Here is a 49,734-nt window from a genome sequence, read left to right on the forward strand (position 1 = left end):
GGGCGGGCTCGGGGACGCGGCCGGGCAGCCAGGTGCGGGGCCGGGGCGGGGGCGGCGCTAATGTCGCGATCATGACTTCGTACGTGCATGACTTCCCCTTCGATCCGGCCTACGGGTACACCGTCGACGCGCTCATGGCCGTGCCCGCGCCGCCCGCTCCCGACGACTTCGCGGACTTCTGGCGCGCCCGGTACGACGCGGCCCGCCAGGTCGCCACGGACCCGGAGATAGGCCCGCTGGAGGACGAGCGAGACGGCGTGCGGATCCACGGTGTGACCTACACCTCGGTGGGCGGGGTGCGCCTGGGCGGCTGGCTGGCCCTGCCCGTGGAACCGGAGCCGGTGCGCCAGGGGTTCGTCATCGGGCACGGGTACGGGGGGCGCCAGGAGCCGGGGCCCGACGTACCGCTGCCGCTGTCCGCGTCGGCCGCGATCCTGCCGTGCGTACGGGGGATGGGCGCGCGTGGCCTCGTGGCGGGCGTCCCCGACGTCTCGGCGCAGCATGTGCTGCACGGCATAGAGTCGCGCGACACCTACGTCATCGGCGACTGCGTGGCGGACCTGTGGTGTGCGGCCTCCGCGCTCGCGGAGCTGGTGCCGGAGCTCGCCGGGGCGGGCCGGCTGGGCCTCCTCGGGGAGAGCTTCGGCGGCGGGCTCGGGGCGCTGGCCCTGCCGTGGGACGACCGGTTCGCGGCGGCGCAGCTCACGGTGCCCACGTTCGGGAACCACCCGCTGCGGCTCACGCTGGAGTGCGCGGGCAGCGGGGAGTCCGTGCGCGGGTATCACCGCGGGCACCCCGAGGTCGTGGAGGTGCTGCGGTACTTCGACGCCGCGACGGCCGCCGGGTTCGTGGAGCGGCCGACACTGGTGGCCGCGGCGCTGTTCGACCCGTCCGTGCCGCCGCCGGGCCAGTTCGCCGTGCACCACGCGTTGGCGGGGGAGCGGGAGCTGCTGGTGCTGCCGGCGGGGCACTTCGAGTACGACGGGCTGGAGCAGGGCGTGGCCGGGCTGGTGGAGGCGCGGCGCGCGTTCTTCGGGAAGTGGCTGGCCTGAGGGCGGGGTCCGTACCTGCGGTCAGCCGCAGCCGCGGCTGACCCGAGGACCGGCCCGTACCTGCGGTCAGCCGCAGCCGCGGCTGACCCGAGGACCGGCCCGTACCTGCGGTCAGCCGCAGCCGCAGCTGGTCCGGCGGATCACGGAGACCGGGAGGGTGAGCGACACCGGCTCGCGGCCGGTGTCGCTCAGGCGCTCGACCAGCAGCTCGACCGCCTGTTCGCCCAGCCGGCGGATCGGCTGGCGCACCGTCGTCAGCGACGGCTGGACGATCCGGCCGAGCGGAATCCCGTCGAAGCCGGTCACCGCCATGTCCTGGGGCACCCGCACGCCGCGCCGGGCCAGGGCGCGCAGGGCGCCCACCGCCATCTGGTCGTTGGCGAACAGCATCGCCTCGGGCCGCTCCCCGCCCCGGTCCAGCAGGGTCTCGGCCGCCTGTGCTCCCTCGGCCTGCTTCATCATCGTCGTCCGCAGGGCCGGCTCGTCCGGCACCGGCAGTCCGGCGTCCCGGCACGCCTCCCGGAAGCCGCGGAACCGGGCCTCCGCGTCCGGTGAGTCGGTGTCGCCCCCGACGAAGACCAGCCGGCGCAGGCCGTGGTCCTCGATCAGGTGGCGGGTCAGCTCACGTTCGCCGTCGGCGTTGGCGACGACGATGTGGTCGAGGTGGTCGATCTCGCGCGGTCCGGCGAGCATCACCACCGGCAGCCGGCGCGATATCACTTCGAGGTCCTCGGTCGGCACGGTCTGCGCCAGGACGGCGAAACCGTCGACCCGCCCCGCGACCTTCGCGACCAGGCTCTCCGGGCCGCCCTCCAGCGACGCGGCGATCAGCAGCGCGTAGCCGTGCCGGCGGGCCGCGCGCTCCATGCCGCGGATGATCTGGTCGGAGTACAGCATCACCGCGTCGTCGGCGTCGCTGTCCGCCTCGGCGTCGGCCTCGGCGTCCGGGTCGGCGTAGTCGGGGAAGCACAGGCCGAGCACTCCGGTGGTGCGGCTCGCCAGCCCTCGTGCGTTACCGCTCGGTACGTAACCGAGCTCGCGCGCCGCCTCCAGGACCCGCTCACGGGTCTGGGCGCGCACGGAATCCGGGGTGCGGTAGACCCGCGAAACCGTGGCGATCGAGACGCCCGACCGCTCCGCGACGTCGTACACCGTTGGGGCGCTCACTCGACCGACCGTCCGCTTCTTCTCTGTGCTGACGTGGGCCGGCAGAGGCGTCGGCGTACACGTGGTGATCTGTACTGGCGTGTGCCGTCGAAGGGGTCGGCGTACACGTTTTGAAAGCGCATTCACCCTAGATCGCGGGCCGGAAACGGGCAAGGCCATCCAGAGATCAACAGGCAACCTTGCAAGATGCCCTGTGCATCTTTTACGGTGGAAGCATGCCGCGACCGTCCGGACCCACGCCCGCCGACCCGACCGCGGAGGAGGTGGCGCAGCAGCTGGCCTCCGTCGTCGGCAGGCTGCTGCGACGGCTGCGCTCCTCGTCGTCGGAGAGTCTGCTGACCCCGACCCAGCGCTCGGTGCTGGCGCGGCTGGAGGACGGGGGCCCGGCCACCACGGCCGATCTGGCCCGCGCCGAGTTCGTGCGCCCCCAGTCGATGCGGCTGACCCTGGGCGCCCTGGAGGAGCAGGGACTCGTCGCGCGCGCGCCCGATCCGGCCGACGGCCGCAAGTCGGTCGTGTCGGTGACGGAGAGCGGCCGCAGCACCCTCGCCGAGGTCCGGGCCGCCAAGCGCAACTGGCTGGCCGAGGCCGTCGCCGCCGGACTGGACGGGGCCGAGCGGCGCACCGTCGCCGAGGCCGCGACCCTCATCGAGCGCCTGGTCGGTTCCTGACCGGGCGCGAGTTGCGCGGGTGCGGCTCCCCGGCCGCCGGCGCCCGCCCCCGTACCACCGTCCCATTCCCCGAGCACCACCCGGCAAGGAGCACCGCCATGAGCGCCACCACCCTCGACCCGAAGACCGCGTTGATCGTCGTCGATCTCCAGAAGGGCATCGTCGGCCTGCCGACCGCCCACCCCGCCGCCGAGGTCGTCGCCCGCGCCGCGACCCTCGCCGACGCCTTCCGGGCCAAGGGCCTTCCCGTCGTCCTGGTCCGCGTCACCGGCGGAGCGCCCGGTCGCACGGAGGGCCCGGCCCGGTCCGGGCAGCCGGCCGCCGACTGGGCCGAGATCGTGCCCGAACTCGGCCCGGCCGAGGGCGACATCGTCGTCACCAAGCAGCAGTGGGGCGCCTTCTACGGCACCGACCTCGACCTCCGGCTGCGCCGCGGCGGCATCACGCAGGTCGTGGTGGCCGGAATCGCGACCAGCATCGGCGTCGAGTCGACCGCCCGCGCGGCGCACGAGCACGGCTACCACGTCACCGTCGCCACGGACGCGGTGACCGACATGAGCGCCGAGGCCCACGACAACAGCGTCGAGCGGATCTTCCCCCGCCTCGGCGAGACGGACACCACCGACGCGATCGTCAAGCTGCTCGGCTGAGGCCCCGGCGTCTCAGGTCGCGTCACGCCGCCGGATCTTGTTGCCCAGCCACACCAGCGGGTCGTACTTCCGGTCCACGGCCCGCTCCTTCAGCGGGATCAGGGCGTTGTCGGTGATCTTGATGTGCTCGGGGCACACCTCCGTACAGCACTTCGTGATGTTGCAGAGCCCGAGGCCGTGCTCCTCCTGCGCCGTCGCCCTCCGGTCGAGACCGGACTCGGCGGCGGCGTCCAGGGGATGCATGTCCAGCTCCGCGACCCGCATCAGGAAGCGCGGCCCGGCGAAGGCCGGCTTGTTCTCCTCGTGGTCGCGCACCACATGGCAGGTGTCCTGGCACAGGAAGCACTCGATGCACTTGCGGAACTCCTGCGAGCGGTCCACATCGACCTGCTGCATCCGGTACTCGCCCGGCTTCACGCCCTCCGGAGGAACGAAGGCCGGTATCTCGCGCGCCTTGGCGTAGTTGAACGACACGTCCGTCACCAGGTCGCGCACCACCGGGAAGGCCCGCAGCGGGGTGACCGTGATCGTCTCCTTGCGGCCGAAGACCGACATCCGCGTCATGCACAGCAGCCGCGGCCGTCCGTTGATCTCCGCGCTGCACGAACCGCACTTGCCCGCCTTGCAGTTCCACCGCACCGCCAGATCGCCCGCCTGGGTGGCCTGGATGCGGTGGATGATGTCGAGGACGACCTCGCCGTCGTTGACCTCGACCTCGAATTCCTCCAGGCCGCCGCCTTCGCTGTCCCCGCGCCACACCCTGAACCGTGCGTCGTAGCTGCTCACTGTTTGAGCTCCTCATCGGCGAGGTACTTGACCAGCTCCTCCTGCTCGAAGAGGGAGAGCAGATCCGGACGGATGGGTTCGGTCACCTTGCGTACGAGATCGATCCGGCCGCTCGCGGGGCCCAGCTCGTCCACGGGCCGGCACAGGAGGTTGACCGGGCGCCAGGACCGTTCCATCACCGGGCAGTCCTCGCGCGTGTGACCGCCGCGGCTCTCGGTGCGTTCCAGGGCCGCCCGCGCGACGCACTCGCTGACCAGCAGCATGTTCCGCAGGTCCAGGGCGAGGTGCCAGCCGGGGTTGAACTGCCGGTGGCCCTCGACGCCGGCGCGCCGGGCCCGTTCGCGCAGTCCGGCCAGCTTCTCCAGGGCCCTTTCCATCTCGGGGGCCCGCCGGATGATGCCGACCAGATCGTTCATCGTCTGCTGCAGTTCCTGGTGCAGCGTGTACGGATTCTCCGTCGGCGCGCCCTCGGCGAGCTCCTCCGCGCTGAACGGCCGCAGGGCCTCCGCTGCCGCGGCGTCGATCTGTGCCTCGTCCACGACCGGCCGGGCGCCGGCGGACGCGGCGTGGGCGGCCGCGTGCAGTCCCGCCCGCCGGCCGAAGACCAGCAGGTCGGAGAGGGAGTTCCCGCCGAGCCGGTTGGAGCCGTGCATGCCGCCCGCGACCTCGCCCGCCGCGAACAGGCCGGGCACGTCCAGGGCCGCCGCGGTGTCGGAGTCGACGGCTATGCCGCCCATCACGTAGTGGCAGGTCGGGCCGACCTCCATCGCCTCGGCCGTGATGTCGACGTCCGCCAGCTCCTTGAACTGGTGGTACATCGACGGCAGCCGGCGCCGGATCCGCTCCGCGGGCATCCGGGTCGACACGTCCAGGAACACCCCGCCGTGCGGCGAGCCGCGGCCCGCCTTCACCTCCGCGTTGATGGCGCGGGCGACCTCGTCGCGCGGCAGCAGCTCGGGCGGGCGGCGGTTGTGGTCCGGGTCCTCGTACCAGCGGTCGCCCTCCTCCTCCGACTGCGCGTACTTCTCCTTGAACACGTCGGGGATGTAGTCGAACATGAACCGCTTGCCCTCGGAGTTGCGGAGCACCCCGCCGTCGCCCCGTACCGACTCGGTGACGAGGATGCCCTTGACCGAGGGCGGCCAGACCATGCCGGTGGGGTGGAACTGCACGAACTCCATGTTCAGCAGGGGCGCCCCCGCCAGCAGGGCGAGTGCGTGGCCGTCGCCGGTGTACTCCCAGGAGTTCGACGTCACCTTGAAGGACTTGCCGATCCCGCCGGTGGCGAGGACGACCGCGGGCGCCTCCAGCACGAAGAAGCGGCCGCTCTCGCGCTCGTAGCAGAAGGTCCCGGACACCCGGTCCCCGTCCTTCAGGACGCGGGTCACGGTGCATTCCTGGAAGACCTTCAGACGGGCCTCGTGGTCACCGAACTCGCGCTCGTCCTCCTGCTGGAGGGAGACGATCTTCTGCTGGAGGGTGCGGATCAGTTCGAGGCCGGTACGGTCCCCGACATGGGCCAGCCTCGGGTACTCGTGGCCGCCGAAGTTGCGCTGGGAGATCTTTCCCTCGGGGGTGCGGTCGAAGAGCGCGCCCCAGGTCTCCAGCTCCCAGACCCGGTCGGGCGCCTCCTTGGCGTGCAGCTCCGCCATCCGCCACTGGTTGAGGAACTTCCCGCCGCGCATGGTGTCGCGGAAGTGCACCTGCCAGTTGTCCCCGGAGTTCACATTGCCCATGGAGGCGGCGATCCCGCCCTCCGCCATGACCGTGTGCGCCTTGCCGAAGAGCGATTTGCAGATGACGGCCGTACGGGCCCCGCGCTCGCGGGCCTCGATCGCGGCGCGCAGCCCGGCGCCTCCGGCACCGACCACGACGACGTCCCACTGCTGTCGTTCGAGCTCAGTCATTCAGAAAAACCTCGGATCGTCGAAGGCGCCGGAGGCGACCAGGTACACATAGAAGTCGCACGCCGCCACGCTGATCAGCGAGGCCCAGGCGAGCAGCATGTGACGGGTGTTGAGCCGCCCCACCCAGCCCCACAGCCGGTAGCGCACGGGGTGCCGGGAGAAGTGCCGCAGCCGGCCGCCGATGATGTGCCGGCAGGAGTGGCAGGACAGGGTGTAGGCCCAGATCAGGGCGATGTTGACCAGGAAGATCAGTGAGCCCAGGCCCATGTGGCCCCAGGAGTAGTGCTCGTCGCGGAAGGTGAGCACGGTGTCGTACGTGAGGATCCCGGCGACCGGGACCGCGGCGTAGAAGAAGTACCGGTGGATGTTCTGCATGATCAGCGGGAAGCGGGTCTCGCCGCTGTACTTCCGGTGCGGCTCGGCGACCGCGCAGGCCGGGGGCGAGGCCCAGAAGCCCCGGTAGTAGGCCTTGCGGTAGTAGTAGCAGGTCAGCCGGAAGCCGAGCGGGAAGACGAGGATCAGCAGGGCGGGGGACAGGCCCCACCAGTTTCCGAGGATTTCCCAGTTGGGGCCGCTCCGCATGGGGGCGCAGTTGTCCGCCAGACAGGGCGAGTAGAACGGCGAGACATAGGGCGCGGCGTAGTAGTCGGCGTTCGCGAACGCCCGCCAGGTCGAGTAGACGATGAAGGCGAGCAGCCCGCCCGCCGTGACCGCGGGCGCCAGCCACCAGCGGTCGGTCCGCAGATGCCGGGCGGCGATGGCGGCCCGTGCGGGGTGGTGCACCCCCGTCGTCCGGGCCGCCGGTCCGTCCGGCGGGCGCGGCCCGTCGCCGGGGCCCGTTCCTGAATCCGTTCCTGTTTCCGTATCGGTGGCCAAGGAACTCTCCTGGGTTTTGTCAGGTGCGCCCTACGGGGCGTGCCTGCCGGGGACGCCCAGACCCTCGTCGTCCGAGTCCGTCCACAGGGCTGTGTCGTACGGCGCCTCGGTGATCGTGATGACGCCGTCGACGGGTGCGGCGTGGCCGGCCGGGCCGAGCGGGTCCTGGGCGGTGGCGGCTTCGCGCAGGTGCGCAAGGCTCCGCTCCAGCCGTCCGACGGTGCGGACCAGGTCGTCGAGACAGTGCTGAACTGCCGTCAATTCATCTTGCAGTGACATGACTTGATCTCACTTCCGCAGTCGCGGGTGGCCATGCTCATGCGCATGCGAGTGTCGCGCGTCACATCCCCGTTGGGAAGAGAGCGGGCGGCCCCGTCTTGCGGCGGCGTGTGGCGCACCCCCTTCGGCGGCGGAATTCCGGTGGGTTCCGGCACTCCGCCGCACGGGTGAGGTTCGGAGCCGCTGCGCCGTGTCTGCGCGGTCTCCCGCGCGTGGGCGCCTTCAGTGGACGGGCGGAACCAGTGTGATCAACTGCAAATGCCACCAAACACGCAGAATCCGGCCCATACGGGTAACGGTGGGCCGGGCCGTCCCCGGAGGTATCAGTCATGTCCCACGTCGGCGTCCCGCGCGGGACATCCCGAAAGCGCCGCTCGCTCGCCCTGTTCACCACGGGGGTGCTCACGCTCCCCGTCCTGGCCGGCTGCAGCTCGGGCGGCGACGAGACCGCCGCCGGCGCCGTCGTCACCCCGCAGGACATCGCGGCCGCGGCCCGCGCCCAGGTGGCGGAGGGCGGCACGGTCAACTGGGCCATCGACGCGATGCCCGCCACCCTCAACGCGTTCCAGGCAGACGCCGACAGCGCCACCACCCGGATCACCGGGGCCCTGCTGCCGACGCTCTTCCCGCTGGACGCCAAGGGCCGTCCGCAGCTGAATCCGGACTACCTGGAATCCGCGAAGGTCGTCGAGACCGAGCCCAAGCAGGTCGTGCTCTACCGGCTGAACCAGCAGGCGGTCTGGAGCGACGGCCGGGAGATCGGCGCACCGGACTTCGTCGCCCAGTGGCGCGCGCTGAGCGGCAAGGACTCCGCCTTCTGGACGGCCCGCAACGCCGGGTACGAACGCATCGACAAGATCGAGCGCGGCGCCGACGACCTGGAGGTCAAGGTCACCTTCGCCAAGCCGTACGCGGACTGGCGCTCCCTCTTCTCCCCGCTGTACCCGAAGCAGGTGACGGGCTCCCCGGACGCCTTCAACGACGGTGCGCGGTCCACGCTCAAGGCGACCGCGGGCCCGTTCCGGCTGCGTGAGGTGGACAAGGAGACGGGTTCCGTCACGCTGGCCCGCAACCCGCGCTGGTGGGGCAGCCCCGCCAAGCTCGACTCGCTGGTCTTCAAGGCGGTGAAGCCGCAGGACCGCACGGAGGCGCTGACCGAGGGCAAGGTCGATGTCGCCGACATCGACGCGGCGGCCGCGAACCGCATCGTCCAGGCCGCCCGGGACACCGGCGGCAACGGCGCACCGCCCGCCCACGGCCCCGGCTCCGAGATCACCCCGGCCCAGGCGCTGCGGTCCTGGGCGCTGGCCCACGGCTCCGACGAGGAGGTGGCCGAGGAGGCGCAGGAGGCCCGGGACGAGAAGGCCAGGGCCGCGAAGGCGTACGCGGCCGAGCAGAGCGACCTGCGCGGCTACGCGGTCCGCAAGTCCCTGGAGCCCGCCTACACCCAGCTCGCGCTGAACGGTGAGAGCGGGCCGCTCGCCGACGACCGGGTACGCCGGGCGGTGGCCCGCGCCCWGGACCGCCAGGAGCTCGCCGACACCGTACTCAAGCCGCTCGGCCTGCCCGCCGAGCCGCTCGGCAGCCACCTGGCCCTCGCCGGGCAGCCCGCGTACAAGGACGGCAGCGACGCACTCGGCGGCCAGGACACCAAGGAGGCGCAGGCGCTGCTGGCCGACGCCGGGTGGACGCGCGAGGGCGCCCTCAGGAAGACGGACGGGACCAAGGCGGGCAGCGAGGGCGAGAGGCAGAAGGACACCGGCACGAAGCAGGAGGAGAAGGAAAAGACGAAGGAGGAGGAGAAGGCCGGCGCGGCGCAGGAGGAGAAGGCCGGGAGCGCGAAGGACGACGGCAAGACCAGCGACGCCGCCCGCCGCGAGCCCTCCAAGGACGACGGCCTGTACATCGTCGGCGACGACAACAAGCCCGGAGAGGCCGGGGGCACCGCCACCCACGTCATCGCGCCCGCCCCCGCCGCCGCCTTCCAGAGCGCCGCCCTGCTGCGCCAGGCCGGGCACCTCGGCGAGACGGGCGCCTCCGAGGACGCCCCCGCCCGGATCGCCGCCCAGGACCGGCAGCCCGGCGGAGCGGCCGGTGCCTACGCCCCGGTCGGCACCGCGGCCCCCGTCCAGGCCCCCGACACCGCCCGCGGCCCGTTCGGCAAGGACGGCAAGGCGCTGTCGCTGCGGTTCGTCCTGCCGTCGGGTCCCGGCTCCGCGTCCCTGCGCAGCGTCGGCGACAAGATCGCGGCGATGCTGGACACCATCGGGATCCGTACCGAGATCACCAAGGTGTCCGACGACAGCTACTTCCGGGACCACGTCGCCTCCGGTGACTACGACCTGGCGCTGTACTCCTGGCCCGCCACCGCCTACCCGGCCACGGACAACCGCCCGATCTTCGCGAAGCCGGTGCCGGCCACCGACGGCTCGCTGCTCGTCGAGCAGAACTACTCCCGCGTCGGATCGGACCACATCGACCAGCTCTTCGACGAGGCGGTCTCGGAACTCGACGAGAAGACGTCCCGGGATCTGATGAAGCAGGCGGACGCCCGGATCTGGGCCGCCGCAGGATCGATTCCTCTCTACCAGCGCCCGCAGCTGGTCGCCACGGACAAGAAGCTCGTGAACGTCGGCGCCTTCGGCTTCGGGGTGCCGCACTACCAGGACATCGGTTTCAAGAAGCCGCAGTCCGCCGGAGCCCCGGCCAACACGACGAAGTAAGGCTGCCCGGCCCCGCGACGCCGCCCCCCATCGCCGGTCAGCCGGAACCGGCCAAGGCGACGAAGCAGCAGGTCAGCGCCGGACCGAAAGCTCAGAACTGGCTCAATTCCCTTGCCCGCCGGACGACCGGCGGGCAAGGCTGTGCGTACCTGTTGACCCGGGTGACCTGACCACTCCACCGCCGGCCGAAGGGCCCCAACCCGAAGACGGCCGTGGAGGCCCGCTCCGAGCCCCCGCCGAGGAGCCGCAGCTCCGGAGCCCCACCTCCCGAGTTGTTCCGGCCCCGCGTTCGCGTCGTCCGCCCGGGGGACCGTGTTCATGACCACCGGTGAATTCCGGCGGAAGACCTGATCACGGAGGCGGAAACATCAAGCGGACGCGGGCCCACCGCTTCACTCCGGACGAGGCGCGCCCGCCGTCTCATGGCCGGTAAGACTTGCCCGGGAAGCCGGAGGCGCGCCCGCCCCGTACCATGGGGAGTAGCCGTGGCGCGTCCGCCCGGCGGGCGTACGAGGACTCAAGACCGACTAAGACGCCTGAATCCCCGATCCGAGAGAAGCGCAAGCCACCCATGCCCACGCGCCACGACATCCGTAACGTAGCCATCGTCGCCCACGTCGACCACGGCAAGACCACGCTGGTCGACGCCATGCTCAAGCAGGCCGGCGCCTTCGCCGCGCACGCCGCCGAGCACCTCGACGAACGCATGATGGACTCGAACGACCTGGAGCGTGAGAAGGGCATCACGATCCTGGCCAAGAACACGGCCGTGAAGTACCACCCCAAGGATGGCGGCGACGTCATCACGATCAACATCATCGACACCCCCGGCCACGCCGACTTCGGCGGTGAGGTCGAGCGAGGCCTGTCGATGGTCGACGCGGTCGTGCTGCTGGTCGACGCCTCCGAGGGCCCGCTGCCGCAGACCCGGTTCGTGCTCCGCAAGGCGCTGACGGCGAAGCTGCCGGTCATCCTCTGCATCAACAAGACGGACCGGCCGGACTCCCGGATCGCCGAGGTCATCGACGAGACGTACGACCTCTTCCTGGACCTGGACGCCGACGAGGACCAGATCGAGTTCCCGATCGTCTACGCCTGCGCCCGTGACGGCGTCGCCTCGCTGACCAAGCCGGAGGACGGCACCGTCCCGCCGGACAGCGACAGCCTGGAGCCGTTCTTCAGCACCATCCTCTCCGCGGTCCCGGCCCCGGAGTACGATGAGGACGCCCCGCTCCAGGCGCACGTCACCAACCTGGACGCCGACAACTTCCTCGGTCGTATCGCGCTCTGCCGCGTCGAGCAGGGCGAGCTGCGCAAGGGCCAGACGGTCACCTGGATCAAGCGTGACGGCACGCAGTCCAACGTCCGTATCACCGAGCTGCTGATGACCGAGGCGCTCACCCGCAAGCCCGCCGAGAAGGCCGGCCCGGGCGACATCTGCGCGATCGCGGGTATCCCGGACATCATGATCGGCGAGACCCTGGCCGACACCGAGAACCCGATCGCGCTGCCGCTGATCACGGTCGACGAGCCCGCCATCTCGATGACCATCGGTGCGAACACCTCGCCGCTCGTCGGCAAGGGCGGCAAGGGCCACAAGGTCACCGCCCGTCAGATCAAGGACCGGCTGGACCGCGAGCTCGTCGGTAACGTCTCGCTCCGCGTCCTCGACACCGAGCGCCCCGACGCCTGGGAGGTCCAGGGCCGCGGTGAGCTCGCGCTCGCGATCCTCATCGAGACCATGCGCCGGGAGGGCTTCGAGCTCACCGTCGGCAAGCCGCAGGTGGTCACCAAGCAGGTCGACGGCAAGACCCACGAGCCGATCGAGCGCATGACGATCGACTCGCCGGAGGAGCACCTCGGCGCCATCACGCAGCTCATGGCGACCCGCAAGGGCCGCATGGAGACGATGACGAACCACGGTTCGGGCTGGGTCCGCATGGAGTGGATCGTCCCGTCCCGCGGCCTCATCGGCTTCCGCACGGAGTTCCTGACCCAGACCCGCGGTACGGGCATCGCGCACTCCCTGTTCGAGGGCCACGAGCCGTGGTTCGGCGAGCTGCGCACCCGTCACAACGGCTCGCTGGTGGCCGACCGTTCGGGCGTGGTGACGCCGTTCGCGATGGTCAACCTCCAGGAGCGCGGTGTCATCTTCACGGAGGCCGGCACCGAGGTCTACGAGGGCATGATCATCGGCGAGAACTCGCGCGCCGACGACATGGACGTGAACATCACCAAGGAGAAGAAGCTCACCAACATGCGTGCGGCTTCCGCGGACACGACGGAGAACGTCGTGCCCGCCCGCAAGCTGTCGCTCGAGCAGTCGCTGGAGTTCTGCCGCGACGACGAGTGCATCGAGGTCACCCCGGAGACCGTGCGTATCCGCAAGGTTGTCCTGGACCAGAAGGAGCGCGGCCGCTCCGCCTCGCGCGCCAAGCGCTGACGTACGAGGAAGGCCCGGTTCCGCGACTGCCGCGGAACCGGGCCTTTCCCGTGCGCGGTTCCCGCCGGTCCGCGGCCCCGCCGAGGCACGTCCGGGCGCGTCTCCGGGCGTGCGACGTCCGCCGCGGGGGATCAGGCCGGGAATGACCCGAAACGCGCTCCGGGGGAGGTCTCCGGCCCGCGTCGGCGGCGGTCGTGGGCGACGGGGAGAACCGCCCGTCCGGCGACCCCGTCCCCGCGTCCTGCGGCGGCGCCGGACACGTGCCGGACGGCCGCGCCGCGCAACCTGTTTTCTTTCGTCAGACGTCCGGATATCGGGCGCTGTTCACCGGACCACGTGTTAACAGTCCGTTTCGGGTGTGTCTGTCTAGGATCCCTTTGTCCGAATTTCGGCCATTCAAGGCTTCCCTATGTTGTCAAACCGAGACCCTTTAAGTGTGGTTTACAGCCCGGTTGTGCTCAATAGTTGGCTCAGTTGAGCTCGGGTCAATGAGGCGCGCACTGGCAGGGTGCCGACTCACGAGCACGCTGGGTGTACCGATCAGGCACGTCAGAGATGGCGGCGGATGTCGGTGTCTCTCCTGCGGTGAACAAGTGGACTCTTGAGGAGGAACCCATGCGTGGTGCCATAAGCACCAACTGGGTCGTGTGCGCGACGCTGATCCCTATGGGGGTCGACCGACCGTGACAAGTCCTGTGCAGATTGATGACGCCGAGGCGTCAGCCCTCCCGGCGTCCGGGAGCGAGTCGGAGTCCGGTGGACCGGAGGTCAAGAAGGCCGCAGGTCTTTCTCCCGGGCAGCTGATGTGGCGTCGCTTCAAGAGGGACCGCACCGGAGTCATATCCGCGTGCATCGTCCTGTTCTTCTTCGCGGTGGCGATTCTCGCGCCCGTGATCTCGATGCTCTACGGCAAGGATGCCTACACCCTTTACGGGCAGGACAACCTCGACCTCCTCGACGAGTTCAACATGCCGACGGGCGGGGCGGGCGGCATGTCCGCCGACCACTGGTTCGGCATCGAGCCGAACCTCGGCCGCGATGTGTTCATGCAGCTCGTCTACGGCATGCGCACCTCGATCTACACCGCCCTCGCCGCCACCGTCGTGATGGTGACGATCGGTGTGTTCATGGGCCTCGTGGGCGGTTACTTCGGCGGCAAGATCGACTACTGGGTCGGCCGGCTGACGGACTTCCTGCTCGGCTTCCCGAGCCAGCTGTTCTTCATCGCCTCCATGCCGGTCGTCGTCGCGGCGTTCGTCCGTCCCGACGAGGAGACCCCCACCGCCCTGCGGGCCGCAGCGATCATCATCGTGCTGTCGTTCCTCGGCTGGATGGGCCTCTCCCGTCTGATCCGTGCGGAAACGCTGACTCTGCGCGAGCGGGAGTTCATCGAGGCCGCGAGGATCTCGGGCGCCTCGCCCGGGCGCATCATCCGCAAGGAACTGATGCCCAACATCATCACGCCTGTCCTGGTGCAGGCCACGCTGATGCTGCCCTCCACGATTCTCTCCGTGGCGTTCCTCTCCTTCGTGGGCGTCGGCTTCGTCGAACCCACCCCGGACTGGGGCCGGATGTTCGCCATCGGCGCCGACATCTACGAGCAGGACCCGGTCTACATGCTGTTCCCGGGTGTCGCCATGGTCGTCTTCGTGGTGGCGTTCAACCTCCTCGGCGACTCCGTCCGAGACGCGTTCGACCCCAAGTCCGGACGCTGAAACTTCCGTCCCCCCGCGGATGGGGTAGCTGTCACCCGGACGCCGGCCAGACCGGACGCGCCAGGCAGCTCAGTTGGATCACTACTGACAGATAGGTACTCATCGTCATGAGCATCTTTGGTACGCGCCAGATGCGCGCCGCGGTCATCGCGGTGGCAGCCGGTTCGTTGGTGCTGACCGCATGCGGCGGCAGCGACAACGACAACAACAGCAAGGCCAAGACGAAGACGCAGGAAGACGCTGCCAAGCAGTCGTCGGCCGTCATCATGGGCGACGCCAAGGTGTCCACCGGACCTGCGGCCGAGGTCCCCGGCGCCAAGCCCGGCGGCACCATGACGGTTTACCAGGAGGGCGACTTCTCCCACCTGGACCCGGCCCAGAGCTACGTCAGCGACGCCAAGCAGCTGGACCGGCTGCTGCAGCGTGGTCTGACGCAGTACGCGGAGGACGACAAGGGCCAGCTCACCGTGGTCGGTGACCTCGCCACCGACTCCGGCAAGGTGACCGACGGCGGTAAGACCTGGACTTACACGCTCAAGGACAACCTCAAGGACGAGAACGGCAACGTGATCGACTCGTCCGACATCCGCCACACGATCGAGCGCATGTACGCGTCGTTCGTGACCGACGGCCCGATCTACATCCAGAACTGGCTGTCCGGCTCGGGCACCACGTACCGCAAGGCTCTGCCGGACGGTCCGTACAAGGGCAAGCACCTGCCGGACTCGGTCCTGGCGACCCCGGACGCGAAGACCATCGTCTTCAAGTTCAAGGACGCGCAGCCCGACCTCGGCCAGGCGCTGGCGATGCCCGGCTACTCCGTGGTGCCCAAGGAGACGGACACCAAGGAGAAGTACGACACGGACCCGGTCGCGACCGGCCCGTACAAGATCGCCGACTTCAAGCCCGGCAAGTCGATGAAGCTCGTCAAGAACACGAACTGGGACCCGAAGACCGACTCGGTCCGTCACCAGTACGTCGACGGCTTCAACATCGAGTTCAACCACGACGACGACGACCAGACCAAGACCCTCCTGGCCGACCGTGGCGAGGCCAAGAACGCCGTGATGTTCACGGGTCAGGTCGCCACCAACCAGGTGAGCAAGGTCGTCGGCGACGCGGCCGCGATGAAGCGCACGATCCAGGGCTACGCCCCGTACGTGTGGCAGCTCAACTTCAACCTCGACCGCATGACGGACAAGAAGGTCCGTGACGCGATCACCTACGCGATGCCGAACGCGCAGCTCTACAAGCTCGACGGTGGCGCCTACGGTGGTGAGACCGCGACCGGTCTGATGGCCCCGACCGTTCCGGGCTACGAGAAGGGTTACGACCCGTTCGGCAAGCTGAAGAAGCCCAACGGTGACGTGGCCAAGGCCAAGGAGCTCATCAAGGAAGCCGGCGCCGAGGGCAAGAAGGTCATCTACGCCTACGGCAACACCCCGGTCCGCCAGCAGCAGGCCGTCCTCATCACCAAGCGCCTGGAAGAGATCGGCCTCAAGGTCGTCAAGAAGGAGATCGACTCCTCCACCTGGTACGAGCAGGTCGGTAAGGTCAAGAACGGTCTCGACCTGTACATGACCGGCTGGGGCCAGGACTGGCCGGCGGCTTCCACCGTCATCCCGCCGTCCTACGACGGTACCCAGCTGCAGGACGGTTCCTCCGTCTACTCGCACATCAACGACCCCAAGGTCAACGCCGAGATCGCCCGCATCATGAAGATCACGGACCCGGCCGAGGCCCAGAAGGCGTGGACGGCGCTGCACCACGACATCGTGGAGCGCATCAACCCGGCTGCCCCGATCTACTTCACCAAGGTGTTCCAGATCTTCGGCTCCAACGTCGGTGGCCTGCGGTACTCCAGTGACGCCAGCTACGTCGACGTCACGCGTCTGTACCTGAAGAAGTAGCGACCCGCACAGGCCGATCCCGGGGGTGCGCACACGGCGGAGCGCGCACCCCCGGGACGTCAGGCCCTCTCCTGATGTCCCCCTCATTGCCGCCGTCCTGAGAGCAGCGACCAGCCATGCTTCGATTCCTCACTCGCCGGACGCTCGGCGCAGTCCTGACACTTTTCCTGATCAGTGCCGTCACGTACTTCATGTTCTTCGCCATCCCGCAGGACCCCGCACTGCTCGCGTGCGGGAAGAACTGCACTCCGGACGCGCTGAAGGTCATTCACACGAACCTCGGCCTGGACGAGCCGGTGGCGGTCCAGTTCTGGCACTACATGGTCGGCATCTTCGCCGGCCGTGACCTGGCCATGGGTGACTGCGCCGCTCCTTGCTTCGGCATCTCCTTCGCCAGCGGCCAGCCGGTCTGGGACACCATCATCGACCGTCTCCCGCTGACGCTCTCCCTCTCCGCCGGCGGACTCATCGTCTTCCTCGTGGTGGGCCTGGGCCTGGGTATGCTCGCTGCCTGGAAGAAGGGCACGAAGGTCGACAAGACGGTCAGCTCCGCCTCGCTCGTGCTGAGCTCCCTGCAGATCTACTTCCTCGGCCCGGTCGTCCTCGGGATCTTCGTCTACAGCACGGGATGGCTGGACAAGCCCAAGTACGTGCCGCTGACGGAGAGTTTCAGTGGCTGGTTCATGGGTCTGCTGATCCCGTGGCTCGTCATGTCGGTCATCTTCACGGCCCAGTACACGCGTATGTCGCGCTCGTCGATGATCGAGCAGTTGCAGGAAGAGCACGTCAAGGCAGCCCGCGCGAAGGGTATGACGAGCCGTTTCGTCTTCTTCCGCTACGCCTGGCGCGGTTCGCTCATCCCGATCGTCACGATCATCGGTATGGACATGGGCGCGCTCTTCGGTGGCGCCATGGTCACCGAACTCACCTTCGGTCTGGCCGGAGTGGGCCGCCTCGCCCGCGACTCCGTGGTCCTGAAGGACCTCCCGCTGACCATGGGCGTGTTGATCTTCAGCGCCGCCTTCATCCTGTTGTTCAACGTCATCGTGGACGCCGCGTACGCGTTCATCGATCCGCGCGTGCGTCTGTCCTAGGAGTACGACCGTGACCACACTCACCAAGACCGAGGACTCGCCCGCACCCTCCTCGTCCGGAGCCTTCCTGTCGGTGCGGGACCTGAGGGTCCAGTTCTCCACCGAGGACGGCATCGTCAAAGCCGTCGACGGGCTCTCGTTCGACCTGGAGCGCGGGCAGACGCTCGGTATCGTCGGCGAGTCGGGTTCCGGCAAGTCGGTGACCAACCTGAGCATCCTGGGGCTGCACAACCGGCGCAGCACCGAGGTCTCGGGCGAGATCGTGCTGGACGGCCAGGAGATCACCGGCGCTTCTGACAAGCAGCTCCAGACGCTCCGCGGCAACAAGATGGCGATGATCTTCCAGGACGCGCTGACCGCGCTCTCGCCGTACTACACGGTGGGCCGGCAGATCGCCGAGCCGTACATCAAGCACACGGGTGCCTCCAAGAAGGAGGCGCGTGCGCGGGCGATCGAGATGCTCGGCAAGGTCGGGATCCCCGACCCGAAGAGCCGGGTCGACGACTTCCCGCACCAGTTCTCCGGCGGTATGCGCCAGCGCGCCATGATCGCGATGTCGCTGGTCTGCAACCCCGAACTGCTGATCGCCGACGAGCCGACGACCGCCCTGGACGTCACCGTCCAGGCGCAGATCCTCGATCTGCTCAAGGACCTTCAGCAGGAGTTCGGTTCGGCGATCATCCTGATCACCCACGACCTCGGCGTCGTCGCGAACACCGTCGACGACCTGCTGGTGATGTACGCGGGCCGGGCCGTGGAGCGCGGCACCGTGCGTGAGGTGCTCAAGACTCCGGAGCACCCGTACACCTGGGGTCTGCTCGGCTCGATGCCGCGGCTCTCCCAGGACGTGGGTTCGGAACTGACGCCGATTCCGGGGTCGCCGCCCAGCCTGCTGAACCCGCCGTCGGGCTGCGCGTTCAATCCGAGGTGCTCGTTCGTCGACATCGTCGACGGGAGCGGCCGCTGCGTGAACGAGCGACCCCTGCTTCCGGAGGGGCGCGGCTCTGCCTGCCACCTCACCGGCGAGCAGAAGCAGCAGGTTTTCATCGAGACGATTCAGCCCCGGCTGGGCTGATGTACCGGCAACTGGGGCTATGACCATGAGCGAGAACAAGAGCAACACCGCCGGTCCGGACACGGCTCAGGCGGAGCGGGAGCCGGATGTCTCGGAACCGCTCCTGAGCGTGAAGGGCCTGACCAAGCACTTCCCGATCTACGGCGGATTTCCCTTCAAGCGGCAGGTCGGTGCGGTTCAGGCCGTCGACGGCGTGACGCTGGACGTGTATCCGGGCGAGTCCCTCGGTCTGGTGGGTGAATCGGGCTGTGGCAAGTCGACCACGGGCCGGCTCCTCACCCGGCTGATGGAGCCGACCAGCGGCACGATCACCTACAACGGCCAGGACATCTCCCACGCCAACCGTAGGAAGCTGGCACCGATCCGGTCCGAGATCCAGATGATCTTCCAGGACCCGTACGCCTCGCTGAACCCGCGGCAGACGGTCGGAACGATCATCTCGGGGCCGATGGAGGTCAACGGGATCAACCCGCCCGGAGGCCGTGAGGCACGGGTGCGGGAGCTGCTGGAGACGGTCGGGCTCAACCCGGAGCACTACAACCGCTTCCCGCACGAGTTCTCCGGGGGCCAGCGTCAGCGCATCGGTGTTGCCCGCGCGCTCGCGCTCAACCCCAAGATCATCATCGCGGACGAGCCGGTCTCGGCGCTGGACGTGTCGATCCAGGCACAGGTCATCAACCTGCTCCAGGAGCTTCAGCGTGAGCTGAACATCGCGTTCGTGTTCATCGCGCACGACCTCGCGATCGTCCGGCACTTCTCGCAGCGCATCGCGGTGATGTACCTCGGCAAGGTGGTAGAGGTTGCCGACCGCGACTCCCTGTACAACGCGCCGCGCCACCCGTACACGCACGCGCTGCTCTCGGCGGTGCCGAACGCGGACCTGGACGCGGACAAGACGGAGCGGATCCGGCTCTTCGGTGACGTGCCGTCGCCGATCATGCCGCCCTCCGGCTGCCGCTTCCGGACGCGCTGCTGGAAGGCGCAGGACAAGTGCGCGACGGAGGAGCCTCCGCTGGTGCAGCTCTCGGGTGCCCGTGAGGGCCACCTGACGGCCTGCCACTTCCCGGAGGAGCCGACCACGGAGAAGACCGGCCCGGACGTCGTTCTCGACCCCGCGCTGATCGCTCTGGAGAAGGACGCGGAAACGAAGTAGCGGGACCCTCCGGCGAAGCCGGGAGTTCGGGTGCCGGGACGCGCAAGCGTCCCGGCACCCGTTCGCGTTTCCGGGGCCGCACGGTCGCACGAGGCGTGGAAGGCCGGTCATCCGGCCGGTACGGCGGCTTCGGAGACGGCGGGTTCTGTGGCAGAGCCGTCCGCCTTCGCGGCGGCGGACGGTGTGCGGTAGGCGCGAAGGGGGGCGTGGGTGGCGGCCACGGCGGCGATGGCCAGGGTGGCCGACAGTCCGCCGGCGACCAGGGCGAGCGGGGCGGACGTGACCGATGCCAGCAGTCCGCCCCGGAAGTTGCCGAGCTCGGGGCCCGCGACGCCGATCACGTGTTCCACCGAGGAGACCCGCCCCCGGTACGCGTCCGGCGTCTCCAGCTGCACCAGGGCGCTGCGGGTGACGACGGACACGGTGTCGGCGGCGCCCGCCACGGCCAGGCAGCCGAGCGCCGCCCACAAGGGCCCCGCCAGACCGAAACCGGCCAGCGCCAGGCCCCAGACACCGGCCGCGGCCAGCTGAACCAGGCCGCTGCGGCGCCACCGTGTCACCGTGCCGGAGAGCAGACCGGCCGTGATGCCTCCGACCGCGACCGCCGAGAGGAAGAGGCCCAGGGTCTGCGGGTCTCCTCCGAAGCGGATCTCGTTGACCAGGGGGAAGAGGGCGACGGGCATGGCGAGCAGCGTGGCGGCCAGGTCGGTGGCCAGCGAGCCCCGCAGCGTCGGCCGGCCGAGGACGGCTCGCCACCCGCCACGCTCCGGCCGGCGCCTGCCGCCCGTCGCACCGGCGCCCTCGGGCCGCATGGCGGGCAGCCGGATCACCGCGAGCATCGAGACCGCCATGGCCGCGGCCTGGATCGCGTACGCGGCAGCGAAGTCCCAGCGGGCGATGATCAGCCCGGCCATCGCGGGGCCGGCCAGCATCGCCGCCTGGAAGGAGATGTTCGTCAGCGCGAGACCGGCCGCGATCTGGTCGCCCGGGAGCAGCCGGACCGGGAAGGTGCGCCGGGCAGGAGCTCCGAGCGCGCCGCAGCTCGTCCCCACGGCGACCAGGGCGAGGAGCAGCGGCACGCTGCGGTTGTCCGCCAGCGCCTGGGCGCACAGCCCCGCCGCGGCCAGCAGCTGGCCCGCGGTGGTCGCCCGCACCACGGCGCGCCGGTCGACGGTGTCGGCCAGGGTGCCGCCGAGCAGTCCGAACAGGATGATCGGCAGACCGGTGGCGAGTCCGATGGCGCCGGTGCCCACGGGGCTGCCGGTCAGATCCCAGACCTGGGCCAGCACCGCCACATTGGCTGTCTGGCCGCCGAGTTGGGAGACCGAGGTGCCGATCCACAGGTCGCGGAACGGCCGGTTGCCGCGCAGCGGGCGGGTGTCGAGGAACCGGACGCGGAAACGTCCGCTCATCGCGGTGGCTCGGCGAGGTGGTGGAGGATCCGCTCCCGCATCGACCGGCGTTCCAGCGCCCGCCGTACCTCCTCGACCACGCCGGTCATCGCGTGCGGGACCTCGTGGTCCAGTTCGGCGACCGTGGCATGGGTGGCGCGCCACTCCGCCTCCAGGAACGGCACCAGCGACCGGCCGCGCTCGGTCAGGCCGATGTGCCGGGTGCGGGCGTCGGGCCCCGGCTCGGAGGTGACCAGATCCTCCTTGAGCATGGCGGCGACGGTCTGGCTGATCGCGGAGTGCGAGCGGTTCAGGGACTTCGCGAGCTCACGGATGGTCAGGGGGCCGGTGTGGGCGAGCCGGATGAGCGGATAGGCGAAGCGGGGCCGTACGCCCTCGATGCCGCGCTCGACGTAGACCTGTTCGATCTCGGCATCCATGGCCGCGAGCAGCTCGTGCAGGGAGTGCCAGGGATCGGGGAGCGCGGTGGGGTCAGATGATGTCACAGCGCTAATATAACAGCGCTTGTATATATGTGGGCGCGACGGGGCCCTGCCTGCCGGCCGAGCCGGTCTTGAACGCGTGGCGCGTGCCGCCTAACGTCGGGCCGGTGGAAACCGCACACCGGCCTGCCGCCCGGGTCCTCTGCCTCGACGCCGCCGACCGGGTGCTTCTGCTGCGCTGGCGGGATCCGTACGACGGGTCGTGGCTCTGGGAGCCGCCGGGCGGCGGCATCGAGCCGGGCGAGACCCCGCTGGCGGCGGCGCGGCGTGAGCTCGTCGAGGAGACCGGACTCGACCCGGCCGCCGTCCTGGACCGCTGGGTGCCCGTCGACCGTGACGTGTGGTGGAACGGCAAGCGGCACATCGGGACGGAGCACTTCTTCGTCGCCCGGTTCCCCGGCGAGCGGCCGGCGCTGGTGCGGACCGGACTGCTCCCCGACGAGCAGGTCAGCCTGGACACGCATGCCTGGGTGGCCCGGCCGGATCTGGCCGGGCTGCCGGACCGGGTCGAGCCGCCGCGGCTGGTGGCGGTGCTGGGCGCCCTGGCGCCGGACGGCCCGTGGTGCGACGGGGGCCCGCCCGGCGTGAGCGGCGCTTGCCTCAGCGGGTGATCGTGGGCGCCGCCCGTTCGAGGATGCGGAGGGCGTCGGCCGCCGCCGGTGACAGCAGGGCATCGTCCCGCAGGGCGGCCAGCGGGACCCACGCGACCCCGTCCGTGGAGCCGTCGGTCTCGGCCACTTCCGGTGACCCGCCCTTGAGGGTGACCACGTAGAACAACGCCGTGAGGCTCCAGCTGACCCCGTTCCGCCGGGCCGCGTAGGTCCGCGCATCGGCCAGCCGGGCGTCGGCGAGTTCGTGTCCGGTCTCCTCCAGGAGTTCACGGGCCAGCGCCTCGACGGGCTGCTCGCCCGGATCGATCCCGCCGCCCGGCAGGTGCCACAGGCCAGGCGCGAAGACGGGCGAGGCGTCCGAAAGGCGGGCCAGCAGGAGGCGATCGTCCTCTCTTGCGATGGCGTATGCCGAAACACGGGTCCGTACCTGAGCGTCCACGATTCCCGCCCCTCCTTCGTGTGCGTAGGCCGACAGGGCACATCCCTGACGCCGGGTCGCAGGCTAGCGGCCCCGTATCCACCCGCATGGCCCCGCTGAGCTCGGATGGCGGGAGTAAATATGCGAGAAGTCCGCTATGCGGCGATATTTGACCTCACGTAAGACGGAGCACTACGAGGAGGCACTCCATGCGCGGAGCCACACAGGTCAAGTGGGCCGCATGTGCGGTGGCCGTCGCCCTGGCGGCGACGGCCTGCGGCGGAGGGGACAGCGGCGGCGGTGGCGGTGGCGCGGACGGGATCGTGAGCTCCTCCTGGGGTGACCCGCAGAACCCGCTGGAGCCCGCCAACACCAATGAGGTGCAGGGCGGCAAGGTCCTCGACATGATCTTCCGGGGGCTCAAGAAGTACGACCCGAAGACCGGCGAGGCGACGAACATGCTCGCCGACAAGATCGAGTCCACGGACAACCAGAACTTCACGATCACGGTGAAGGACGGCTGGACCTTCAGCAACGGCGAGAAGATCACCGCCAAGTCGTTCGTGGACGCCTGGAACTACGGCGCCCTGTTGAAGAACAACCAGAAGAACGCCTACTTCTTCGGTTACATCGACGGATACGACAAGGTCCACCCGGAGACGGGGACGGCGAGCGCCACCACGCTCTCCGGGCTCAAGCAGGTGAACGACATGACCTTCTCGGTCAAGCTGACGCAGAAGTTCTCCCTGTGGCCCGACACCCTCGGCTACCCCGCCTTCGCGCCGCTGCCCAAGACCTTCTTCACGGACCACGAGGCCTGGGTGTCCAAGCCGATCGGCAACGGCCCGTACACGATCGACAAGTACACCAAGGGCTCGTCCATGAGCCTGCGCAAGTGGGACGACTACCCCGGTGACGACAAGGCGAAGAACGGCGGGATCGACCTCAAGGTCTACACCGACAACAACACCGCCTACACCGATCTGACGGCCGGCAACCTCGACCTCGTCGACGACGTGCCCGCCTCCCAGCTCAAGAACGTCAAGGCGGACCTCGGCGACCGCTACATCAACACCCCGGCCGGCATCATCCAGACGCTCGCGTTCCCGTTCTACGACAAGCAGTGGAACACCCCCGGCGCGATCAAGGTCCGCCAGGGCCTCTCCATGGCGATCAACCGCGAGCAGATCACCAACCAGATCTTCCAGAAGACCCGCACCCCCGCATCCGACTGGACCTCGCCGGTCCTCGGGGACGACGGCGGCTTCAAGAAGGGGCTCTGCGGCAAGGAGTGCACGTACAACGCCGCCGACGCCAAGAAGATGATCCAGGACGGCGGCGGCATCCCCGGCGGCCAGCTCAAGATCTCGTACAACGCGGACACCGGCTCCCACAAGGAGTGGGTCGACGCCGTCTGCAACAGCATCAACAAGGTCATGGGCAACAACAAGGCGTGCGTCGGCGCCCCGATCGGCACCTTCGCCGACTTCCGCAGCCAGGTCTCCCAGCAGAAGCTGAGCGGCGCCTGGCGCGCGGGCTGGCAGATGGACTACCCGCTGATCCAGAACTTCCTGCAGCCCGTCTACTACACCAACGCCTCGTCCAACGACGGCAAGTGGAGCAACAAGCAGTTCGACGACCTCGTCAACAAGGCGAACGCCGAGTCGGACAAGGCCACGGCCGTCTCCACCTTCCAGGACGCCGAGAAGGTCATGGTCCAGCAGATGCCGGTCATCCCGCTCTGGTACCAGAACGGCAGCGCCGGCTACTCGGAGAACGTCACCAACGTCTCCCTGAACCAGTTCAGCGTCCCGGTGTACGAGCAGATCGAGGTCAAGTGACCCGATAGGCGGCCGGGTGGCCGGGTGCGCCCACGCACCGGCCACCCGGCTTCCCCGTCCCGCGACTCCTCAGCCCAGAGACTTCCGACCCCGCGACCCCCGGAGCCCTTCATGGGACGTTATGTGATCCGGCGGCTGCTGCAGATGATCCCGGTCTTCTTCGGCACCACGCTGTTGATCTTCCTCATGGTGAACGTGATGGGTGACCCCATCGCGGGTCTCTGCGGCGACCGCCAGTGCGACCCGGCGACCGCCGCCCAACTCCGTTCGGAATTCGGCCTCGACAAGCCGGTCTGGCAGCAGTACCTGACCTACATGGGGAACGTCTTCACCGGCGACTTCGGCACCGCGTTCAACGGGCAGAAGGTCACCGAGCTGATGGCCACGGCCTTCCCCATCACCATCCGCCTCACCCTCGTGGCGATCGTCTTCGAGATCGTCATCGGCATCAGCCTCGGCGTCGTCACCGGCCTGCGCCGCGGCCGGCCCATCGACACCACCGTGCTGATCCTGACGCTGGTCGTCATCTCCATCCCGACCTTCGTCACCGGTCTGCTCCTCCAGCTCCTGCTCGGCGTGGAGTGGGGCGTCATCAAACCCTCCGTCTCCAGCGAGGCCCCGCTCAACGAGCTGATCATCCCCGGACTCGTGGTCGCCTCCGTCTCACTGGCCTACGTCACCCGGCTCACCCGCACCTCCATCGCCGAGAACGCCCGCGCCGACTACGTGCGCACCGCGACCGCCAAGGGCCTCCCCAGGCGCCGCGTGGTCGTGCGCCACCTGCTGCGCAACTCGCTGATCCCCGTCGTCACCTTCATCGGTACGGACGTGGGCGCCTTGATGGGCGGCGCGATCGTCACGGAGCGGATCTTCAACATCCATGGCGTCGGTTACCAGCTCTACCAGGGCATCCTGCGCCAGAACTCCCAGACCGTCGTCGGGTTCGTCACCGTCCTGGTCCTCGTCTTCCTGGCGGCGAACCTGATCGTCGACCTGCTGTACGCCGTACTCGACCCGAGGATCCGCTATGCCTGAGCAGACACCGGACGAGGCGATCTCGTCGGCCGGAGCCGGCGGAACGATGGACCTCGCACTCGACGAGGGCGACACCCTCGAGAAGACCCCCGGCGGCCCGCGGGGGACGGGCCCCGGCACCAAACCGCAGAGCCTGTGGTCCGACGCCTGGCACGACCTGCGCCGCAACCCCGTCTTCATCATCTCCGCGTTGATTATCCTGTTCCTGGTGATCATCTCCATCTGGCCGCAGCTCATCGCTTCCGGCGACCCGCTCGACTGCGACCTGGACAAGTCCCAGGAGGGCTCCCAGCCCGGCCACCCCTTCGGGTACGACGGCCAGGGCTGCGACGTCTACACCCGTGTCGTGTACGGCGCCCGGAACTCCGTCACCGTCGGCATCTGCTCCACCATCGGCGTCTCACTGATCGGCAGCATCCTGGGCGGTCTGGCCGGATTCTTCGGCGGCTGGTGGGACGCGATCCTCTCCCGCCTCACCGACGTCTTCTTCGGCATCCCCGTCGTCCTCGGCGGCCTGGTCTTCCTCTCCGTGGTGACCAGCTCCACCGTCTGGCCCGTCATCGGGTTCATCGTGCTGCTGGGCTGGCCGCAGATCGCCCGTATCGCCCGAGGCTCCGTCATCACCGCCAAACACAACGACTACGTACAGGCGGCCCGGGCGCTCGGCGCCTCCAACGGGCGGATGATGCTCCGGCACATCGCACCCAACGCCATCGCCCCGGTCATCGTCGTCGCGACCATCGCGCTGGGCACGTACATCTCGCTGGAGGCGACCCTGTCGTTCCTCGGCGTCGGCCTGAAGCCACCGGCCGTCTCCTGGGGCATCGACATCTCCGCCGCGTCCCAGTACATCCGCAACGCCCCGCACATGCTCCTCTGGCCCGCCGGGGCCCTGGCGGTCACCGTGCTCGCGTTCATCATGCTCGGCGACGCGGTGCGCGACGCCCTCGACCCCAAGCTGCGCTGAGGAGTCCGCTGCCATGTTGCTCGAAGTGCGCGATCTGCACGTGGAGTTCCACACCCGGGACGGGGTCGCCAAGGCCGTCAACGGGGTCAACTACTCGGTCGCCGAGGGCGAGACGCTCGCCGTGCTCGGCGAGTCCGGCTCCGGCAAGTCGGTCACCGCACAGGCGATCATGGGCATCCTCGACATGCCGCCCGGGAAGATCAGCGGCGGCGAGATCCTCTTCAAGGACCGCGACCTGCTGAAACTCAAGAAGGAGGAGCGCCGGAAGATCCGCGGCCAGGAGATGGCCATGATCTTCCAGGACGCGCTCTCCTCCCTCAACCCCGTGCTGACCGTCGGGCAGCAGCTCGGCGAGATGTTCGTCGTGCACCGCGGGATGTCCCGCAAGGACGCGAAGGCCAAGGCCGTCGAGCTGATGGACCGGGTGCGCATCCCGGCCGCGAAGGAGCGGGTCGGCAACTACCCGCACCAGTTCTCCGGCGGCATGCGCCAGCGCATCATGATCGCCATGGCGCTGGCCCTGGAACCCTCGCTGATCATCGCGGACGAACCCACCACCGCCCTCGACGTCACGGTCCAGGCCCAGGTGATGGACCTGCTCGCGGAGCTCCAGCGCGAGCTGAACATGGGTCTGATCCTGATCACCCACGACCTGGGCGTCGTCGCCGACGTCGCCGACAAGATCGCCGTGATGTACGCGGGCCGCATCGTGGAGACCTCACCGGTCCACGACATCTACCAGGCGCCCGCGCACCCGTACACCAAGGGCCTGCTCCGTTCGATCCCGCGCCTGGACCAGAAGGGCCAGGAGCTCTACGCCATCAAGGGCCTGCCGCCCAACCTGCTGCACATCCCGCCCGGCTGCGCCTTCAACCCGCGCTGCCCGATGGCCCAGGACGTCTGCCGCACCGACGTGCCGCCGCTGTACGACGTGGCCGAGCACCGAAAGAGCGCCTGCCACTTCTGGAAGGAGACGCTCGATGCACGCTGATCACTCGGGGCGCAAGGAAGCGCGTGAGGAGAGCCGGATGGCACGCGACCTCCTGGCCAAGTCACGCGAGGGCAGTGCGTACGCGGGCGGTGAGCCGATCCTGGAGGTGCGCGACCTCGTCAAGCACTACCCGCTGACCCAGGGCATCCTGATCAAGAAGCAGGTCGGTGCCGTCAAGGCGGTCGACGGCGTCTCCTTCGACCTGGCGGCCGGCGAGACCCTCGGCATCGTCGGCGAGTCCGGCTGCGGCAAGTCGACCGTCGCCCGGATGCTGGTGCACCTGGAGCAGCCGACGGCCGGTGCGATCCGATACAAGGGCGAGGACGTCACCAAGCTGTCCGGCCGCGCGCTGAAGGCCGTGCGCCGCAACATCCAGATGGTGTTCCAGGACCCCTACACCTCACTGAACCCGCGGATGACGGTCGGCGACATCATCGGGGAGCCGTACGAGATCCACCCCGAGGTCGCGCCCAAGGGCGACCGGCGGCGCAAGGTCCAGGACCTGCTGGACGTCGTCGGCCTCAACCCGGAGTACATCAACCGCTATCCGCACCAGTTCTCCGGCGGCCAGCGCCAGCGCATCGGCATCGCCCGCGGCCTCGCGCTCAACCCCGAGATCATCGTCGCCGACGAACCCGTCTCGGCCCTCGACGTCTCCGTCCAGGCCCAGGTCGTCAACCTGCTGGACCGGCTGCAGGCGGAGTTCAACCTCAGCTACGTGTTCATCGCGCACGACCTCTCCATCGTCCGCCACATCTCCGACCGGGTCGGCGTGATGTACCTCGGCCGGTTCGTGGAGATCGGCACGGACGAGGAGATCTACGACCACCCCACGCATCCGTACACCCAGGCACTGCTCTCCGCGGTGCCGGTTCCGGACCCGATGGCGCGCGAATACCGCGAGCGGATCATCCTGCACGGCGACGTTCCCTCGCCCGCCAACCCGCCGTCCGGCTGCCGCTTCCGTACCCGCTGCTGGAAGGCGCAGGAGCGGTGCGAGCTGGAGGTCCCGCTGCTGGCGGTCCCGGCGGTCTTCCGGCTGACGGAGAGTCCGGCCAAGCACGATTCGGCCTGTCACTTCGCGGAGGAGAAGCGGGTGGTGCCGCCGGAGGGCACGCTGGAGCAGGTGGGCGAGGGCGGCGAGGGCGGTGAAGGGGCCGGTGAAGGCGCCGCGGGCGCCGTGGGGGCCGGACCGGATGTGGAGAAGGTGGACCGGGAGGCCCGGAAGCCGCCGCGGTCCCATGGCGAGCCGGAGCCGGAGTCGGAGCCGGCGGCGGGGCCGGCGGCAGCGGCTGAGCCGGAACCGTCGGCGTCACGGGTGGAGCCGGAGCGCGACCCGGAGGCGCCCGTGCAGCCGGAGCCGGGGCCGGCGCCCGAAGCCGAAGCCGAAGCCGAAGCCGAGGCCGCGCTCTCGCCGGAGGCGGGGGACGAGGACGACGGTCCGCCGCCGCCCTCCGGCAGCAGCCGGGTCAGCTGACGACGGGCCGTTAACGCGAGGGCAACTCGGGCGTCTCACGTCCGATATACGGACCCGTCAGCATGGACTGCGTACGGCCGTGCGGGTGCCGTGGACCGGCCGGAAGGACTCTCGTCCCTCCGGCCGGTCGCCCGACGGACCGCGCCGGCGGCCCTCTTGTCGGGAAGCCGGGCGCGGTGGAGTATCGCTGGGGTGATACTCACCCGTGGAGCAAGAGTGACCGGCGCCGCTCTCTGCGCGGTGCTCGCCCTGATCGTCGCGAGCTGGCTCGTACGGGACATCAGGGCCGTGGACGCCGGCCAGCTGTGGCGCTACTGGGCCGGTTTCGCCGAAGCGCGTCCGCGGGCGATGCCCGCGACCTCGCCCCTGGACGTCGCCCTCCTCGCCGTGTACGCCGCCGCCACCGTCGCCGCGCTACGGTCCTCGGTCGCCGCCACCGTGCTTGTCGCCACCGGAGTGATCACGCTCGCCGTGCGGCTGCCCGGACTCTGGGGCATCGGGAGTCACCGGATGGAGTCGGTCTTCTCCGACGACCTGCGCTCACGGGCACTCATCTGCGCCTTCGTGGCCCTCGCCGCGGGCATCGCGCTGTTCATCACCGCCGGCGCCGGCCGCCGCCCGCCCGCCGACTCCTACGAACAACTGCCKACCCGGCCCGGCCCGGGCGCCTCCGTCGCCGCGTTCCTGATGCTGGGTGCCGCCGGAGCGGTGCTGATCGCCTGGGAGATCCGCCAGATGGTGCGGTACCCCGAGATCTACCCCGAGTGGTACGTGGGCGGTGACCGGGTCCCGCACGGCGTGATCGACCCGCCGCCCGGCTGGGGCACCGCCGCGCTGGCGCTGCTCTGCCTCGTCGCGGGGGTGAGCGCCCTCTTCCACGCCGTGCACGCGCGGCCGTTCGGGCTGGTGGCCGCCGTGCTGCTGCTGCCCGGCGGGGCGTTGGGCGTGGTCCGGATCGTGCACTACGACTTGCTCGACCACTTCGGTGCGCTGCCGACGGAGACCCAGCTCACGCTCCTGAGCTGGATCTTCGAGCTGCTCGCCGCGCTGGTGGTGCTGATCGCGCTGGCGCCCAGGGGCTTCGCCGACGTGCCCGGACCGTACGGGCCGGGGCAGGGACCCGGGTACGGACCCCCGGAATTCGGTCCGCCCGGCTACGGCCCCGCCCCGTACCCGGGGCAGCAGTCGCCGGCCCCGGGCTACGGATACCCGCAGGGCGGCGGCTTCGGACCGCCCCCGCCGCCCTCGCAGCCGCCGCCGGGCTGGTAGCCCTACCCGTTGAGTGACCGCTTCAGGAAGTCCACCTGGAGCAGCAGGAGGTTCTCCGCCACCTTCTCCTGCGGGGTCATGTGCGTCACCCCGCTCAGCGGCAGCACCTCGTGCGGGCGGCCCGCCGCGAGCAGCGCCTGTGACAGCCGCAGGGTGTGCGCCACCACCACGTTGTCGTCCGCCAGCCCATGGATGATCATCATCGGCCGTACCTGGTCGGCGGCGTGCGAGAGCCCTTCGTCGGTGAGCAGCGAGTTGTACGCGTAGACCTCCGGCTGCGTCGCCGGATCGCCGAGGTAGCGCTCGGTGTAGTGGGTGTCGTACAGCCGCTGGTCGGTCACCGGAGCGCCCACGATCGCCGCGTGGAAGACGTCGGGCCGGCGCAGGGCCGCCATGCCGGCCAGGAAGCCGCCGAACGACCAGCCCCGGATGCCCACCCGGCCGAGATCGAGCGGGTACCGCTCCGCGAGGGCGTGCAGCGCCTCGACCTGGTCGTCGAGGGCGAGGGTGAGATCGTGCTTGACGGCCTTCTCCCAGCCGGGCGAGCGGCCGGGGGTGCCGCGGCCGTCCGCGACGATCACGGCGAACCCCTGGTCCGCGAACCACTGCGAGGTCAGGTACGGATTGTGGGCGGCGAGGACCCGGCGGCCGTGCGGTCCACCGTATGGATCCATCAGAACCGGAAGCGGACCATCCGATTCCTTGTAGTCGGTGGGGAGCATCACGGCGCACGGAATCCGCCGTGCGCCCCCTTCGGTGAGCTGCGGCCGCGCGGACAGGACCGGCTGCTCCGCGTGACTGCGAACGGTGGCGATCCGCTTCCCGTCCCGGAACACCCGGACCGTCGATCCCGGCGCGTCCAACGCGGTGGAGACCATGACGGTCACCGCGCCGGACCGGACCGCCGCGTGCACGCCCGCGCCCTCCGAGACCCGCTCGACGCCCAGCTCGTTGACCCGGTAGACGTGGCTCTCGCCGATCTCCGCCTCGGTGGCCCGCTCGCCCGCCGACGCCGTGACGAGGATGTCGGACTCCCCGATGTCCAGCACCGACTGGATCTGCAACTGGGCCCCGGTCTGCGGCCGGTCACCGACCGCGAGGACCCGTGCCCCGCCCTCGTCCGCGATCCGCACCAGCCGCCCGTCCGGCGCCCACGCGGGCACCCCCGGGAACAGGTCCAGCCACACGGGGTCCTCGTCCACGTGCACCGTCCGGGTCGCCCCGGTCTCCGGGTCCACGGCGAGGTAGAGCTGACTGCGCTGGTCACGGGCCTGGACGAGCAGCAGCGGCGCCCCGTCCGACGACCAGTGCACCTGCGCCAGGTAAGGGAACCGGGCCCGGTCCCAGGCCACTTCGGTGCGCTGTCCGGCCAGGTCGACGACGAAGAGCCGCACCACCGCGTTGGGCGTCCCGGCCGCCGGGTACGCGACCTCGGCCGGCTTGCGGTCCGGGTTCGCGGGATCGGCGATCCACCACCGCCGTACGGGGCTGTCGTCGACCCGGGCGACGAGCAGCCGGTCCGACTCCGGCGACCACCAGAAGCCCCGCGGGCGCTGCATCTCCTCGGCCGCGATGAACTCCGCGAGCCCGTAGGAGACATCCGCCTCCTCCGGCTCCGCGAGCGCCCTGTCCCCTTCGCCGTCGGCGCCCACGACGCGCAGCGCGCCCTTGGACACGTAGGCGATGTGCCGCCCGTCGGGGGAGGGGCGCGGATCGATCACCGGGCCGGGTACGGGCAGGGCGCGTGCCGTCCCGGCCCGCAGCTCGGCGACGTACACCTTCCCCGAGAGCGCGAACGCCGCCAACTCGGCCGCCGCGTCCACCGCGTAGCCGACGATCCCCGACGACCCCTCGCGGCTGCGCTCACGACGGGCCCGCTCCTGGGCCGAGAGCCGCTCCGCCGAACCGCCCAGCAGCACCGCCGGATCGGCCACGACCCGCTCCCGGGGGGCCGCGCCGTCGCTGAGGTCCAGCACCCACAGCCGGCCCGAGCGGTCGGTGCCCGAACCCGAGCGCACGAAGACCACCCGTTCACCATCGGGTGAAACCGTGAACGCGCGCGGTGCACCGAGGGTGAAGCGCATGGTCCGGGCCAACTGCAGCGGGAAGGTGATCTCTGGCGAAGTCATAGGCCGAACCTATCGGCCGGCCCCGCCGTCCGTGCGCCCCTCGTGCTGCTGTGCCCCGATCAATGCCTTGCCACGGATAGTTATGATCCGTAGCGCTCGGTGGGTATGAACCTGCTGGCTCCATGCGTGCTGCCCGTCCCGACCGTACAGATGGAGGTGAACCGCCGTGGCGCTCTCGATTTCGGCGGTGGTGCTGCTGGCGATCGTCGTCTTCCTGCTGATCCGGAAATCCGGACTGAAGGGCGGACACGCGGTCGTCTGCATGCTGCTCGGTTTCTATCTCGCCAGCTCGTCCATAGCGCCCAGCATCTCCGAGCTGACCACGAACCTGGCCGGCGTGATCGGAGGCATCAAGTTCTGACGCCTCCGACCGTGCGAGGTCCGTCGGCGCGTTCGGGTGCCCGTGGTGCGCGCGTGTGTCCGCGGTGCGTGCGTGCGGTCCGTCACTGGACCACCGCCCGTTGTCCTTCCGTGAGTCCCCGCGGCGCGTGCGCGTGCGGTCCTTCGCCCGCCGGAGCGTGGCCGCCGTCGCTCCGGGGGACCGTCGGCTCGTAGGGTGGTCCCCATGACGGACCTTCCCGCCCGGCGTCTGCTCCTGGTGCACGCGCACCCCGACGACGAGTCGATCAACAACGGCGCCACCATGGCCAGGTACGCGGCCGACGGCGCCCTGGTCACGCTGGTGACCTGCACGCTCGGCGAGGAGGGCGAGATCATCCCGCCCGCCCTCGCGCATCTCGCCGCGGACCGGGACGACGCCCTCGGCCCCTACCGCCGCGGCGAACTCGCCGCGGCGATGAAGGAACTGGGCGTCACCGACCACCGCCTCCTCGGCGGCGCCGGCCGGTACCGGGACTCCGGAATGATGGGCGCCGAGCAGAACCACCGCCCCGGCGCCTTCTGGTCGGCCGACGTCGACGAGGCCGCCGGGTACCTCGTGGAGGTGATCCGTGAGGTACGTCCCCAGGTGCTGGTGACGTACGACCCCGAGGGCGGCTACGGGCACCCCGACCACATCCAGGCGCACCGCGTCGCGACGCGTGCCGCGGAACTGGCCGCCGACCCCGCGTACCGCACCGGCTCCGGCGCCGCGCACACCATCGCCAAGATCTACTGGAACCGGGTGCCGCGCCCGGTCGCCGAGGAGGGCTTCGCCCGACTGCGGGCCACCGCCCCGGACGCGTTCCCCGGCATCGCCGCGATCGACGACGTGCCGGGTGTGGTGGACGACACCCTGATCACCACCGAGATCGACGGCACCGGACACGGCGAGGCGAAGGCCGCGGCGATGCGGGCACACGCCACCCAGATCGCGATCGACGGTTCCTTCTTCGCCCTGTCGAACGACCTGGGGCAGCCCGTCCTCACCACCGAGTACTACGAGTTGGTGAACGGTGCCTCCGGCGCCGCGGACGGAACCCGGGAACGCGATCTCTTCGCGGGCCTGCACGGTCTCTTCGAGGGACCGGCGGAGGCGCGCCGATGAGCGGCAGCAGGCCGCGCGCCGCGCGGACCAACGCACCTCCGAGGGACATTCCGGCCACCGGTCTGGCCGCGCCCCTCAACCCTCGCCGGATCGCCGCGCTGCTGGGCCTGGCGGTCCTCGGCGCGCTCGTCGGCATCGCCGGAACACTCGTCCAATCCGCCTGGTTCCCCGGCGGATTGCTGTTGGCGCTGCTCGCCGCCACCGGCCTCTTCTATGGCGGCCGCAGCCTGATGGGCACCCAGCCGGGGGCCCTGGCGCCCGCCGCGGGATGGCTGGTTTCGGTCATTCTTCTGCTGGGGGGAAGACCGGAAGGGGACTACGTCTTCGGGAACGAACTGGGCCTCGCCCTCTTCATGCTGGGCGGCATGGCCATCGCTGTGATCTGTGCCACCATGTCGCGGGCGCCCCAACTGGGGGCCGACAGCGGCCGACCTGGCAAGTAATGTGCCACGTCCCATCCCGTAATGCCCCCTGTCCGTCCGGGGGGTGCGGGTTCGTTTCCCCCGGTCGCGGGGTGTCTGTCGGCCGCGGCCAGTAAGGTGGTTCGCGCGCCGAGCCGTCCCCTGGCCTGCGGCATGGGGGAAGTACGGGCGGCGGAGCCAATCGGGAGAACCTGCTTTGAGTCGTGAAACTGACAGTTCGTCCTCCGGGCCCCAGGGCCGCGGAGGAGCCGCGTACCCCTCGGGTACGCCGCCGTACGGATCCCGCCAGTATCCGTCGCTGCACCCTTCGCAGGACGCCCCGGAGGAGTCCCCGGAGCCTGCGGATCCGCCTCAGCCCGACGAGCCGAGGACCGAGACGACGCTGACGACGCGTATCCGGATCAACATTCCGGGCTCGCGCCCCATCCCTCCGGTCGTCATGCGTACGCCCATGAGCGATGTCGACGGCTCCGGTGGAGAGCGCACCGGCTCTACCCCGCGACCGGGCGCCCCGGCGTCCAACGGCGCGCAGGCGGCGCCGGCCGTGCCCGGTCCCGAGTCCCGGGACACCGCGGTCGCGGCGGAGCCCGCGGCGGAGAAGCCGGCCCGGGAGAAGAGCGGCAGCGACTGGTTCGCGCCGCGCAAGCCCCCGGCAGCCGCTCCGGCGGGCGCTCCGGCAACCGCTCCTGCGGGCGCGAGCGCCTCGTCGGGCACCTCGCCGAACGACGGTACGGACGGCGCCGGTTTCCGGGCCGGTGGTGCGGGCGGGCCCGGTGGTACGGACGGCTCCGGGTTCCGGGCCGGTGGTCCTGAGGGCCCCGGCGGTACGGACGGCGCCGGCTTCGCGGCCGGTGGCCCCGGCGGCCGGCCGGACGGTCCGGGTTCCGGTCCCTCCGGCCCGCCCCCGGGCGGCCCCCGCGCCGATCTGCCCTACTTCTCCGACGGACCGCAGCGCGCCGGCGACCCGGGCGCGCCCGGTCCCGACGCCTTCGGTGGCGACGGTGCGGGCGGGCCCCGCTCCACGCCGAACCTCGGAATCCGTACGCCCGGACCGTCCGGACCCACCACGGGACCGGCCACCGGCACCTCGGCCCTCACCCCGGACCTCGACGGGCGGGCGCCGTTCGGCCCCGGTCCGGGGCCGGGCGGACCGGCGGGCCCCGGCGGCGCGCAGGGCCCCGGCACCCCCGGCGGCGTGCCGCCGCGGATGTCGGACGACACCGCCGTGCTCACCCCGCAGTTCGGACCGGGCCCCGCCGGGCCGGGGGGCAACGTCTCGGGCGACACGCTGAACAGCGGCATCCCCGTCGTGCCCTCGGAGCCCCGTCCGGGCGGGCCGTCGCCGTTCCCCGGTGCCGACTCCGCCCCGCAGACGCCGGACGGCCCGATGGGTACCGGACCGGCCGGGCCGGGAGGGTTCGCCGATCGGGCGCCCAAGCCCGCAGCCCGGACGGCCCCGGAGCCCGCGGCGTCGAGCGCCCCGACGAAGAAGGGCCGCTCCAAGCTGGTCATGCTCGGTGTGGCCGCCGTCTGCCTGCTCGGCCTCGCCTACGGCGCCGGGCTGCTGATGAACCACTCCGACGTGCCCAAGGGCACCACCGTCCTCGGCGTCGACATCGGCGGCGGGACCAGGGACGACGCCGTCGAGAAGCTCGACGCCGCGCTCGGCGAGCGGTCCAGGGCCCCGCTCCAGCTGACCGTGGACGGCAAGAAGACGCAGCTCGCCCCGGACAAGGCGGGACTGTCGCTGGACAGCCAGGCGACCGTACGTGCCGCGGCGGGCAGCGACTACAACCCCGTCTCCGTCATCGGCTCCCTCTTCGGCGGCGAGCGCGCGGTCGACCCGGTGATCCCGGTCGACGAGGAGAAGCTCGGCGTCGCGCTGAAGGACCTGGCCGGTGCCTCGGGCTCGGCGAGCGACGGCACGATCAAGTTCGTGCCGGGCAAGGCCGTCGCCGTCCCGGGCAAGCCGGGCAAGGCGCTCGACGTCAACCAGTCGATGGTGTCGGTACGTGACGCGTACCGCGCCCAGGTCGAGACGGGCAGGGCGAACACCGTCCAGCTGCCCGTCACCGCCAGCGAGCCCACCATCAGCCAGGCCGAACTCGACCGGGCGATGAAGGAGTTCGCGGAGCCGGCGATGTCCGGTCTGATCCGCATCAAGGCGGGCACGAAGGAGATCCCGTTCGGCCCGGCCAAGTCGCTGCCGAAGATCCTCTCGATGGTGCCGGTCGACGGCAAGCTCGTGGACCGCTACAACAAGAAGGCCATTGAAGAGCTCTGCGGAGGCGTCTTCGACGGGATCATGGTCACCAAGGGTGACGGTACGAAGCACCAGGTCGGACCCGACGACGTGGCCTTCGCGATGAGGGGCGCGCTGCTCGGCAAGACGGAGGCCGAGCGGACCGTCACGATCGACCTCGGCGGCAACGGCTGACACCCGCACCCGCACCGTCCCCGCGCAATCCGCCGCCCCCGACCGGAATCCCGGCCGGGGGCGGCGGCGTACCGTGGCCCGCTCCGGCAGACGCAGGCGCTGTCCCGCTGTCATACGTGGCCCGGTCCGGCAGACGCAGGCGCTGTCCCGCTGTCATACGTGGCCCGGTCCGGCAGACGCAGGCGCTGTCCCGCTGTCATACGTGGCCCGGTCCGGCAGACGCAGGCGCTGTCCCGCTGTCGTACGTGGCCCGGTCCGGCAGACGCAGGCGCTGTCCCGCTGTCGTACGTGGCCCGGTCCGGCAGACGCCGACGCTGCCCCGCCGTCATACGTCGCCCGGTCCGGCCGAAGCAGACGCCGCCCCGCCGTCACGCGAACCTCATGACATCTGTCATCCCGTATTCACGACCCGTGACCCTGCCGGGCGGATCCCCGCCTGAGCCAGGCTGGACGCATGACAACGACAGCCCCCGAAGTCACCGCGGCCAGGACCGCCGTGGTCAGCTTCGACCAGGTCAGCAAGGCCTACGGAGACGTACGCGCCGTCGACGGGCTCACCCTCGACCTGCATCCCGGTGAGACCGTGGCGCTCCTCGGCCCCAACGGCGCCGGCAAGTCCTCCACCCTCGACCTCCTCCTCGGCCTGCGCACCGCCGACTCCGGGACGGTCCGCCTCTTCGGTACGACCCCGCAGGCGGCCATCGCCGCCGGCCGGGTCGGCGCCATGCTGCAGTCGGGCGGCCTCATGGAGGACGTCACCGTCGGCGAACTGGTGGGGCTCGTCTGCGATCTGCACCCCAGGCCCTACCCGGTGAGCGAGGTGCTGGCCCGGGCCGGCATCGCGCCGATCGCCGGCCGCCTGGTCAACAAGCTCTCCGGCGGCCAGGAACAGCGCGTACGGTTCGCGCTCGCCACCGCCGGGGCCAACGACCTCATCGTGCTGGACGAGCCGACCACCGGCATGGACGTCACCGCGCGCCAGGCCTTCTGGGCCACCATGCGCGAGCAGGCCGACCAGGGCCGTACCGTGCTGTTCGCCACCCACTACCTCGAAGAGGCCGACGCGATCGCCGACCGTGTCCTGGTCCTGCACAAGGGCCGGATCCTCGCCGACGGCACCGCCGCCGAGATCAAGGCACGTGCCGGGGCCCGCCGTATCTCCTTCGAGCTCGAGGGCGTGATCGACGAAGAGGCCCTGCGCGCCCTGCCGTTCCTCTCCACGCTCGACATCACCGGCCCCCGCGTCCGTATCCAGTCGCACAACGCCGACGCGACCGTGCACGCCGTCTACGGCCTCGGCCTCTACCCGCGCGAGCTCGAAGTCGCCGGACTCGGCCTGGAACAGGCCTTCGTCGCCATCACCGAGGCCGAGGAGGCCAGGACCCGATGCTGAATTTCTTCTCATGGGCGCTCATCAAGCTCGAAGTGACCCGCACCCTGCGGAACAAGAAGTTCATGTTCTTCTCGATCATCTACCCGTCGGTGATCTACCTGCTGATCTCCGGCACCCAGAACACGACCGACAAGGTGCCGCACACCGATCTGACCCTGCAGTCCTTCTTCATGGTCTCCATGGCCTCCTTCGGCGCGCTGACCGCCGTCCTGATGGGCAACAGCGAACGCATCGCCAAGGAGCGCGAGAAGGGCTGGGTCCGCCAGCTGAGGCTGACCGCACTGCCCAGCCGCGGCTACGTCCTGGCGAAGATCGCCAGCGCCGCCATGGTCACCCTGCCCTGCATCGTGGTCGTCTTCCTCGTCGCGGCCTCCGCCAAGCACGTACGGTTCGACCTCTGGCAGTGGTTCGCCCTCACCGGCGTCATCTGGGCCGGTTCGCTGGTCTTCGCCGCACTCGGGGTGGCCATCGGCTACCTCGCCAGCGGGGACGCGGTCCGCCCGATCACGATGATCATCTACTTCGTCCTGTCCATCCTCGGCGGTCTGTGGATGCCGAGCGCTACCTTCCCGCAGTGGATCCAGAACATCTCCGAGTGGCTGCCCACCCACGCGTACGCTGCACTCGGCCAGGCCGTCGAGATGGGCGGCGCGCCGCACGCCAAGGACGTCGCCATCCTCTGTGCCTACTTCCTGCTCTTCGCGGGCGGCGCCGCCTGGCTCTACCGGAAGGACACCCTGAAGGCATGAACGAGGACGAGACGTCCGTGGGTATCGGGCGCCCGCCCACGAACACGAAGCAGGCCGGGACCAAGCTCCTGTGGATCGGCATCTGGCTCGCCTTCATGAGCGCGCCGGTCAAGGACCTCGCCGACGGGAACCACACACCGTGGGCGACCGCGCTCGGCACCCTCGGTCTGCTGGTGTTCGTCGGCAGCTATCTCGTCCTGGTCTTCCGCCACACCTCGAAGGCGCTGGACCCCTTCCGGGTCCGCGCCGCCCTCGCCTTCCTCGGCGCCCTCGCCGTCCTGCTCTCCCTGACGTTCGGCACGCCCTGGCTCGTGCTGTTCGTGTACGTGTCGGTGTCCGTCGGCGCCACCCTGCCGATGCGGACCGCCCGTTGGCTGATCCCCGTCGTCACCCTCGTCCTGGTGGCCATCGGCCTGACCGGCGACCACCCCCGCGAGATCATCACCGCCCTGGTCTTCCCCGCGCTCCTCGGAGGGTTCGCGATGTCCGGCGTACGGCAGATGATCCGCACCACGATCCAGCTCCGCGAGGCCCGCGCCACCGTCGCCCAGCTCGCCGCGAACGAGGAGCGGCTGCGCCTGGCCCGCGATCTGCACGATCTGCTCGGCCACTCCCTCTCCCTGATCACCCTCAAGAGCGAACTGGCCGGACGGATGCTCCCCGCCAACCCGGAACAGGCCGCCGCACAGGTCGCCGACATCGAACAGGTCAGCCGCCAGGCCCTCGTGGACGTACGCAGCGCCGTCACCGGCTACCGCAGGCCGACCCTTCCCGGCGAACTGGCTGGGGCCAGAACCGCGCTCGCCGCCGCCGGGATCACCGCCGACATTCCGGCCGAGGCCCCCGAGGAACTCCCGGAGAAGGCGGAGGAGGTACTCGCCTGGGCCCTGCGGGAGGCCGTCACCAACGTCGTACGCCACAGTGGCGCCGGACGCTGCACGGTCACCCTCGCCCCGCGTCAGACCCTCGACGGGCGGGTCCTCGAACTCACCGTGGCCGACAACGGCCGCGGCGCCTCCGGCACGACCCGGGGCAACGGCCTCACGGGCATGGCCGAGCGCCTCGCCACGGTCGACGGGACGCTCACCACCCGGGCCACTGACTCCCGTTCGGGCAAAGGCTTCACCACGGTCCTCAGCGTTCCTCTCGAATCCGGCCTAGGATCCGGGGAATGAGCATGATCAGACTCCTCCTCGCCGAGGACCAGTCCATGGTGCGCGAGGCCCTCGCGGCACTCCTCGGCCTGGAACCCGACATCGAGGTGGTCGCCCAGGTCGCGCGCGGCGACGAGGTACTGGCCGCTGCCAGGGAACACGACGTCGATGTGGCCCTCCTCGACATCGAGATGCCCGGCATGACGGGCATCGAGGCGACGGCGGAACTGCGCCGCGACCTCCCCGGCGTCAAGGTCGTCGTCGTCACCACCTTCGGCCGCCCCGGATATCTGCGCCGGGCGATGGAGTCGGGCGCGGACGCCTTCCTGGTGAAGGACGCACCCGCTTCCCAACTCGCCGAAGCCGTACGCAAGGTGCTCGCCGGGGAACGCGTCATCGACCCCACCCTCGCGGCCGCCGCCCTCGCCGACGGCGCCAGCCCGCTGACCGAACGCGAACGCGACGTGCTGCGCACCGCCGCGGACGGCTCGACCAACGCGGAGATCGCCGGTGCGCTGCACCTCTCGCAGGGCACGGTCCGCAACTACCTCTCCATGGCGATCCAGAAGATGGCGGCGCGCAACCGCGCGGAGGCGGTCCGGATGGCGCGGGAGAAGGGCTGGCTCTGACAGCCCGCCTGCCGACCGGCCACACCCGGCGCCGGCCTACGCCGGGAGGCGGACCGGGCCCCGCCCGGCCCACGACCTCACCGCACGGCCCGCCCGCGGTCTTCTTCGTCCAGCGGCTGCCCGCCCGCGGTGCTTCCGCCCCCGGGACGGCTGCCTGCGGTGCTTCCGCCCCCGGCTGGCTGCCTGCGGTGCTTCCGCCCCCGGACGGCTGCCCGCGGCCGGCCGCTCACCGGGAGGCGGACACCAGACCTGCCTCGTACGCGATGATCACGAGCTGAACCCGGTCCCGGGCGTCGAGTTTGGCGAGGAGCCGGGTCAGATACGTCTTGGCCGTGGCGACGCTGATGCACAGCCGCTCGGCGATCTCCGCGTTGGACAGCCCGCTGCCGACCAGGACCAGCACCTCGCGCTCCCGGTCGGTGATCGAGGTGAGCGGGCGGCGCGGGGCCGGCGAGGCCGGGCGGCCGGCGAACTCCTTGATCAGCCGCCGGGTGACGCCCGGCGCGATCAGCGCGTCCCCCGCCGCCACCACCCGCACCGCCGCCAGGATGTCGTCCAGCGCCATGTCCTTGACCAGGAAGCCGGCCGCGCCGGCGCGCAGGGCGCCGTACACGTACGCGTCGTCGTCGAACGTGGTCAGGACCACCACGTGGGCGGTGGAGGGGGACGCGGCGATCCGTTCGGTGGCCTCGATGCCGTTGAGGCCCGGCATCCGGATGTCCATCACGACGACGTCAGGGGCCAGTTCAACGGCCATCCTCGCCGCCTCCTCGCCCGTGCCCGCCTCTCCGACGACGTCCAGGTCGGTGGTCTCGGCCATGACCATGCGCAGCGCGGTGCGCACCAGCGGCTGGTCGTCGGCGAGCACGACCCGGACCGGCTCGGTGGGTCGGGGACTCTCGTCGCTCACGCCTCGTCCCCTCTCAAACGTCTTCTCCCCTCAACGCTCTTCTCCCCTCAACGCCGTGGCAGGCACCGGCAGCCGGGCCGTCACCCGGAAGCCGCCCTCCGGATGAGGGGCGGCGGTGAACTCGCCGTGCAACAGGGCGACCCGCTCCCGCATGCCGACCAGGCCGAACCCGGGCCGGGAGGCGAGGCCTGCGCCCCGGCCGCGGTCAGCGACCTCGATGGCGAGCGCCTCGGAGCCGTACACGATCGAGACCCGGCAGGACCCGGTCGCGGCGTGACGGACCACATTGGTCACCGACTCCTGGATGATGCGGAAAGCCGACAGGTCGATGTCCGGCGGCAGTGGCCGCGGCTCGCCCCGCAGGTCCACGTCGACCCGGACCCCGGCGGCCGTCGTGGCCCGCGCCAGCCGCTCCAGGTCAGCGAGGCCCTCCGCGGGGCGCGGCGCCGTCGTTTCCCGCTCCGCTTCCTCGTGGGGCGGGCCCGCCTGGCGCAGCGCGACCAGCATCCGGCGCAGCCCCGACAGCGTCTCGCGGCCCGCGGTCTCCACCGCACTCATCGCCTCGCGCGCGGCGTCCGGACGGGTGTGCACGACCCGGGCCGCCGCCCCCGCCTGGAGGGCGATGATGCCGAGGCTGTACGCGACCGTGTCATGCATCTCGCGGGCGATCCGCAACCGCTCCTCGACCAGGCCCTGTTCGGCCGCCCGTGCGGCGAGGCGCTCGCCGTGCCGACGGGTCTCGTACGCCGAGCCGCCCAGCAGCCAGGCAACGACCGCGGTCAGAGCGACGACCAGCTCCGCCGACGTACCGATGTCCCACCCGGCGAGCAGTCGGACGGCCAGGAAACCGGTGAGTGTGCCGAGCGCCATCAAGAGGGCGACGAGAGCGGTCCGGCGCGACCGGTTGGCGGCGATGAGGTACAGCGCCACATCGGCGGCCAGGAACTGGGCGAGCGGTATCTCTCCCACGCCCAGCGAGAACGTGGCGAGCGTGGCGGCGCCCAGAACCAGCGCCAGGGCCTTCAGCGGACGCCGCTCCAGCAAGAAGCAGCCGGCCGCTGCCAGGGCCACGGCAAGCAACTGCATCAGCAGACCGTCCCACCGGTAGAGCAGCACCCCGGGCCGGACGGACGGCTCGTTCTCGCCGGGCAGCCGCACCCGCACGAGGAAGGTGAGCAGCATGCCCGCGTACCAGCCCATGCCGACCCACCAACCAGGCGGCACGCGCTTGAGTCGAGGCGGAGAGAGTGAGTGGGACATGCGCCGATCGTAGCCATCGCCTCACGGACCGGCATCGGACCACGGTCGTACAACCGGGGTCGACACCAAGTCCGACAGGTGTCACCGCCGGGGCGACGACGAACGGCAGGTAGGGCCGGGAGAGTTGACTGCGTGATCGAAGTCAACGGACTGACCAAGCGATACGGCGGCGCCACCGCCGTCAACGACCTCACCTTCACCGTACGGCCGGGCGAGGTCACCGGCTTCCTCGGACCCAACGGGGCCGGCAAGACCACCACGCTGCGCATGCTGCTGGGCCTGGTCGAGCCCACCGCCGGGACGGCCACCCTCCAGGGCCGGCCGTTCCGCGAGCACCCGCGCGGACTACGGCACGTCGGCGCCCTGCTCGACGCGGGCGACGTGCACGGCGGCCGCACCGCCCGCGCCCATCTCACGATGCTCGCCCGCAGCAACAGCATCCCGCGCTCCCGGGTCGATGAACTGCTCCAGGAGGTGGGCCTCGCGGGGGCGGCCCGTCGGCGCATCGGCGGCTTCTCCCTCGGGATGCGCCAGCGCCTCGGCATAGCCACCGCGCTGCTCGGTGACCCGCCGGTGCTGCTCTTCGACGAACCGCTCAACGGCCTTGATCCGGGAGGCGTGCTGTGGGTGCGCGGGCTGTTCCGCCGGCTCGCCGCCGAGGGGCGCACCGTGTTCGTCTCCAGCCACCTGATGACGGAGATGGAGCACACCGCCGACCGGCTTGTCGTGATCGGCCGGGGCGAGCTCATCGCGGCCGAGAGCCTGGCAGCGTTCGCCGCCCGCAGCACCCGCCTCAGTGTGATCGTGGGCACCCCCGACCCCGCGGCGCTGGCCCCGCTGCTCACCGCAGAGGGCGCCGAGGTGGTCCGGGACGGTGACCGGCTCACGGTCACCGGTCTCACCGCCGCCCGCATCGGCGAGCTCGCCCTGCACCACCGCGTACTGCTCCATGAACTCACGACACTCGGCGCCTCGTTGGAGGAGGCGTTCATGGAACTCACCGCGGACAGCGTCGAATACCTCGCAGGAGACCCCCGATGACCACAGCGCAAGCCATGAGCGCACCACCGGCCCGCCTGACCGGCGACGAACCCCGCGCCCGCTTCCGCGAACTGCTCGCCGCCGAATGGCTCAAGACGTGGTCGCTGCGCTCCACATCCTGGATGTACGCGATCACCGCACTGGCCGTCATCGGCTTCAACGCGGGCACGGCCTACGACCACTACAAGTACTGGTACCAGTACGACGATCACGGCCGCGCGTCCTTCATCGCCAACGACTCGCCCCTCATGGACGCCTTCACTGGGAACGCCGCCATGGTGCTGGTCCTGGCCGTCGCCGCCATCGGTGCTGTATCGATCACCGGCGAGTACGGCACCGGACTGATCCGCACCACGTTCACGGCCGTCCCCGACCGCCGCGCGGTGATGGCCGCCAAGGCTCTCGTACTCACCGCCGTCACCACCGTCTTCGGCGCACTCGTCGCACTGGCGTCGTTCGCGTCCACGCAAGCGATCCTCTCCGGCCGGGACGCCTCGGTGACCCTCGGCCACCCCGGTGCCGTGCGCGTTGTCGTGGCTTCCGCGCTGCTCGCGCCGGTGGCCGCGATCGCCGGCCTGGCGATCGGTGCGGTGATACGCCACACCGGAGGCGCCGTCATCGGATGCGTGGTGGTGCTCCTCCTGCTGCCGACGGTCCTCAGTGACCGCCGCCATCTCACTGCGATGCTCCGGCACACGTTGCCTTTGAGCGCGTGGGAGCGCCTCTCGGCCTCCGACCTCCATGCCCCCGCCCTCTACCCGTGGACGGTCTCCGGAGCCTGGACGGTGTATGCCGCCTGGGCACTGCTGGCGGGCACGGTGGCGGTGACCGTGGTGCACCGACGAGACCAGTGACCGTCTCCCCGACTCGCCTTCCCCGCAACGCTTTTCAGAAACCTGCTGGAAACTCTTGCGACACCTCTTGACGTGTTCACCGCCGTGACGGCAGGCTCCGAGCACCCCACGGTGGCCAGGCGCGTGGCCATCCACACCGGGTACGGACCCCACTTCCGTCCCCGCGAACGAAGGAGCCGCAATTGAGTTCCCGCGCCGCTCGCGCGACACTGGCCGGCCTGCTCGCAGCCGCCGGTATCACCGCCCTCGCCCCCTGGACCTCCCAGGCGACCCCACCGGGCGAGAAGACCGTCACCGCCACGCTGTTCGAGTGGAAGTACGACGCGGTGGCCCAGGCCTGTACGGACTCACTGGGTCCGGCCGGCTACGGCTACGTGGAGGTCTCGCCCGCCTCCGAACACATTCAGGGCGACCAGTGGTGGACCTCCTACCAGCCCGTCAGCTACAAGATCGCCGGGCGCCTCGGTGACCGCGACTCCTTCGCCTCGATGGTGGAGAGCTGTCACTCCGCCGGGGTGAAAGTCGTGGCCGACGCCGTCATCAACCACATGTCGTCCGGCTCCGGTACGGGCACCGGCGGCACGGCGTACACGAAGTACGACTACCCCGGGTACTTCCAGGACCAGGACTTCCACGGCTGCCGCAAGGACATCAGCAACTACGGTGACCGCGACGACGTCCAGACCTGCGAACTGGTCGGTCTGGCCGACCTCGACACAGGCAGCGACGACGTCCGTACGACGATCGCCGCGTACCTCTCAGACCTGCGCGGTCTCGGCGTCGACGGCTTCCGTATCGACGCTGCCAAACACATGTCCGCCGACGACATCGCCGCCATCAAGGGCAAGATGTCCGACCCGGGGTTCTGGGTCACGGAGGTCATCTACGGAGGCGGTGAGGCGGTCCAGCCCGACGAGTACACGGGCGTGGGTGACGTCGACGAGTTCCGCTACGGCGGCCACCTCAAGAGCGCCTTCCAGGGCGGCGGCATCACGGGCCTGAAGAACGTCGCCGACGGCAAACTGGCGAGCGGTAGCGCCCGTACGTTCGTCGACAACTGGGACACCGAGCGCAACGGCTCGACACTGACGTACAAGGATGGTGCGGCCTACACCCTGGCCAACGTCTTCATGCTCGCCTCGCCCTACGGCGCCCCGAACGTCTACTCAGGCTACGAGTGGTCGGACAAGGACGCGGGCCCGCCGAACGGCGGCGCGGCTGCTTGTGGCAGCGGCGGCTGGACGTGTACGCACGCGCGGACGGCGATCGCCGGGATGGTCGGCTTCCACAACGCCACGGCGGGCGCGGGGTTGACCGACTGGTGGGACAACGGCTCGTCGGCGATCGCCTTCGGCCGCGGCGACAAGGGCTTCGTGGCCATCAACAACGGTGACGGCGAGCTTCGGCAGGCGTTCGCCACGTCCCTGCCGGCGGGCACGTACTGCAACGTGGCCCAGGCATCTCCGGACGCCTGCGACGGCAACACGGTGCAGGTCGGCGACGACGGGACGGTCACGGCGACCGTCCCGGCGAAGGGCGCGCTGGCGCTGCACGGCTGATACCCGCGGCGGGGGAGCGCCTCCGGGCACCGGAGGTGCTCCCCTCGCGGCCTTGAGGTCGGGCGGTCAGCCAGGTCAGGCCAGGTCAGGCCAGGCCAGGCCAATCCAGGGAAGGCCAGGTCAGGTCAGGTCAGGCCAGGCGCTCCGGCAAGCAGGCGCTCGGCGATCAGGTGCTCGGCGCTCCGGCGATAAGGCGATCCGGCCGTCACGCGGCCCGGGTGTCGAAGTAGTGCCCCTTGTCCAGGTCCTCGATCAGCCCCGGCTGTACGGGCCGCCATCCGGACGAGGCGCGGGTCAGGGCGCTGGAGGCAGGCCCGTCCACCCCCACCAGGCCGCCCAGCCAGCCGAAGTGCGCGTCCGCGTCCTCAGAAGGAACGGAGGTGGCGGGGAGGCCGAGGTGGCGCCCGATGGCATCGGCGACGTCACGGATCGGGACGCCCTCCTCGCCGACGGCGTGCAGCGTCGACCCCGCGGGGGCGGCCTCCAGCGCGAGGCGGACGAGATGGGCGGCGTCGGCGCGGTGCACGGCCGGCCAGCGGTTGGAGCCGTCGCCGACGTACCCGGAGAATCCCTTGTCGCGGGCGATGCCGACCAGGGCCGCCATGAAGCCGTGATCGCCTTCGCCGTGCACCGTCGGGGGGAAGCGCACGACGGACGAGCGGACGTCGCTCGAAGCGAGGGAGACGGCCAGCAGGGCCGTGCCCAGCCGGGCCCGCGCGGCCGCGAACGGCGTCGGCCAGTCGGGGCTCTGTCCGTCCTCCTCGGTGGCGACCCGGCCCGGGGCGAGCCCGAGCGTCCCGGAGGCGATGACGAACGGCTTGCCGGAACCCGCGAGCGCCTCGCCGAACGTCTCGACGGCCAGGCGGTCCGCGGTGGCGGCGCCCTCGAAGCCCCCCGAGAAGGCGATGTCGTGCTTGAACGCGAGGTGGATCACGCCGTCCGCGCCGGCGGCCGCGTCGCGCAGGACGGCGATGTCGTCCAGGTCCCCGCGCACCACTTCGGCTCCCGCGGCGACGAGCGCCTCGGCCGAGGCGTCAGAGCGGGCGAGCCCGACGACCTGGTGGCCCGCGTCGATGAGTTCGGGAACGACGGCGGAGCCGATCCAGCCGGACGCGCCGGTCATGAATACACGCATGGGAGACCTCCCGGGTCGGTCGACGTTCTCCTCGTGTGCGCCAGCAGGGGATACGAGGAACCATCGATGTCAGCAACTGACATCACCCTACTCCTGATGTCGGTCACTGTCATCACATAGAATCGGCGGCATGGGTCGATGGGAGCCGAACGCGCGAGGCCGCCTGGAGCAGGCGGCCATGGAGCTCTATGGCGAACGCGGTTACGAGCAGACGACCGTGACCGAGATCGCCGCACGGGCGGGGCTCACGGAACGGACGTTCTTCCGGCACTACGCCGACAAGCGCGAGGTCCTGTTCGGCGGCTCCGCTCTGCTTCAGGAGCTCCTGGTGGACACCCTCGCCGGGGCGCCCGCGACGGCGGCGCCGATCGATGCGGTGGCTGCGGCGCTCCGCGCTGCCGCTGCCGTGTTCGACGAGCGTCGCGAGCAGTCGCAGCGGCGCCAGAAGGTCGTCTCGGCCAACGCGGAGCTGCGGGAACGCGAGCTGGTCAAGCTCGCCTCGTTGTCCGCGGCACTCGCCGAGTCCCTGCGGGCCCGCGGCGTCCCGGAACCAGCTGCGAGTCTGGCGGGGGAGGCGGGGATCGCCGTCTTCAAGGTGGCGTTCGAGGGCTGGATCGAGGGGACCGACGGCCGGTCCATGGCTGCGTACATCGAAGAGGCCCTCGACGGGCTCAAGGCCGTAATGGCGGACAGTTTGGTCTGACGACAGTGCGCCCCGCCGCGGACGTGCGTGGGTGGGCCTGACGCCGGTACACCCCGCCGCGGACCTGGGTGCGTGGGCCTGACGCCGATGCGCCCCGCCGCGGACGTGCGTCGAAGGGACTGACGGCAGTGCGCCCCGCCACGGAAGGCGGGGCGCACTGTGCTGCGCGTGTGGGGGAGAACTCGTTGGGGACGTTGGGACGTTGGGGACGTTGGAGGACGCTAGGGGAACGACACCACCTGCGATGGGATGGTGTCCGTCCCCGAGGTGGGTGATCCGGTGTCGTTGATGACGTGTTCGTACTGGCCCTGGCCGCCGAGGGAGACGACGAGCAGGTCGTGGAACTTCACGCCGGGCTTCACCGGTGCCTGGAATCCGTGGTCCTGGCGGATGGTGGGGTCGACGTTGAAGTAGCAGTAGCTGCCCAGGCCCCAGCCTTCGTGGGTGGTGACGGAGTCGTCGACCTTGTAGGCCGCGTACCCCTTCGTGTCGCCGTTCTGGACGGCGGCCTGGTTCGGGGCGTCGTACGCCTTCTCGTTCTGGAAGAAGATCGTCTTCCCGTTCTCCCCCGACCAGCGGACGTCGTACTTGTTGAAGTGCTCCACGAACAGACCGGTCGCGAGCACGTTGTCGCCGTTGACCTGGAGGCCGTAGTCGGCCCGGTTGGTCTCCCAGCCGACGCCCTCGCCGTGGTCCGCGCGCCACAGCCAGGTGTGGTCGATGATCGTGTCGTTGCTGTTGACGACCATGCCCGTGGTGGCCTTGCCGGCCCCCGCCCCGCCGACCCGGACGAACACGTCCTGGAGCGAGGTCGGGTTGTCGGCGTGGCTCGCGGACGCGCCCTCGGGGCCGACCTCGATCAGTGTGTCGGAGTTGGTGGGACCGGCGTCGACGAGTAGTCCGGCGAGCTTCACACCGTCCACGTCACCGACCTTGATGGCCGTGACCCCGTTGTCCGGGATGATCGTCGCGAGACCGAGCCCCAGCGCGACCGTGTTGGCGCGGTCGATGTCGATCGTCCGGTCGACGTGGTAGATCCCGGGCGTGAACAGCAGGTGCAGACCCTGGTCCACGGCCGCGTTGATGGTCTCCGCGGTTGCGCCGGGCTTGACCACGTAGAACTGGTCCAGCGGGATGGACTCGCCCTGCGGCGTGCCGTTGGCCCACGAGACACCGCGCGCGTTGGTGCGCTTCTCTGGCACGAAGACCTTGTAGTCGGCACCGTCCAGGTAGAGGAACGGCTTCTCCCGGGAGACGGGGGTGTTCTCCAGTGTGGTGTACGGCGGCTCGGGGAAGCTCTGGGCGGGTGCGCCCTCGACGCCGGAGAACGTCATGTTCCAGACGCCGTTGCCCCAGCTGCCGATCGAACTGTCGCGGGTGTACCACTGCTGCTGCGAGTACGGGCCGACCTGGCCGTCGATCTTGCTGTCGGCGATGTACCCGCCGCTCGCCCAGCCGTAGCCGTCGGGCGCGAGATTGAGACCGCCCTTGACGTGCATGCGGCGGAAGGGCGCGGCCTGGGAGACGGCCCAACGGTCGGTGCCGCTCACCGGGTTGAGCGCGAGGTTCTCCGCCGAGCGCCAGAAGTTCTGGGTGGCGTTGCCGTTGAACCAGCCCGCGTCGACGGTCACATCACCGTTGAACGTGGTGTCGTCCGGGTTCAGCCCGAGACCGGCGATCTGGGTGTAGAAGCCGATCTGGGCATTGATCTTGTCGTACGTGCCCGGCTTGAACATCAGCGCGTAGCGGCCGGTGCCGAACTGCGCCGACTCCTGCTGCTTGAAGACCTCGTCGACCTTGGCCTGGATGTCGGGCATGGACGGGTCGAACACCATCACGTTGGGTCCGAGGTCACCGCCGCCCTCGATG

Annotated in this window: 42 protein-coding genes; 29 read left to right on the plus strand and 13 right to left on the minus strand. The window is 70.4% G+C overall.

Annotated features, from left to right (window positions below; all coding sequences use genetic code 11):
* Window positions 1-71 precede the first annotated feature (71 nt).
* A complete protein-coding gene (locus EAO72_RS31715; RefSeq protein WP_148020519.1) occupies window positions 72-1,052 on the plus strand; it encodes an acetylxylan esterase in 981 nt (326 codons plus the stop codon).
* A 111-nt stretch (window positions 1,053-1,163) separates the two neighbouring features.
* On the opposite strand, the gene EAO72_RS31720 is transcribed toward EAO72_RS31715, so the two are convergent.
* Window positions 1,164-2,219: a LacI family DNA-binding transcriptional regulator gene (locus EAO72_RS31720; RefSeq protein ID WP_148020520.1), complete on the minus strand. Its 1,056-nt coding sequence runs from the start codon at window positions 2,217-2,219 to the stop codon at window positions 1,164-1,166.
* A 215-nt stretch (window positions 2,220-2,434) separates the two neighbouring features.
* Between EAO72_RS31720 and EAO72_RS31725 the strand changes: the two genes are divergently transcribed.
* Window positions 2,435-2,890: a MarR family winged helix-turn-helix transcriptional regulator gene (locus EAO72_RS31725; RefSeq protein WP_148020521.1), complete on the plus strand. Its 456-nt coding sequence runs from the start codon at window positions 2,435-2,437 to the stop codon at window positions 2,888-2,890.
* Window positions 2,891-2,988: 98 nt separating this feature from the next.
* Window positions 2,989-3,540, plus strand: coding sequence for an isochorismatase family protein (locus EAO72_RS31730; RefSeq protein ID WP_148020522.1), 552 nt, complete (start codon window positions 2,989-2,991; stop codon window positions 3,538-3,540).
* 12 nt (window positions 3,541-3,552) lie between these two features.
* Here the strand turns inward: EAO72_RS31730 and EAO72_RS31735 are convergent, their stop codons facing one another.
* Genes EAO72_RS31735 through EAO72_RS31750 form a run of 4 tightly spaced genes read right to left on the minus strand, consistent with a single transcriptional unit; the run spans window position 3,553 to window position 7,388 of the window.
* Window positions 3,553-4,326 carry a succinate dehydrogenase/fumarate reductase iron-sulfur subunit gene (locus EAO72_RS31735; RefSeq protein WP_148020523.1) on the minus strand — a complete coding sequence of 258 codons (774 nt, stop codon included), beginning with the start codon at window positions 4,324-4,326 and terminating at the stop codon, window positions 3,553-3,555.
* Window positions 4,323-6,233, minus strand: a complete 1,911-nt coding sequence (locus EAO72_RS31740; protein WP_148020524.1) for a fumarate reductase/succinate dehydrogenase flavoprotein subunit — start codon at window positions 6,231-6,233, stop codon at window positions 4,323-4,325. Before EAO72_RS31740 ends, EAO72_RS31735 begins: the two co-directional genes overlap by 4 nt.
* Entirely contained in the window at window positions 6,234-7,109 is an 876-nt protein-coding gene (locus EAO72_RS31745) for a hypothetical protein (RefSeq protein ID WP_410090519.1), read from the minus strand.
* Between the two features lie 30 nt (window positions 7,110-7,139).
* Complete coding sequence (locus EAO72_RS31750) at window positions 7,140-7,388, minus strand: hypothetical protein (protein WP_148020525.1); 249 nt, start codon at window positions 7,386-7,388, stop codon at window positions 7,140-7,142.
* 329 nt (window positions 7,389-7,717) lie between these two features.
* On the opposite strand from EAO72_RS31750, the gene EAO72_RS31755 reads away from it, so the two are divergent.
* The 7 genes from EAO72_RS31755 to EAO72_RS31785 all read left to right on the plus strand — a co-directional run bounded on the left by EAO72_RS31755 (window position 7,718) and on the right by EAO72_RS31785 (window position 19,501).
* Window positions 7,718-10,111, plus strand: coding sequence for an ABC transporter family substrate-binding protein (locus EAO72_RS31755; RefSeq protein WP_148020526.1), 2,394 nt, complete (start codon window positions 7,718-7,720; stop codon window positions 10,109-10,111).
* A gap of 571 nt (window positions 10,112-10,682) precedes the next feature.
* On the plus strand, window positions 10,683-12,554 hold the full coding sequence (gene typA, locus EAO72_RS31760; protein WP_148020527.1) for a translational GTPase TypA: 1,872 nt from the start codon (window positions 10,683-10,685) through the stop codon (window positions 12,552-12,554).
* A gap of 683 nt (window positions 12,555-13,237) precedes the next feature.
* Window positions 13,238-14,269, plus strand: a complete 1,032-nt coding sequence (locus tag EAO72_RS31765) for an ABC transporter permease (RefSeq protein ID WP_148020528.1) — start codon at window positions 13,238-13,240, stop codon at window positions 14,267-14,269.
* Window positions 14,270-14,376: 107 nt separating this feature from the next.
* Complete coding sequence (locus EAO72_RS31770; RefSeq protein WP_148020529.1) at window positions 14,377-16,179, plus strand: ABC transporter substrate-binding protein; 1,803 nt, start codon at window positions 14,377-14,379, stop codon at window positions 16,177-16,179.
* 116 nt (window positions 16,180-16,295) lie between these two features.
* A complete protein-coding gene (locus tag EAO72_RS31775; protein WP_148020530.1) occupies window positions 16,296-17,273 on the plus strand; it encodes an ABC transporter permease in 978 nt (325 codons plus the stop codon).
* Window positions 17,274-17,283: 10 nt separating this feature from the next.
* Complete coding sequence (locus tag EAO72_RS31780) at window positions 17,284-18,348, plus strand: ABC transporter ATP-binding protein (RefSeq protein WP_148020531.1); 1,065 nt, start codon at window positions 17,284-17,286, stop codon at window positions 18,346-18,348.
* Window positions 18,349-18,373: 25 nt separating this feature from the next.
* On the plus strand, window positions 18,374-19,501 hold the full coding sequence (locus EAO72_RS31785) for an ABC transporter ATP-binding protein (RefSeq protein WP_148020532.1): 1,128 nt from the start codon (window positions 18,374-18,376) through the stop codon (window positions 19,499-19,501).
* 107 nt (window positions 19,502-19,608) lie between these two features.
* On the opposite strand, the gene EAO72_RS31790 is transcribed toward EAO72_RS31785, so the two are convergent.
* Window positions 19,609-20,913, minus strand: a complete 1,305-nt coding sequence (locus EAO72_RS31790; RefSeq protein ID WP_148020533.1) for an MFS transporter — start codon at window positions 20,911-20,913, stop codon at window positions 19,609-19,611.
* Complete coding sequence (locus tag EAO72_RS31795; RefSeq protein WP_148020534.1) at window positions 20,910-21,398, minus strand: MarR family winged helix-turn-helix transcriptional regulator; 489 nt, start codon at window positions 21,396-21,398, stop codon at window positions 20,910-20,912. The genes EAO72_RS31790 and EAO72_RS31795 overlap by 4 nt, the downstream gene beginning before the upstream one ends.
* 104 nt (window positions 21,399-21,502) lie before the next feature.
* On the opposite strand from EAO72_RS31795, the gene EAO72_RS31800 reads away from it, so the two are divergent.
* Complete coding sequence (locus EAO72_RS31800; RefSeq protein ID WP_148020535.1) at window positions 21,503-22,006, plus strand: NUDIX hydrolase; 504 nt, start codon at window positions 21,503-21,505, stop codon at window positions 22,004-22,006.
* Here EAO72_RS31800 and EAO72_RS31805 read toward each other — a convergent pair.
* Entirely contained in the window at window positions 21,996-22,445 is a 450-nt protein-coding gene (locus EAO72_RS31805; RefSeq protein WP_148020536.1) for an NUDIX hydrolase, read from the minus strand. The genes EAO72_RS31800 and EAO72_RS31805 overlap by 11 nt on opposite strands.
* Window positions 22,446-22,633: 188 nt before the next feature.
* Between EAO72_RS31805 and EAO72_RS31810 the strand changes: the two genes are divergently transcribed.
* The 6 genes from EAO72_RS31810 (at window position 22,634) to EAO72_RS31835 (ending at window position 30,004) form a co-directional block, all read left to right on the plus strand.
* Window positions 22,634-24,265 carry a peptide ABC transporter substrate-binding protein gene (locus EAO72_RS31810; protein ID WP_148020537.1) on the plus strand — a complete coding sequence of 544 codons (1,632 nt, stop codon included), beginning with the start codon at window positions 22,634-22,636 and terminating at the stop codon, window positions 24,263-24,265.
* Between the two features lie 111 nt (window positions 24,266-24,376).
* Window positions 24,377-25,300 (plus strand): ABC transporter permease, encoded by a 924-nt coding sequence (locus EAO72_RS31815; protein ID WP_148020538.1) that lies wholly within the window; start codon window positions 24,377-24,379, stop codon window positions 25,298-25,300.
* A complete protein-coding gene (locus EAO72_RS31820) occupies window positions 25,293-26,267 on the plus strand; it encodes an ABC transporter permease (protein ID WP_148020539.1) in 975 nt (324 codons plus the stop codon). The genes EAO72_RS31815 and EAO72_RS31820 overlap by 8 nt, the downstream gene beginning before the upstream one ends.
* A gap of 13 nt (window positions 26,268-26,280) precedes the next feature.
* Window positions 26,281-27,258, plus strand: a complete 978-nt coding sequence (locus EAO72_RS31825) for an ABC transporter ATP-binding protein (RefSeq protein ID WP_148020540.1) — start codon at window positions 26,281-26,283, stop codon at window positions 27,256-27,258.
* Window positions 27,248-28,735, plus strand: coding sequence for an ABC transporter ATP-binding protein (locus EAO72_RS31830; protein ID WP_261991690.1), 1,488 nt, complete (start codon window positions 27,248-27,250; stop codon window positions 28,733-28,735). The genes EAO72_RS31825 and EAO72_RS31830 overlap by 11 nt, the downstream gene beginning before the upstream one ends.
* A 216-nt stretch (window positions 28,736-28,951) precedes the next feature.
* Complete coding sequence (locus EAO72_RS31835) at window positions 28,952-30,004, plus strand: hypothetical protein (RefSeq protein WP_261991691.1); 1,053 nt, start codon at window positions 28,952-28,954, stop codon at window positions 30,002-30,004.
* Window positions 30,005-30,006: 2 nt separating this feature from the next.
* On the opposite strand, the gene EAO72_RS31840 is transcribed toward EAO72_RS31835, so the two are convergent.
* The gene (locus EAO72_RS31840) at window positions 30,007-32,088 is read right to left on the minus strand and encodes a S9 family peptidase (protein WP_410090552.1); all 2,082 of its coding nucleotides are present in this window, start codon (window positions 32,086-32,088) and stop codon (window positions 30,007-30,009) included.
* Window positions 32,089-32,299: 211 nt separating this feature from the next.
* Between EAO72_RS31840 and EAO72_RS31845 the strand changes: the two genes are divergently transcribed.
* From EAO72_RS31845 to EAO72_RS31885, 8 genes are all read left to right on the plus strand, one after another.
* A complete protein-coding gene (locus EAO72_RS31845; protein WP_148020542.1) occupies window positions 32,300-32,494 on the plus strand; it encodes a DUF2304 family protein in 195 nt (64 codons plus the stop codon).
* A 204-nt stretch (window positions 32,495-32,698) separates the two neighbouring features.
* On the plus strand, window positions 32,699-33,619 hold the full coding sequence (gene mshB, locus EAO72_RS31850; RefSeq protein ID WP_148020543.1) for an N-acetyl-1-D-myo-inositol-2-amino-2-deoxy-alpha-D-glucopyranoside deacetylase: 921 nt from the start codon (window positions 32,699-32,701) through the stop codon (window positions 33,617-33,619).
* Window positions 33,616-34,062: a DUF6113 family protein gene (locus tag EAO72_RS31855; RefSeq protein ID WP_148020544.1), complete on the plus strand. Its 447-nt coding sequence runs from the start codon at window positions 33,616-33,618 to the stop codon at window positions 34,060-34,062. The genes mshB and EAO72_RS31855 overlap by 4 nt, the downstream gene beginning before the upstream one ends.
* A 175-nt stretch (window positions 34,063-34,237) precedes the next feature.
* Complete coding sequence (locus EAO72_RS31865; protein WP_187285293.1) at window positions 34,238-36,478, plus strand: hypothetical protein; 2,241 nt, start codon at window positions 34,238-34,240, stop codon at window positions 36,476-36,478.
* 454 nt (window positions 36,479-36,932) lie between these two features.
* The gene (locus EAO72_RS31870) at window positions 36,933-37,871 is read left to right on the plus strand and encodes an ABC transporter ATP-binding protein (RefSeq protein ID WP_148020546.1); all 939 of its coding nucleotides are present in this window, start codon (window positions 36,933-36,935) and stop codon (window positions 37,869-37,871) included.
* Window positions 37,865-38,620 carry an ABC transporter permease gene (locus tag EAO72_RS31875; RefSeq protein WP_148020547.1) on the plus strand — a complete coding sequence of 252 codons (756 nt, stop codon included), beginning with the start codon at window positions 37,865-37,867 and terminating at the stop codon, window positions 38,618-38,620. Before EAO72_RS31870 ends, EAO72_RS31875 begins: the two co-directional genes overlap by 7 nt.
* Window positions 38,617-39,795 carry a sensor histidine kinase gene (locus EAO72_RS31880; RefSeq protein WP_148020548.1) on the plus strand — a complete coding sequence of 393 codons (1,179 nt, stop codon included), beginning with the start codon at window positions 38,617-38,619 and terminating at the stop codon, window positions 39,793-39,795. The genes EAO72_RS31875 and EAO72_RS31880 overlap by 4 nt, the downstream gene beginning before the upstream one ends.
* Window positions 39,792-40,403, plus strand: coding sequence for a response regulator transcription factor (locus EAO72_RS31885; RefSeq protein ID WP_148020549.1), 612 nt, complete (start codon window positions 39,792-39,794; stop codon window positions 40,401-40,403). Before EAO72_RS31880 ends, EAO72_RS31885 begins: the two co-directional genes overlap by 4 nt.
* Window positions 40,404-40,629: 226 nt before the next feature.
* Here EAO72_RS31885 and EAO72_RS31890 read toward each other — a convergent pair whose 3' ends face one another.
* Window positions 40,630-41,313, minus strand: a complete 684-nt coding sequence (locus tag EAO72_RS31890) for a response regulator (RefSeq protein ID WP_261991692.1) — start codon at window positions 41,311-41,313, stop codon at window positions 40,630-40,632.
* Between the two features lie 30 nt (window positions 41,314-41,343).
* The gene (locus tag EAO72_RS31895; protein WP_148020550.1) at window positions 41,344-42,573 is read right to left on the minus strand and encodes a sensor histidine kinase; all 1,230 of its coding nucleotides are present in this window, start codon (window positions 42,571-42,573) and stop codon (window positions 41,344-41,346) included.
* A gap of 132 nt (window positions 42,574-42,705) precedes the next feature.
* Here EAO72_RS31895 and EAO72_RS31900 point away from each other — a divergent pair, with 132 nt between their 5' ends.
* The 3 genes from EAO72_RS31900 to EAO72_RS31910 all read left to right on the plus strand — a co-directional run bounded on the left by EAO72_RS31900 (window position 42,706) and on the right by EAO72_RS31910 (window position 46,027).
* Window positions 42,706-43,614, plus strand: a complete 909-nt coding sequence (locus EAO72_RS31900) for an ABC transporter ATP-binding protein (RefSeq protein ID WP_148020551.1) — start codon at window positions 42,706-42,708, stop codon at window positions 43,612-43,614.
* Window positions 43,611-44,468 (plus strand): ABC transporter permease subunit, encoded by an 858-nt coding sequence (locus tag EAO72_RS31905; RefSeq protein WP_148020552.1) that lies wholly within the window; start codon window positions 43,611-43,613, stop codon window positions 44,466-44,468. The genes EAO72_RS31900 and EAO72_RS31905 overlap by 4 nt, the downstream gene beginning before the upstream one ends.
* A 182-nt stretch (window positions 44,469-44,650) precedes the next feature.
* A complete protein-coding gene (locus EAO72_RS31910) occupies window positions 44,651-46,027 on the plus strand; it encodes an alpha-amylase (protein WP_148020553.1) in 1,377 nt (458 codons plus the stop codon).
* Between the two features lie 205 nt (window positions 46,028-46,232).
* On the opposite strand, the gene EAO72_RS31915 is transcribed toward EAO72_RS31910, so the two are convergent.
* On the minus strand, window positions 46,233-47,162 hold the full coding sequence (locus EAO72_RS31915) for an SDR family oxidoreductase (RefSeq protein ID WP_148020554.1): 930 nt from the start codon (window positions 47,160-47,162) through the stop codon (window positions 46,233-46,235).
* A gap of 130 nt (window positions 47,163-47,292) precedes the next feature.
* Here EAO72_RS31915 and EAO72_RS31920 point away from each other — a divergent pair, with 130 nt between their 5' ends.
* Window positions 47,293-47,865 (plus strand): TetR/AcrR family transcriptional regulator, encoded by a 573-nt coding sequence (locus EAO72_RS31920; RefSeq protein ID WP_148020555.1) that lies wholly within the window; start codon window positions 47,293-47,295, stop codon window positions 47,863-47,865.
* A 221-nt stretch (window positions 47,866-48,086) separates the two neighbouring features.
* Here the strand turns inward: EAO72_RS31920 and EAO72_RS31925 are convergent, their stop codons facing one another.
* On the minus strand, window positions 48,087-49,733 hold the full coding sequence (locus EAO72_RS31925; protein ID WP_148020556.1) for a coagulation factor 5/8 type domain-containing protein: 1,647 nt from the start codon (window positions 49,731-49,733) through the stop codon (window positions 48,087-48,089).
* Window position 49,734: the final 1 nt, after the last annotated feature.

Origin of the sequence: Streptomyces sp. OR43 (assembly GCF_008042275.1) — a bacterium.
Lineage (GTDB): Bacteria > Actinomycetota > Actinomycetes > Streptomycetales > Streptomycetaceae > Streptomyces.

What these genes read in the sequence shown, in the direction of transcription:
- EAO72_RS31715 (WP_148020519.1), top strand. Translation starts at nt 72, where the DNA reads ATGACTTCGTACGTGCATGACTTCCCCTTCGATCCGGCCTACGGGTAC.
- EAO72_RS31725 (WP_148020521.1), top strand. Translation starts at nt 2,435, where the DNA reads ATGCCGCGACCGTCCGGACCCACGCCCGCCGACCCGACCGCGGAGGAG.
- EAO72_RS31730 (WP_148020522.1), top strand. Translation starts at nt 2,989, where the DNA reads ATGAGCGCCACCACCCTCGACCCGAAGACCGCGTTGATCGTCGTCGAT.
- EAO72_RS31740 (WP_148020524.1), bottom strand. Translation starts at nt 6,233, where the DNA reads ATGACTGAGCTCGAACGACAGCAGTGGGACGTCGTCGTGGTCGGTGCC.
- EAO72_RS31750 (WP_148020525.1), bottom strand. Translation starts at nt 7,388, where the DNA reads ATGTCACTGCAAGATGAATTGACGGCAGTTCAGCACTGTCTCGACGAC.
- typA (WP_148020527.1), top strand. Translation starts at nt 10,683, where the DNA reads ATGCCCACGCGCCACGACATCCGTAACGTAGCCATCGTCGCCCACGTC.
- EAO72_RS31770 (WP_148020529.1), top strand. Translation starts at nt 14,377, where the DNA reads ATGAGCATCTTTGGTACGCGCCAGATGCGCGCCGCGGTCATCGCGGTG.
- EAO72_RS31775 (WP_148020530.1), top strand. Translation starts at nt 16,296, where the DNA reads ATGCTTCGATTCCTCACTCGCCGGACGCTCGGCGCAGTCCTGACACTT.
- EAO72_RS31785 (WP_148020532.1), top strand. Translation starts at nt 18,374, where the DNA reads ATGAGCGAGAACAAGAGCAACACCGCCGGTCCGGACACGGCTCAGGCG.
- EAO72_RS31790 (WP_148020533.1), bottom strand. Translation starts at nt 20,913, where the DNA reads ATGAGCGGACGTTTCCGCGTCCGGTTCCTCGACACCCGCCCGCTGCGC.
- EAO72_RS31810 (WP_148020537.1), top strand. Translation starts at nt 22,634, where the DNA reads ATGCGCGGAGCCACACAGGTCAAGTGGGCCGCATGTGCGGTGGCCGTC.
- EAO72_RS31815 (WP_148020538.1), top strand. Translation starts at nt 24,377, where the DNA reads ATGGGACGTTATGTGATCCGGCGGCTGCTGCAGATGATCCCGGTCTTC.
- EAO72_RS31820 (WP_148020539.1), top strand. Translation starts at nt 25,293, where the DNA reads ATGCCTGAGCAGACACCGGACGAGGCGATCTCGTCGGCCGGAGCCGGC.
- EAO72_RS31825 (WP_148020540.1), top strand. Translation starts at nt 26,281, where the DNA reads ATGTTGCTCGAAGTGCGCGATCTGCACGTGGAGTTCCACACCCGGGAC.
- EAO72_RS31830 (WP_261991690.1), top strand. Translation starts at nt 27,248, where the DNA reads ATGCACGCTGATCACTCGGGGCGCAAGGAAGCGCGTGAGGAGAGCCGG.
- EAO72_RS31840 (WP_410090552.1), bottom strand. Translation starts at nt 32,088, where the DNA reads ATGCGCTTCACCCTCGGTGCACCGCGCGCGTTCACGGTTTCACCCGAT.
- mshB (WP_148020543.1), top strand. Translation starts at nt 32,699, where the DNA reads ATGACGGACCTTCCCGCCCGGCGTCTGCTCCTGGTGCACGCGCACCCC.
- EAO72_RS31855 (WP_148020544.1), top strand. Translation starts at nt 33,616, where the DNA reads ATGAGCGGCAGCAGGCCGCGCGCCGCGCGGACCAACGCACCTCCGAGG.
- EAO72_RS31870 (WP_148020546.1), top strand. Translation starts at nt 36,933, where the DNA reads ATGACAACGACAGCCCCCGAAGTCACCGCGGCCAGGACCGCCGTGGTC.
- EAO72_RS31875 (WP_148020547.1), top strand. Translation starts at nt 37,865, where the DNA reads ATGCTGAATTTCTTCTCATGGGCGCTCATCAAGCTCGAAGTGACCCGC.
- EAO72_RS31880 (WP_148020548.1), top strand. Translation starts at nt 38,617, where the DNA reads ATGAACGAGGACGAGACGTCCGTGGGTATCGGGCGCCCGCCCACGAAC.
- EAO72_RS31885 (WP_148020549.1), top strand. Translation starts at nt 39,792, where the DNA reads ATGAGCATGATCAGACTCCTCCTCGCCGAGGACCAGTCCATGGTGCGC.
- EAO72_RS31895 (WP_148020550.1), bottom strand. Translation starts at nt 42,573, where the DNA reads ATGTCCCACTCACTCTCTCCGCCTCGACTCAAGCGCGTGCCGCCTGGT.
- EAO72_RS31905 (WP_148020552.1), top strand. Translation starts at nt 43,611, where the DNA reads ATGACCACAGCGCAAGCCATGAGCGCACCACCGGCCCGCCTGACCGGC.
- EAO72_RS31915 (WP_148020554.1), bottom strand. Translation starts at nt 47,162, where the DNA reads ATGCGTGTATTCATGACCGGCGCGTCCGGCTGGATCGGCTCCGCCGTC.
- EAO72_RS31920 (WP_148020555.1), top strand. Translation starts at nt 47,293, where the DNA reads ATGGGTCGATGGGAGCCGAACGCGCGAGGCCGCCTGGAGCAGGCGGCC.